The organism is Methylobacterium sp. Leaf118 (assembly GCF_920984675.1).
Classification (GTDB): domain Bacteria; phylum Pseudomonadota; class Alphaproteobacteria; order Rhizobiales; family Beijerinckiaceae; genus Methylobacterium.
Window position 1 is genome coordinate 1 of record NZ_CAKLBV010000035.1, and the last position, 47,754, is coordinate 47,754.

General features: G+C 70.5%; 36 protein-coding genes, 1 tRNA gene and 3 pseudogenes. 19 read left to right on the forward strand and 21 right to left on the reverse strand.

Annotated features, from left to right (window positions below):
- Positions 1-612 (reverse strand): AprI/Inh family metalloprotease inhibitor (locus LW587_RS15055; protein ID WP_232630407.1); only part of this gene is annotated, 612 nt, incomplete at its 3' end.
- On the reverse strand, positions 609-1,583 hold the full coding sequence (locus tag LW587_RS15060) for a 2-hydroxyacid dehydrogenase (protein ID WP_232630408.1): 975 nt from the start codon (positions 1,581-1,583) through the stop codon (positions 609-611). The genes LW587_RS15055 and LW587_RS15060, both read right to left, overlap by 4 nt.
- Positions 1,584-1,769: 186 nt before the next feature.
- On the opposite strand from LW587_RS15060, the gene LW587_RS15065 reads away from it, so the two are divergent.
- Entirely contained in the window at positions 1,770-2,159 is a 390-nt protein-coding gene (locus tag LW587_RS15065; RefSeq protein ID WP_232630409.1) for a hypothetical protein, read from the forward strand.
- Positions 2,160-2,414: 255 nt separating this feature from the next.
- On the opposite strand, the gene LW587_RS15070 is transcribed toward LW587_RS15065, so the two are convergent.
- On the reverse strand, positions 2,415-2,972 hold the full coding sequence (locus LW587_RS15070) for a metallophosphoesterase (protein WP_232630410.1): 558 nt from the start codon (positions 2,970-2,972) through the stop codon (positions 2,415-2,417).
- A 230-nt stretch (positions 2,973-3,202) separates the two neighbouring features.
- A complete protein-coding gene (locus LW587_RS15075) occupies positions 3,203-3,922 on the reverse strand; it encodes a cytochrome c biogenesis protein CcdA (RefSeq protein WP_232630411.1) in 720 nt (239 codons plus the stop codon).
- A gap of 253 nt (positions 3,923-4,175) precedes the next feature.
- Between LW587_RS15075 and LW587_RS15080 the strand changes: the two genes are divergently transcribed.
- The 4 genes from LW587_RS15080 (at position 4,176) to LW587_RS15090 (ending at position 7,309) form a co-directional block, all read left to right on the forward strand.
- Positions 4,176-4,249: transfer RNA gene (locus tag LW587_RS15080), tRNA-Gln, on the forward strand.
- Positions 4,250-4,383: 134 nt separating this feature from the next.
- Positions 4,384-4,755, forward strand: a complete 372-nt coding sequence (locus LW587_RS24155) for a DUF6538 domain-containing protein (protein ID WP_332839838.1) — start codon at positions 4,384-4,386, stop codon at positions 4,753-4,755.
- A 38-nt stretch (positions 4,756-4,793) separates the two neighbouring features.
- Entirely contained in the window at positions 4,794-5,309 is a 516-nt protein-coding gene (locus LW587_RS15085) for a hypothetical protein (protein ID WP_442919154.1), read from the forward strand.
- Between the two features lie 518 nt (positions 5,310-5,827).
- Complete coding sequence (locus LW587_RS15090) at positions 5,828-7,309, forward strand: GumC family protein (RefSeq protein WP_232630412.1); 1,482 nt, start codon at positions 5,828-5,830, stop codon at positions 7,307-7,309.
- A gap of 36 nt (positions 7,310-7,345) precedes the next feature.
- Here LW587_RS15090 and LW587_RS15095 read toward each other — a convergent pair whose 3' ends face one another.
- Positions 7,346-8,506: a WecB/TagA/CpsF family glycosyltransferase gene (locus tag LW587_RS15095; RefSeq protein WP_232630413.1), complete on the reverse strand. Its 1,161-nt coding sequence runs from the start codon at positions 8,504-8,506 to the stop codon at positions 7,346-7,348.
- A gap of 383 nt (positions 8,507-8,889) precedes the next feature.
- On the opposite strand from LW587_RS15095, the gene LW587_RS15100 reads away from it, so the two are divergent.
- Positions 8,890-10,557 carry a GMC oxidoreductase gene (locus tag LW587_RS15100; RefSeq protein WP_232630414.1) on the forward strand — a complete coding sequence of 556 codons (1,668 nt, stop codon included), beginning with the start codon at positions 8,890-8,892 and terminating at the stop codon, positions 10,555-10,557.
- Between the two features lie 24 nt (positions 10,558-10,581).
- On the opposite strand, the gene LW587_RS15105 is transcribed toward LW587_RS15100, so the two are convergent.
- The 9 genes from LW587_RS15105 to LW587_RS15145 are packed head-to-tail and all read right to left on the reverse strand — an operon-like array spanning position 10,582 to position 19,687.
- Complete coding sequence (locus LW587_RS15105) at positions 10,582-11,553, reverse strand: NAD-dependent epimerase/dehydratase family protein (protein WP_232630415.1); 972 nt, start codon at positions 11,551-11,553, stop codon at positions 10,582-10,584.
- A gap of 15 nt (positions 11,554-11,568) precedes the next feature.
- Positions 11,569-12,303 carry an FkbM family methyltransferase gene (locus tag LW587_RS15110; protein ID WP_232630416.1) on the reverse strand — a complete coding sequence of 245 codons (735 nt, stop codon included), beginning with the start codon at positions 12,301-12,303 and terminating at the stop codon, positions 11,569-11,571.
- A 38-nt stretch (positions 12,304-12,341) separates the two neighbouring features.
- Positions 12,342-13,505, reverse strand: a complete 1,164-nt coding sequence (locus tag LW587_RS15115; protein WP_232630417.1) for a GNAT family N-acetyltransferase — start codon at positions 13,503-13,505, stop codon at positions 12,342-12,344.
- On the reverse strand, positions 13,502-14,503 hold the full coding sequence (locus LW587_RS15120) for a glycosyltransferase family 2 protein (RefSeq protein ID WP_232630418.1): 1,002 nt from the start codon (positions 14,501-14,503) through the stop codon (positions 13,502-13,504). The genes LW587_RS15115 and LW587_RS15120 overlap by 4 nt, the downstream gene beginning before the upstream one ends.
- The gene (locus LW587_RS15125; protein ID WP_232630419.1) at positions 14,503-15,828 is read right to left on the reverse strand and encodes a lipopolysaccharide biosynthesis protein; all 1,326 of its coding nucleotides are present in this window, start codon (positions 15,826-15,828) and stop codon (positions 14,503-14,505) included. Before LW587_RS15125 ends, LW587_RS15120 begins: the two co-directional genes overlap by 1 nt.
- Positions 15,825-16,601, reverse strand: a complete 777-nt coding sequence (locus tag LW587_RS15130) for a polysaccharide deacetylase family protein (RefSeq protein ID WP_232630420.1) — start codon at positions 16,599-16,601, stop codon at positions 15,825-15,827. Before LW587_RS15130 ends, LW587_RS15125 begins: the two co-directional genes overlap by 4 nt.
- A complete protein-coding gene (locus LW587_RS15135) occupies positions 16,598-17,569 on the reverse strand; it encodes a hypothetical protein (protein WP_232630421.1) in 972 nt (323 codons plus the stop codon). The genes LW587_RS15130 and LW587_RS15135 overlap by 4 nt, the downstream gene beginning before the upstream one ends.
- Positions 17,566-18,714, reverse strand: a complete 1,149-nt coding sequence (locus LW587_RS15140; protein ID WP_232630422.1) for an endo-1,4-beta-xylanase — start codon at positions 18,712-18,714, stop codon at positions 17,566-17,568. The genes LW587_RS15135 and LW587_RS15140 overlap by 4 nt, the downstream gene beginning before the upstream one ends.
- The gene (locus LW587_RS15145; protein WP_232630423.1) at positions 18,701-19,687 is read right to left on the reverse strand and encodes a glycosyltransferase; all 987 of its coding nucleotides are present in this window, start codon (positions 19,685-19,687) and stop codon (positions 18,701-18,703) included. Before LW587_RS15145 ends, LW587_RS15140 begins: the two co-directional genes overlap by 14 nt.
- Positions 19,688-19,984: 297 nt before the next feature.
- Here LW587_RS15145 and LW587_RS15150 point away from each other — a divergent pair, with 297 nt between their 5' ends.
- The 4 genes and pseudogenes from LW587_RS15150 to LW587_RS15165 all read left to right on the forward strand — a co-directional run.
- A complete protein-coding gene (locus LW587_RS15150; protein ID WP_232630424.1) occupies positions 19,985-21,322 on the forward strand; it encodes an O-antigen ligase family protein in 1,338 nt (445 codons plus the stop codon).
- Positions 21,322-22,494, forward strand: a complete 1,173-nt coding sequence (locus tag LW587_RS15155) for an acyltransferase family protein (protein WP_232630425.1) — start codon at positions 21,322-21,324, stop codon at positions 22,492-22,494. The genes LW587_RS15150 and LW587_RS15155 overlap by 1 nt, the downstream gene beginning before the upstream one ends.
- Before the next feature lie 4 nt (positions 22,495-22,498).
- Positions 22,499-23,551 (forward strand): acyltransferase family protein, encoded by a 1,053-nt coding sequence (locus tag LW587_RS15160; RefSeq protein ID WP_232630426.1) that lies wholly within the window; start codon positions 22,499-22,501, stop codon positions 23,549-23,551.
- 254 nt (positions 23,552-23,805) lie between these two features.
- Positions 23,806-24,105 (forward strand): annotated as a pseudogene (locus LW587_RS15165) (transposase); the annotation flags it as partial.
- 361 nt (positions 24,106-24,466) lie between these two features.
- On the opposite strand, the gene LW587_RS15170 reads toward LW587_RS15165, so the two are convergent.
- Both LW587_RS15170 and LW587_RS15175 read right to left on the reverse strand, forming a co-directional pair.
- Positions 24,467-25,453, reverse strand: a complete 987-nt coding sequence (locus tag LW587_RS15170; RefSeq protein ID WP_232630427.1) for a calcium-binding protein — start codon at positions 25,451-25,453, stop codon at positions 24,467-24,469.
- A 102-nt stretch (positions 25,454-25,555) separates the two neighbouring features.
- Positions 25,556-31,165, reverse strand: coding sequence for an autotransporter-associated beta strand repeat-containing protein (locus tag LW587_RS15175; protein ID WP_232630428.1), 5,610 nt, complete (start codon positions 31,163-31,165; stop codon positions 25,556-25,558).
- A 391-nt stretch (positions 31,166-31,556) separates the two neighbouring features.
- Here LW587_RS15175 and LW587_RS15180 point away from each other — a divergent pair, with 391 nt between their 5' ends.
- Entirely contained in the window at positions 31,557-32,627 is a 1,071-nt protein-coding gene (locus tag LW587_RS15180) for a helix-turn-helix domain-containing protein (RefSeq protein ID WP_232630429.1), read from the forward strand.
- A 616-nt stretch (positions 32,628-33,243) separates the two neighbouring features.
- On the opposite strand, the pseudogene LW587_RS15185 reads toward LW587_RS15180, so the two are convergent.
- Positions 33,244-33,530 (reverse strand): annotated as a pseudogene (locus tag LW587_RS15185) (IS21 family transposase); the annotation flags it as partial.
- Positions 33,531-33,992: 462 nt separating this feature from the next.
- Here LW587_RS15185 and LW587_RS15190 point away from each other — a divergent pair.
- Positions 33,993-35,564 (forward strand): hypothetical protein, encoded by a 1,572-nt coding sequence (locus LW587_RS15190; RefSeq protein WP_232630430.1) that lies wholly within the window; start codon positions 33,993-33,995, stop codon positions 35,562-35,564.
- Between the two features lie 2 nt (positions 35,565-35,566).
- Positions 35,567-36,244 (forward strand): HAD family hydrolase, encoded by a 678-nt coding sequence (locus LW587_RS15195; RefSeq protein ID WP_232630431.1) that lies wholly within the window; start codon positions 35,567-35,569, stop codon positions 36,242-36,244.
- Here LW587_RS15195 and LW587_RS15200 read toward each other — a convergent pair.
- Positions 36,237-36,983 (reverse strand): 3-deoxy-manno-octulosonate cytidylyltransferase, encoded by a 747-nt coding sequence (locus LW587_RS15200; RefSeq protein ID WP_232630432.1) that lies wholly within the window; start codon positions 36,981-36,983, stop codon positions 36,237-36,239. The genes LW587_RS15195 and LW587_RS15200 overlap by 8 nt on opposite strands.
- 419 nt (positions 36,984-37,402) lie before the next feature.
- Between LW587_RS15200 and LW587_RS15205 the strand changes: the two genes are divergently transcribed.
- Positions 37,403-38,104, forward strand: a complete 702-nt coding sequence (locus tag LW587_RS15205; RefSeq protein WP_232630433.1) for a GntR family transcriptional regulator — start codon at positions 37,403-37,405, stop codon at positions 38,102-38,104.
- Positions 38,105-38,241: 137 nt separating this feature from the next.
- Here LW587_RS15205 and LW587_RS15210 read toward each other — a convergent pair whose 3' ends face one another.
- A complete protein-coding gene (locus LW587_RS15210; RefSeq protein ID WP_232630434.1) occupies positions 38,242-38,652 on the reverse strand; it encodes a nuclear transport factor 2 family protein in 411 nt (136 codons plus the stop codon).
- 227 nt (positions 38,653-38,879) lie between these two features.
- Here LW587_RS15210 and LW587_RS15215 point away from each other — a divergent pair, with 227 nt between their 5' ends.
- The 5 genes from LW587_RS15215 (at position 38,880) to LW587_RS15235 (ending at position 46,269) form a co-directional block, all read left to right on the forward strand.
- Positions 38,880-40,070: an ABC transporter substrate-binding protein gene (locus LW587_RS15215; RefSeq protein WP_232630435.1), complete on the forward strand. Its 1,191-nt coding sequence runs from the start codon at positions 38,880-38,882 to the stop codon at positions 40,068-40,070.
- Between the two features lie 121 nt (positions 40,071-40,191).
- Positions 40,192-41,061 (forward strand): branched-chain amino acid ABC transporter permease, encoded by an 870-nt coding sequence (locus LW587_RS15220; RefSeq protein WP_232630436.1) that lies wholly within the window; start codon positions 40,192-40,194, stop codon positions 41,059-41,061.
- 4 nt (positions 41,062-41,065) lie between these two features.
- Entirely contained in the window at positions 41,066-43,549 is a 2,484-nt protein-coding gene (locus tag LW587_RS15225) for a branched-chain amino acid ABC transporter ATP-binding protein/permease (protein WP_232630437.1), read from the forward strand.
- Positions 43,550-43,591: 42 nt separating this feature from the next.
- Entirely contained in the window at positions 43,592-44,485 is an 894-nt protein-coding gene (locus tag LW587_RS15230; RefSeq protein ID WP_232630438.1) for a polysaccharide deacetylase family protein, read from the forward strand.
- A 167-nt stretch (positions 44,486-44,652) separates the two neighbouring features.
- On the forward strand, positions 44,653-46,269 hold the full coding sequence (locus LW587_RS15235) for a gamma-glutamyltransferase family protein (RefSeq protein WP_232630439.1): 1,617 nt from the start codon (positions 44,653-44,655) through the stop codon (positions 46,267-46,269).
- A 118-nt stretch (positions 46,270-46,387) separates the two neighbouring features.
- On the opposite strand, the gene bcsN is transcribed toward LW587_RS15235, so the two are convergent.
- Positions 46,388-47,389 carry a cellulose biosynthesis protein BcsN gene (gene bcsN, locus LW587_RS15240; RefSeq protein ID WP_232630440.1) on the reverse strand — a complete coding sequence of 334 codons (1,002 nt, stop codon included), beginning with the start codon at positions 47,387-47,389 and terminating at the stop codon, positions 46,388-46,390.
- Positions 47,386-47,754 (reverse strand): annotated as a pseudogene (locus tag LW587_RS15245) (hypothetical protein); the annotation flags it as partial. The gene bcsN and the pseudogene LW587_RS15245, both read right to left, overlap by 4 nt.

Below are 47,754 nucleotides of genomic sequence, written 5' to 3' on the forward strand. Positions count from 1 at the left end.
GCCCCCGTCGCGGTCAAGCGCCTCTCGGGGTCCGGCTTCGACACCGCCATGGGGCTGGTGACGGCGCTTCTCGGCGGGCTCGGGCGTCGGGGTGGCCGGGCGCATCGCGGCGATCTGGAGCGGCACGAGGCTGTAGCGGTCTCCGTTCTCCGCGGCGGCGGCGAGGCTCTGGCCGTCGCGGCTGCGGGCGAAGGCCAGGACCGGCCGCACATTGCCGTCGACGAGGCGGATCCCCGCCTCCGTGTAGAGCCAGCCGCCGATGCCGGCGAGCAGCGGCAGCGCCCGGCGGCAGCCCGCGGGGAAGCGCACCAGCCGCCCGCTCGGACCGCTGTCGGTCGAGAGCGTCAGCACGCAGCGCCGCTGCCCGCCCGTCAGGGCAAGGTCCCAGGTGCCGACGGCGCCGGCGAGGCTGTCGGGCAGCGGCGAGGGCCCGCCCTCCCCCGGGGCAACGGGGGGCGTCACCGCCTGCGGCCCTGCTTCTTGCTCCGATCCTTGCCCCGTTGTCTGCCCCGCCTCCTGGCCGAGCGCCGGGGCGCCCGCCAGCAGGAGGAGGGCGAGGAGGGCGGGCCGGAGGGCGCCGATCCGGGGCCGTGGCGCGCGGGGATGTCTCATCGCGCCCGGCTCCAGGGCGTCTCCGGAACCGGGGTCAGCGGACCGTCCCCCTCGAACCACGAGACGAGGTTGTCGGTCAGGAGCCGCCCCATCGCGGTCCGGGTGTGGTGCGAGCCGGAGCCGACATGCGGCAGGAGCACGGTGTTCTCCAGAGCGATCAGCGCGTCGGGCACCTGCGGCTCGTTCTCGAACACGTCGAGCCCCGCCGCGTGGATCGTGCCGGCGCGCAGGGCCTCGATCAGCGCCGCCTCGTCGATCACGCTGCCGCGGGCGATGTTGACGACGATGCCCTCGGGCCCGAGCGCGGCGAGGACCGCCGCATCGACGATCCCCCGGGTCTCCGGCCCGCCGGGAGCGGCCACGATCAGCACGTCGACCGCCTGCGCCAGGCCGATCAGGCTGTCGTGGTAGGCGTAGGAAACCTCGGCCCGGGGCGTGCGGCCGTGATAGGCGATGCCCACGCCGAAGCCTTCCAGCCGCGTCGCGATGGCCTGGCCGATCCGGCCGAGGCCGAGAATGCCGACCCGGCGCTCCCGCAGGCTCGCCGTGAGGGGGAAGCTCGCCGCCCGCCAGTGCCCCGCCCGCAGGTAGCGGTCTCCCTGCGGGATGCGCCGCACGGCGGCGAGGAGGAGGCCCAGGGCGAGGTCGGCCACCTCGTCGGACAGCACGTCGGGGGTGTGGGTGACGACGATGCCGCGCCGGGCCGCCGCGCCGACATCAATGGTGTCGTAGCCGACGCCGAAGCTCGACACGATCTCCAGGTGCGGCAGCCGATCGAACAGGGCGGCATCGATCGGGCACATCGCGCCGACTGCGAGGCCGCGGATGCGCGGGCCGATCGCGGACAGGACGGCGTCGCGGTCGGGCGCGTCGTCGAGCCGGTGCAGGCGAAAGCGCGCGGCGAGCCGCTCGGCCACGTCGGGCCGGGTCTGGCGGATGAGCAGGATGTCAGGGGTCTGGTCCGGCGTCACGCACCCGCATCCTTCCGGCGATGCCGGCGCCGCCGCCGAGGGGGCGGTCGGGCACCGTCGCCGAGCCTCGGGGCCCGGCCGTGCCGGCCGGAGTAATCCCGCGCCGCTCGCCGGTCCAGCGGGCCCGGGTTACAAGTCCGGACGCGTTCGCGCCCGGCGGGATCGGGGGCCGAGGAGCCACAGGGGATGAAGCGGCCGTCACGACCGAACCCGGACGGGTCCGGCGCCCTGCCCCCGCTCCGCGCCCTCGCCGAGGCGGGCCGCCTCCTCGCCGGGCACGGCTTCCGCGAGGTCGCCCGCAACGATCGGGGGGACAGCCTCTATTTCGCCCGTGACGCGGGCCCCGAGCGGCTCCGCCTCTCCAACCATGCCCGCACCCCCAAGCAGCGGCGCGGCCATCCGGAGGTGGTCGCGAGCCTCGTGATCCGCCAGCCGAAGACCCGCGGGCAGGTCGCCGCCCTGGTCGAGGCGACCCTGCGGAACGTCGCGGGTCACCGACTCCGCGCCGCTCAGGCCGGCACCGCCTCCCGCGCGGCCGCCGATCCCTCGGCGGAGGCATCGGAAGGGTCGCCCTGAAGCCGGGCGATCAGATCGGCGATCGCGTCGGGGAGGTCCGGCTCGCCGTCGAGGCCGAAGGCGCTGTCGAGGGCGGGCATCACGCTGTCCAGGAAGGCGCGCGGCCGCCAGCGCGGGCGCGCACGGGACGCGGAGGGCGGGGAAGCGGGCATGGGGTCCGAGGCACCGGTGCGCGGGAGCGCCGTCGCGGGGACCGGTCCCGCGAGGCCCCGCACCCTGCGCCCCCGCACTTGAACCGGACCTGAAAAGCCAAGCTCAGTCCGGCGCGTCGCGGGCGAGTTCCTCGGGGACGAGGGCGGCGGCGTCCTGGCGGGCGATCAGGGCGGACAGGCCGACCGGGCGGTCGTCCCAGGCATCGACGCCGACATCGCAGGAGCGGGTCGTGTCGGGCAGCGTTCCGTGGGTATGCCCGTAGAGGTGGCGCGTGCCCCGCCACAGCCCCGGCCAGGCCCGGTGCGCGTAATGGGCGAGGAACAGGCGGCAGGGCGCGCCGCTCCCGTCCCGCAGGGTGATCCGGGCGCTCTCGACAGGCGGATCGGCCCAGGGCAGCCGCAGCACCCGGTTGCTGTCGTGGTTGCCGCGCACGAGCCGCTTGACCCCGTTGAGCCGGGCGAAGACCGCCGCGCAATGGGCCGGCTCGGCATGGGCGGCGAAATCGCCGAGATGCCAGACCTCGTCGCCCGGCGCGACGACGGCGTTCCAGCGGGCGATCAGGGCCTCGTCATGGGCCTCGATGCTCGGAGAGCGGTGCCCACGCTGGCGCAGGATATGGCGGTCACCGAAATGGGTGTCGGCCGTGAAGTGGATCGCCATGCTCCGGTCCCTCTCCCTGATCCCCCTCGGCGACGCGGATCCCGCCCCGTCGAGGCCCCCGAACGACGGCGGGCGGCGGGCCGTCCGCCGGTCGCCGGGCGGCCGACCCGCGATCGGCCTCGATGCCGGTGGGTCCAACGTCCCAAAGGGTCCCGCGAGGTGGCGCGGCCGGTCCGCCGGGGCAAGGCGGTGGCAAGGTGGTGCGCTGACGCGTGCGCCGCCGGAGCGGCTCAGAACCGGGTGGTCAGGGCGTTCAGCCAGTCGGGCGCGGCGTCCACGAGGGCCGTCTCGATCGCCTTGTCGAGGCCGACCAGCACGGCGAGGCCGGTGGCGACGAGGAGCGCTCCGAGCCCCGCCTTCAAGCCCCGGCCGAGCCGCATCAGGCCGCCGCGCAGGCGCAGGAGAAGGCCCCGCGACACCGCCCCGAGGACGAGGAGCGGCAGGGCGGCGCCGAGCCCGAACATCGCCATGGTGGCGGCCACACCCGCGAGGTCGCGCCCCTGCGCGGCCAGCAGCGAGGCGGCGCCCAATGTCGGCCCGACGCAGGGGCTCCAGACCGCGCCGAGCAGCAGCCCGAGACCGAACTGGCCCGTCAGGCCCGCGGTGGCGCGCCCGCCGAAGCGGCGCTCTGCCCAGTCGGCGATCGGGCCCGCAGCCACGGCGAGGCGGGTCTGCGCCGCCGGCACCAGCAGGACGAGACCGATCCCGACGAGCAGCACGGCCGCCCCTGTGCGGAACAGGGCCGTATCGAGCCCGAGCGCGAAGCCGACGGTGGCCACGAACAGGCCGATGGCGGTGAAGGACAGGGCGAGCCCCGCGGCGAGCGCGGCGGGACCGAACCGATGCGCGCTCGCGGCCGCCCCCAGCACCAGCGGCAGCAGCGGCAGCACGCAGGGCGAGAGCACCGACAGAAGCCCGGCGAGGAGGGCGAGGCCGAGGGACACCGTCACGCTTAGAGCCTCTCTCCGAACCGGAGCCTTGCACGTCCGCGGGCCTGCCGCGTCGCCCGTGCCGGGCCGAACCGGCAATCCACCCTCGCAGGCCCGTCATGACGCAACCGCCGGCCGATGCAAGGCTGGCGAAGGCCGGCGCCCCCTGCCCCACGCAAGCGTGTTGACGCCGCCCCGATCCCGGCCTATTGGAGCCCGGCGTTCGTTCGGCCACGCCGAAGCCCCTGGCTTCCATCCGCCGACACGCTCCCGGTGGGGGATAGTTTAACGGTAGAACCGCGGACTCTGACTCCGCTAGTCCTGGTTCGAATCCAGGTCCCCCAGCCACTCGTTCTCCTAAGCCATTCAGTTCGTTGCGCTTCTCGCTGAGCCGCCCTGCGGACTGAGCCGGTTGCTACATTCCGCTGCTACAAAGCCTGTCCGCGGGACAGCGAAGGAGCGGAGGGGCCGGGCTGTTCAACGTGGTCCTGCGAGGGATCGTCTACCACTTTCGGCGCGGTGTTCCGGACGACTTGCGCCAGCGACTCAACCGGCGCGAACTGGTCCGCAGCCTGGGCACCGGCGATATCCGCGCTGCCAAGCTGGCTGCATGTCGGTTATACGTGGCCTCCGAGGGGCTATTCTTGGCCCTGCGCGGCGCGCCGATGCTCACCGACGGACCCGATCGCCCATCTCGTCCAAGACTTCTACGCGTACATCACTCGACGGAGAGAACGCCGGGGCGTCTCGCTCGCAGCCCACTTCCGGCCAATGTACGCGAGATGCGTGTCACCGAGTCACCGTCACGCCCACCCTCGTCGACCACTCGGCCTACGACGCCTACACCCTGCTGATCGAGGCAGGCGGACAACGCCTGTTCTACTCCAGTGACGTGCGCGGTCACGGTCGCAAGGGCGCGCTGTTCGAGCGCCTGCTGCGCGAGCCACCGCGCGACATCGACACCCTGCTGATGGAAGGCTCCAGCCTCGGCCGGCTCGACCCGGACCGGACCTTCCCGAGCGAGGATGAGATCGAGGCGCGGCTCGTCGCACTGTTCACCGAGGCGCCCGGCATGGCGCTGGTCGCGGCCTCCGCCCAGAACATCGACCGGGTCGTCTCGCTCTACCGCGCGGCCAAGCGCACCGGGCGTACGCTGATCCTCGACCTCTACGCCGCCGCGGTGCTGGCCGCGACCGGCAACCCACGCATCCCGCAGTCGAACTGGCCGGGCGTCGCGGTGTTCGTGCCCCACCACCAGCGGGCCCACGTCAAGCGAACCGGCCGCGTCGACCTGCTGACGGCGCACGGGCACAACCGCGCTTACGCCGAAGACCTACCGGCGCTCGCCCCGCGCGTGGCACGGCTGTTCCGCCACTCGCTGCTGGCCGACCTCGACCGGGCCGGCTGAACGAACTGGTTCGCAGCTGCGCCGACCGGCAGGGCGCCGTCTACCTCGATCCCGGCCGTGCGATGGCCGACGCCTCGGGCCGCATCTCGACCCAGGTCCTCGACTCAGGTCCTCGACCCAGCTCCTGTTCGATCATCTGCACCCGACGATGGTCGGCGACGCCATCCCCGGCGGCGCCATCGAGGAGACGGTGGGCCGGAGGATGGCGCGATGAGTTCCGGGCGACGCCCATCGCGGCACGGGACCGTCGGATCCCAGGAAGGGTTTGGTCCCGCACCGGGACGATTCCGCCACCATTGGTCGACGTGAGGCGTCGGCTGGACGGCATGCGGATTGCGCGAAGTCGGCCGACAGATCGTTAGGATGTCCTGCTTAGTGTCTCTCACGCACCTCCTGCCGAACCGCCGAGGCGGAGGCGACGCCGCCGTGGGGCGGGCGTTCTCTGAGCGACACCCGAACGGCGGACCGGCGTTGAGGGCGGACACATACGCGCCGTGCTGGGTGCGCGGAGCCTGAGGATGCTCGACGGACCTCTTAACCTCCTCTCCAAACGCCCTCCGGCGGCGGCGGAGCGTCTTGCCGGCTACGCCGAGGTGGCCTCGTGGCTCCTGCAGCGCTGGAGCCTGATCGCCGTAGCAAGTTGCCTCTGCGCGTTCCTGACCTACGGCGCGAGCCTGCTCGTTCCACCGAGCTTCGTAGCCACCACGACGCTGTTCATCGACAGCCGCGGCATCCAACCGCTCGCCGGGGCGGCCGGTCAGCCCCCGAGCGGAGACAACAACTTCGAGGTCAGCTTCATCGAGAGCCAAGCGAGGATCGTCACCTCGCGCAGCGTCCTGTCGCGGGTCGTCGCGGCGCAGGGGCTCGCCGACGATCCGGCCTCCGGCGCGGGGACGACGCTCGCGGATCGGTTCAAGGATTTCATCGGCGCCGCTCCCGCGGAACCGCCGTCCGCGGAGAGCCGGCGCCTGAAGGCGCTCCAGGCGCTCGCCGACCGCGTCACGGTCAAGCGGCCGGAGCGGACCTTCATCATGGAGGTTTCGGTCCGAGCTTCCACTCCCGAGACGGCGGCGCGCCTCGCCAACGCGGTCGCCCAAGCCTATCTCGACGAGCAGACCACAGCCCATGCCAGCAAGGCCCGCCGTGCCAACGACGCGCTGACGAGCCGACTCGACGAGCTTCGCAACCGCCTCCGGCAGTCGCAAGCCCGGGCGCAGGCGTATCGGGAGAAGCATGGGCTCGTCGGGACGCGGACGCAGCTCAGCAGCGAGCAGCAACTGACGGAAGCCAACGCGCAGCTCGCCCAGGCACGCCAGCAGCGGGTTCAGAGCCGCGCCCATCTCGACGGCCTGTCCCGGGCGGAGGGCGGCCAGGGTTCCGAGGGCGTCTCGCCCGAGGCGGTCACCTCGCTCACGATCTCCCAGTTGCGCAGCAAGCAGGCCGACGCGAAAAGGCAACTGGACTCGGCCCTCACCCAGTTCGGGGCGCGCCATCCCGCCGTCCGCGATGCGCGCGATCAGCTTGCCAGCATCGACCGGTCGCTCCAGGCCGAACTCGTGCGCATCCGGCAAGCGGCGCAGCGCGAGTACCAGCGCGCTTCGGCCGCGGAGAGGGCATCCCAGGCGATCGTGGATCGGCTGTCCAACGAAGCCACCGACACAAGCAGCGCGCTGTCCGAACTGGCGCAACTGCAGCAGGAGGTCGACGTCAACAAGAACCTGCTCAACACCTTCCTCAGCCGGTCCCGGGAGATGGGCGAGATCGAGCAGCTCGACACCAGCACTGCGCGGATCATCTCAACTGCTGAGCCGCCCTTGCAGCGGGCTTTTCCACCGCGCGGCATCGTCTTCCTGGTCCTGGGCGGGGCCCTCGGCTTCTGGCTCGCCGTCGCCTGCATCGTCCTGCAGAGGACCCGAATCCTCTCGACATGGGCCGGACGCATCGCACCCGCGACCGGAACGGCCCTTCGCAGACTGGAGCAGCGCGACCTCGTGTCGTGACGGCGGATCCGGCGGGAAGTCTGACGCGGGCGGTTTTCAGCCGATCAGGTCGTCGGCGCCGTAGGACCGGCAGAGGCGCGACAGCCGGGACGAGGCGCCGGTCACGTGCCATCCCCGCCCCGCGTCGAGCCGGGCCTGCCGCAAGAGCATCAGCACGGCCACGGCGGCGCTGTCGAGCCCGGTGGTGCCGCCGAAGTCGATCGACAAGCGCTTGTCGCTGCCGGCCTGTGCCTGAAGCGTGTCGCGTAGAGGGCCGAGGCCCGGCGCGCGCCAATTTCCCTTCATGCGGATCACCGCATCGCGCTCGTCCTCGACCACCTCGACGGCCGAAGGGAACGCCCGTGATCCGCGTGGCGACGGGAGGCGGGCCATCCCGGCGTTCCACGATGTCCGCGCCAGCATGGCGAGGGCCGCCGAACCGTCCGACAGGTAGCGGCGCCACAGGGCGGGCTCCCGGTAGATCCGCCACGCCCATTCGAGGCCGGCCCGCTGCAACCGGGCCGGGGCGCGGCGCACGGTGCCGGCGGTGAAGTTGATCACCGCGCCGAGATGGCTGACGACCGGAACCTCCAGCGCCTCCCGGTTGCGCTCGATCCAGCTCTGACCCTTCTCGGCGCCGAGCGCCACGAGCAGGAAATCCGCGCCGCTCGCGTTGATCTCCCGAATGATCTCCGGATGGCTGATCGCCTCGACGCTGCCGTAGCCTGGCGAGCGGTAGCCCACACATCGCAGGCCGCCGCCCTCAGCGTTGAGCCTGTCTGCAGCGAGGCGGGCGACGCCGTCGGGGCCGCCGAACAGGTAGACGTTGAGGCGCTCGGCCGGGTCGCGGCTCCGCCGCAAGCGCTCGAACAGGTCCGCGCCGGTGACGCGGCCCTTAACCGGCACGCCGAACCACCGGCCGGCCCAGACCAGCGGCATCCCGTCGACAAGGCTGAGATCGCTGCGCAGGATCGAGGCGTGAAACGCCGGATCGGACGCCGCGCGCACGACGAAGTTCAGGTTGGGCGTCGCGATCGTAAGCTTGCGCCGCGTGCGAACGGCCTCACGGATGACCCGCAGCACCTCGTCCATCGCGACGTTGTCGAGCGTCACGCCGAAGATGCAGAACGCGGACCGTGAGAAATCGGGGACCGGCTTCGGCACCGCGCGGCGCGTCCCGTGGTCCGGTCGATCGAGCGGTTCGTCGGCCAGCCTCACCGAATGCCTCTCATCATGCCGCTGGCGCCATGTCGGTCCGCGCACCGTCGCCTGCGGATACCGTCGGCGCGTCGATCGACGACGTCTGTCGGCATGATCGAGCCGGTGACGTGGATCATGCGGGCCCGAGCCGTTCACGATACGCGATGCCGTCGAGACATGGTCTCTCGACAACGTGATAGACCAACCGCCCGACCGTCGCGCCGAGAGCGATCCGCCCCGACCATGAAGGCGACTGTGATGGATGGCGCCGACCGCTGCAAGACTGATCCCTGCAAGACCCTTTCGAGACGCGTCGCGCCTCCGGAATGTTGCATAAGGCCCGTCATCCAACGGTCGGCGAGGCTGGTCGCGCTTCCCGCTCCCCTGTCCGGTGCGTTTTCATGATCCTCTCGGCGGACACGATCGACCACGGCACCGAACTCCCCTGCGATCTCTGCATCGTCGGCGCGGGCGCGGCCGGGATCACGCTCGCCCTTCAATTCCTCCGGAGCGGCCTGCGCGTCCTACTCCTCGAAGGCGGCGGCTTGAAGCCGGACGCCGCCGCGCAGGCGCTTTACCGGGGTGACGTCGCCGATCCCGATCTCCATCCCCCGACCGACCGCTACCGCCAGCGGACGATGGGCGGCACGACCACCGTCTGGAGCGGCCGCTGCATCCCGTTCGACCCGATCGACTTCGCCGCGCGGCCCTGGCTCGGACAGGACGGCTGGCCGATCGCCTACGACGAGGTGGCGCTCTGGTATCCAGCCGCGAACGCCCTGTGCGAGGCTGGCGACTGCACGTACTCGGCCGCCGCCGCCCTGCCGGACGGGATGCGCCCGACGATCCGCTCCTTCGCGCCCGAAGGGTTCGACTCCGACCGGATCGAGCGGTTCTCGCCGCCCACCGATTTCGGCGCCCGCTACCGCGCCCGGCTGGCGGCGAGTTCGGACGTCCGCGTCCTCGTCGGCGCCAATGCGCTCGAACTCGTCACCGACCCGGACGGCACCACGGTCCGCCGCGTCGCGGTCGCCACCCTCGCCGGCCGGCGCTTCGCCATCGCGGCCGGCCACGTCGTCGTCGCCACCGGAGGGATCGAGACGGCGCGGCTGCTGCTGGCGTCGCGCCGTCACCGGGCGGACGGGATCGGCAACACGCACGGCCTCGTCGGTCGGTTCTACATGTGCCACATCGCCGGCACGATCGGGACGGTCAAGCTGTACGTGCCGCGCGACTACGTCTGGAGCGGCTACGAGCGGGCCGAGGACGGCGCCTATTGCCGGCGGCGCTGGACGCTGAGCGAAGCCGCTCAGCGCGAGCACGGGGTCGCCAACGGCCTCCTGCGCCTGCACTTTCCCACCATTCCTGATCCGCGCCACGGCAGCGGCCCCCTGTCGGCGCTCTACCTCGCCAAGCCGTTCATCGGCTACGAGCACGCCAAGCGGTTGCACAACCGCGGCGGCGGGGCCGCAACTTGGCTGCGCCATCTCGGCAACGTCGCCCGCGAGCCCGCGGCGACGGCGGGCTTCTTCCTCCACGCCGTGCGGCACCGGGCGTTCGCCGCGCGGAAGTACCCGTCGGTGATCGTTCGCCCACCGGGCAACCTGTTCAGCCTGGACTATCACGGCGAGCAGGTGCCCAATCCCGACAGCCGGGTGAGCCTCGGCCGGGAGACCGACGCGCTCGGTCTTCCGCGCGTCCACCTCGACTGGCGCCACTCGCCCGTCGACATCCGCACGGCGGAGGTCGCCCTGTCGCTGCTCGACGGCGCGCTGCGCCGCTGGGGCCGCGGCCGGCTCGACTACGATCCAGCCGCCGTCGCCCACCACATGCTGCGCGACGGGGCCTATGGCGGCCATCATATCGGCACCGCCCGCATGGGCGCCACGCCGGCCGCCGGCGTGGTCGACACCGAGTGCCGGGTGCACGGGGTACACAACCTGTTCCTTGCAGGCGCGGCCGTGTTCCCGACCTCCAGTCAGGCCAACCCGACCCTCACGGTGGTCGCCCTGGCGCTCCGGCTCGCCGACCGGCTGAAACGAAGCCTCGTTCCCGCCCGCGCGGCGTGAGCGGGCCGGACGGCATCCGCCCGGTCACCCCGACGTCCGGAGCCAGTCCGCGGCAGCGGCGATGGCCCGCGCCGGGGGCGTGCGACGGAATGCCAGCACGGCATCGGCCCGGCGGTGGTCGAGGGTGATCTCCTGCCGCCACAGCCGCGCCATCGACGGCGTCACCGCCGGTGGCAGCTTAACTCGTACGGGGGACCGGTCGAGCACGCGCCCGGCCACCACGAGGGCCGGGGCGAGCAGCCGGACCTCGGCGGACAGCCGGCGCCCAGAGATGCGTGCGACCGGCACCGCGCCGATCGCGCGGCCGAGCTCCGTCAGGTAAGCGTTCCAGCTGCGCGGGTTCGGGTCCGACACGTTGACGATACCACCGCCGACCTCCGGCCGGCGCAGAGCCGCCAGGATGGCTTGCACCATGTCGTCGATGAAGGTGAGGTTGCAGGTTCCGTCGCCGTTCTCGCCGAGGTCGCCGATCCGATGCCGCCGCAGCAGCCGGCCGATCCGCTCCGTCCATTGCGGGCTTCCGGGACCGTGGATGCAGCCCGGCCTGAGCACGACCGACCGGGCGGCAACCGTGGCGGAGGCGGCAATCATCGCCTCGCAATCAACCTTGGCGCGGGCATAGGGACCATCGGATCCGTCGAGCGGGCTCGTTTCCCCGACGGTGCCGGAAACCGGCCCGTAGACCGCCATGCTGCTGAGGTGGACGAGGCGCTGCACGCGCCCCGATTCGGTCAGCGCGACGAGGTGGCGCGTCACCGCTGTCATCGCGGCCTCGGTCCCGGCGATGCAGTTGACGACGGCGTCGATCCCGGCGAGCGCTTGCCTGAGCGCCTCGGAATCGGTCGCGTCGGCTCGGCGCAGCGGGACGCCGGGCGGGAGAGCGTTCGCAGCGCCGCGCATCAGGGCCATGGGCTCGAAGTCCGAGTCAGCCGCGAGCGCGGCGACGAGGTGGCGGCCGACGAACCCACCGGCACCGAGGACGAGGACGCGCGTCATGTGGCTCGGGTTCCTTCATCGTGGTGCGCGGCGCATCAGGCAGTTCATCTCCTGAATGGCGCCGGCCCGGCGCGACACCACCGTGAGATCGGTGAGGGCGAAACCCGCTGCTTCGTAGCGGGCCAGCGATTCGAGGTAGTGCGGCGATCCGGCGTAGATCGGCAGCACCGAGAGTTCCGAGTACAGCGCCCGCACGGCGCTGAGGCAGCCCTGCGCGCCGGTAAAGCAGCGCAGGTCGTAGCCCTGCGTGTCCATCTTCAGGAGGATGCGGCGGGTGGCGTGGTCGGGCAGGAGGTCCGGCAGCACGTGGTCGAGGCGGCGGATGGCGACCTGCTCGGTTTCGAGCCGGCGCGAGGCGGTGATCGGCGCCAGGAGCGAGTTCATCACGGTCAGACTCGGCACGACGTTGATCGCAGCCGTTCCGTCTGCATCGCCCAGCGCGATGCGCAGCCCGGTCCAGAGCGGATCGCCCCGCATCCGTTGCGAGGCCGCATCGAAATCCCGGCGCACTGGCTCGAACGAGAGGATGCGACCGGCAAAGCCCGCCTGCCGCAGCCCTTGCGCGAACTGGCCGGTATTGGCGCCGACGTCGAGCACCACGTCGATCCGCTCCTGCCGGATCAAGTCGCGCAGGCCGACATGCTCTGCCAGCGCCTGGAGCGGCCGGCCGGGTAGCGGCAGCCCCATGCGGACGGCCTGCAAGGCGAGCCGCCGGCTCCCGTCCCTCCAAGCGTGGTGGAGCGCGTTCATGGATGCCTCGTCGTGACGGATCGGTGTCGGTGCATCGCTCATCCCGTGCCGGGCAGAGGCGATCGGCCGGCCAGCCGCCGGATCGCCCGTCGGAGCCATGTCACCCGCTTGGCGCGCGCGCGAAGGTCCTCGCGCATCGAGACCGCGGCGAGGGCGAGGCGCCCGCGCATCGTCACGGCACTCTCGCAGCGGAACAGAAGCAGTTCGGTGTCGGCCCATTCCCGCTTGTAGGCCTCGTCGCCGACCGTGAAGTCGAAGACCTGATGATCCTCGTCGATCGCGGCCTTCATCATGGCGTCGATCATGAGACGCCCGGTGCTGAAACGCTGCCAGTTGCCGGATTCCCATCCCAGCAGGAGCAGACAGAAGCGGCCGCGATAGACCAGTCCGAGATGGGCCGCCACGATGGTGCCGGCCACTGTGAGGGCGCACCCATGGACGCGGCCCTCCGGAACCGTCATCCGACTCATCGCGTCGTAGAACCCGGCGAAGGCAGGGTCCGCGAACCAGTCCCTGTCCCCGGTTTCCAGCCAGCGACGGGATTTCATCCGCTTCAGGCCGACGAGGAGATCTCTCATCGCGGTGGCGTCGGTCGCTACGGCGAAATCCGTCGATCCCACCTCGGCGAGGCGGCGCCAGCGACGGCGTGTATCTGCCGCAAACTGGTTTCTCAGAGATCCGACCAGCGTCGCGTAGCTGTCGGGAAGAGTCACGCTCCGCGCGACCCCGGCGGCGGTCGCGCCCGGCAAGTGGACCAGCGGGTTGGGCACCCGCCCCGCAGCGGCCCCCTGCGGCGGGTCGAGCGAGGCCGGCATCCGCAGCAGGCGGACGGTGTCGTGCGGCGGCAGCGCCGCGGCGATCCGCGTCCAGAGAGCCCGGACGGAGGCGGCGTCGAGGGCCTCGACGAAGGCGGGATCGGCCAGCGGGGAATTGTAGTCGGACACGACCCCGCCCAGGAATTCCAGCACGCGCAGGCCCCTGCGGCGCACGAGGCCGAGCGGGACCACCAACCGCACTTGCGTGTCCGCGACCACGACGATGGCGGGCGCTACGCCGACGCCCAGCGTCTCGTGCCAGGCCCGCAGCCACACGTGGCGCCCAAAGGCGTAGCCCGCGAGACCGGGCGTTTCGAGATCCGCCTCGGCGTCCCGCAGGGAGGCGTGGACGCGGATCGTCAGCCCCTGTGCCGCCCCGTGCATCATCGGTGTCCCCGCGGCATCGTCCACCATAGGAGCTTGCCCGAGACCTGCGCGATCTTGAGCCGTCGCGATCCGGCGTCGGGAGCGCCGCGCAGGCGGGAGGCCGCCCAGGCGGCGGTCACCAGCGTGAGCTGGACGCCCGCCCGCACCGCGATCGACACGGCCGCGAGCGCCGGCCGCCGCGCACGCCGCACCGCGACGCTCGCCCATTGCTGGCCCCCGCGCCGGTTGCGCCTGAGCATGTAGTCGAAGCGGGTCCGCTCGGCCGGGACGACCTCGTAGACCACCGCCTCGCCGCACCAGACCATGCGCCGGCCGGCCCGGTCGAGGCGGACGAACAGGTCGTGATCCTCGCCGCCCGAGCGGCCGAGCCACGGGTCGAACGGCGCGTCCCCGACGAGGCAGGTGTCGCGCCGCAGGAGCGCGTTGCCGGTGCCGATCCAGCGTCCGCTCGCGCCCTGATCGTGGCGGAGGCCCATGCGGGTGCCGCTGGGCCGGTCGAGCCGGCGCTCGAAGGGGCGCCCGCTCGGATCCCAGTCCGGCGGCCCGTCGGGGAAATCGGCCAGGACGGCGCCGAACACGATGTCGGCCCCCGTCTCCCGCGCGGTCGCGACCAGCGCGGCGAGCCAGCCCGGAGCGCACCACTCGTCGTCGTCGAGGAAGACGACGAGCGCCCCGGCCGTCCCCGCCACGCCGCGATTGCGCGCGTGGGAGATGTTCGGCACCGGGTGGGCGAGGTAGCGCAGCGGCAGCCCGGCCTCGCCGGAGAGCGCCGCGACGACGGGCTGGGCATTCCCGTCCGGCGCGTTGTCGACCACCACGATCTCGGCGGCGACGTCGGGTGGCAAACGCTGCTCCCGCGCGGTCCGGACGGCGCGGGCCAGCAGGGTGGGACGGTTGAACGTGCAGATGACGACGCTCACCGTCGTGACGACGGTCGGCGTCGTGACGACGCTTGGCGTCGTGACGGCCGGCGCCTCCGGCTTGTCCGCGACCGACATCACCGCCCCCTCGGTTCGGGAGACGGAGTTCGGCCCGCCGCCGCACCGCTTTCGAGCGCGGCGACCGCCCGCCCGGCCTCGCGCCACAGCAGCAGCGTGATCCCGACATAGCCGGCCGCCAGCGCCACGAGGTTGCCCTCGGCCCCGTAGAGCAGGATCATCGGAATCACGCCGGCCAGCACCGGACCGACCGTCCACAGGTTGATCATCGTCAGTTCACGGAACCGCTTGGCGACCTGCATCACGGCCGAGAGGTTGGCGTCGACGGCCTGCAGCAGCAGGACCACCGTCCACAGGGCCACCAGGGGGCCGATCCCCTCGTAGCGTCCGCCCAGCACCCGGCCGATGAGCCAGTCATGGGCGAGCAGCATCACCATCGCGTAAAGGGCGACGATCGCCACGACGGCGGCGAGGGTGCGGTTGGCGGTCCGGGTCATCTCCGCGACGCGCCCCTCCGCCGCCAGCCGCGCCATGGCGGGGGTCAGGGTCCGCCCGACCCCGACGATCAGGAGGCCCATCGGCATGATCAGCATCCGGGCGGCGTTCAGCTCGGCGATCGCCCGGGCGCTGCCGAGCCAGCCGAGCAGGTAGACGTGCCCCTGGTTCTGGAGCGCCGTGACGGCGGCGCCGCCCAGTGCCCAGCGCCCCTGGCCCCAGGCGACCGCCACCGCGCCGAGCGCCGGCCCCCCTCCGGTCCGGAGCGGCAGCCGCGACAGGGCGAGGCCGAGGCCGGCCGCCACGCCGGCCGACAGGCCGAAGGCGGTCATGGCCGCAAGGGAAAGGGAGGGCACCGGGCCCGCGCCGAGGCCGAGCGTGCCGGCGGCCCAGCCGGCGACGAGCAGGAGATCGAGCGTCACGGCGTCGAACGGCCGGTCGACGAGGAAGAAGTAGCTTCGCAGGAAGTCGTGCGCCATCACCGCCGGGCAGGCCAGGGCCGACACGACGAGAAGAGCGCGCAGGTCGGGCGGCAGCACGCGCTCCGGGAGCAGGAGCGCGACCGCGAGACCGGCCAGCGCGAGGCACGCGCTGAACATCAGCTGGCCGCGCAGGAGCGAGGCGGCGAAGCCGTCCCGGTCGTACCGGGGACGCTCGTGGTAGGACACGGTGAGCTGGGCCGCGAACACGGCGTTGGAGAAGCCGTTCAGCAGGATCAGCGTCATGTAGCAGAGGCTGTAGAGCCCGTACTCCTCCTTGGTCGAGGCCCGCAGCACCAGGAGCCCGACCGCGAGGTTGCCGATCCCGACGACGCCCTGATCGACGATGCCCGCCAGCGTGCGGTGGCGCCGCCGCAGGAGGGTGAGTCCGCGGGAGACGCCCTGTCTCATGCGGAGGCCGGAGCGATCTCGCCGGCCACGGCGCCGACGGTGGCGACGCGCAGGCCGGCGCGCCCGATGGCCGCGACCAGCGCGGCGAACGAGGCGGGGCTGCATCCCCAAGGGGAAGGGAACGGCGTCACGTCGTGGGTGTAGAAGATCGCCCAGCCCCCCGTCGCGGCGAGCCGACCGATCACGTCCCGGGCGGCGGCCAGCCAAGCGGCATCCTCGTAGAGCGGATTGGCCGGCAGCAGCGCGAGGTCGACGCTGCCCCGGGCGATGCCCGCCATCGTGCTCCGGCAGGTCACGGCCCGCGCCATGGCGGCGCGCTTGGCGCCCACCGTCACGCCGCCGAACGGATAGGAGAAGGAGCGCACAGCGTGCCCGGGCAGGAGGTCGGCCAGGACGCGGCGATTGTCGTCGATGTCGCGGCCGTAATCCTCCGCCGCGACGGCGCGGGCGTCGAGGTGCCGGCAGGTGTGGTCGCCGATCTCGTGGCCGGCCGCGTGCAGCCGGGCGACCTGATCGGGAGAGGCGATGGTCCCCACCGCGCTCGGCTGCCCGAGCAGGCCGCTCGCCACGTACCACGTCGCCGCCATGTTGGCGTCGCGGAGGATCGGCCCGGCGGCGTCCACGGCGGAAGCGGGAAAGTCGTCGAAGGTGAACGAGACGGTGGGGGGGAAGTCGTCCGGTAGGACGGCGGGACGCCGCGCGCAGGACCGCGCCAGAGTCCGCCCGACCACGCGGCGCAAGCGCGGGACGGTCCCGTCGGCGCCCGGGCTCACCAGTAGCATCCCTGCTCGACCTTGCGGGCCGTTGCCGGCGCCTCGTCCCCGCTGGGCCTGACCCAGGCGACGTTCCGCTGCGCGGCGACGGCAGCCGACTTCTCCCAGCGCCGCCCCAGGATGCCGAACAGGATCTGGGTGAGGCCACCCATGTGGAAGCCGACCTTGCCCGAGGCGCAGGCCTGCGCCGAAACCGGAAGGGAGATGCCGCCAGCGCCGACGATCACGACGTCGTAGGGCCGAGATTCGATCTCGCCGAGGAGATGGTCGAACTGCTCGTGCCAGCTTCCGTATCGCGGCGGCGCCAGCGCGGGGCTGAGCGGCATCCGCACCGTGCGCAGGTCGAACTCCGGCAGGATTTCACGATTCTCCCACACCTCCCGCCGTCGGGCGTATTGTCGCTCGATCGTCGCCGCGAAGGGATGAAGCACGACGACGCGCTTGCCCGAGAGCGCCCCGGACCACGGATCGCGGTGATACCACGGCTCAAAGCTGTCGATGTGGAGGAGCGCCCTCGGCGCGGCCTCGGGGACCGGGGCCTGCCGCAGGATCTCGGCCTCGCCAGGTTGTCCCCAGACCGCCAGGAGGTCGATCCGCGCGAGCGCCGCGAGATAGGCCTCGCAGAAGCGGTCGATGCTGTCGGGCGTGCCGGGAAACAGCCCGACATTGGTGACCAGTTGCTCCATCAGCAGGGGCGGGTAGCCGGTCTGCGCGAGGAAGGAGGTCAGGGCCTCGGCCTCCAGCGAGCCGATCTTGGCAATGCCGTGCGGCCCACCGGACAGAATAGCCTCACGCAGGAGCCCGTTGCCAGCCTCGGCGTCGCGCACGCTCCCGTGCTGGTTCAGCTCGCGCCGACGCAGGAGGCGACGCAGGTAGTGGTAGGGCGGATGCGCCGCGTCATGGAGGCGGGGATGCGCGCGCAGGAAGCGGGCGAGGCGGCGGCGCAGGGCCGTGGCGGGAGAGGTCATCGGGCGAGGCCCCGCGAGGGTGCCGAGCGAAACGCCTCGGCGACGGTAGCGCGCAGCGGCTTGGGGCGGAACGCGGTGTCGTAGAGGTGGGGCCGCGAGACGAGCCCGTCGGTGCGGCGGGTCCGCGGATTGCCATCGACCCACGAATGGGCGTCGCTGACCCCCCAGGTCACCACCAGCCGCACCGACGGCTCGGCCAACGCGGCGGCGAGGTAGGCGCGGGTCTCCTCCGCCGCGGCCCGGTCGCGGACGGCGACGTCCCCGGGAAGCGTGCGGTCGGTGATGTCGAGTTCCGTGATGAAGACCGAGAGGCCCAGGCTCGCGACCGCGCGGATGAAGGAACGAAACACCTCGGGATCGAACGGCCCCTTGGCGGGATCGAGGTGACCCTGGATGCCCAGCGCGCGCACCGGGACGCGCTGGCGCACGAGGCGGTTCAGCAGCTCAAGCGTGGCGGTCCGGCGCCGGGCCTGCCAGTCGGTGTCGCGTTCGAGGTCGTACTCGTTCAGTGTGAGGATCGCGTCCGGGTCGGCCTCGGCGGCGAGCGCGAAGGCGCGGGCGATGTAATCCTCGCCGAGCGCCGCGAGGAACGGCGTGCGGCGCAAACCTCCGGTCTCGCCGCCGGAGGGTTCGATCGCCTCGTTGACCACGTCCCAGGAATGCATGCGCCCGGCATAGCGGCGGCACAGGGTTCCGATGTGGCGCGACAGTGCCGCGCTCATCTCCGCGCGCGTCAGGCCTGTCGTCATCCAGGCCGGCAGGGCCTCGTGCCAGACCAGGGTGTGGCCGCGCGAGCCCAGGCCGTGCTCGTGGGCGAGGTCGACGAGGGCGTCGGCATCGGCGAAATCGAACCGGCCCGGCCCGGGCTCCGCTCGCACCCATTTCAACTCGTTGCCCGGCACGAGCATCGCCGACTGGGCCAGAGCGATCGCGGCGAGCGGGGGCGCCTCCCGTACCTGATCGCAGGTCAGCGCCATGCCGAAGACGACGCCCTTCGCTGCCGCGAGCGCGGCGAGGCTCGGTGCGACGGCGCGTGCGTCCGGCGCGCCAGGCAGCGCCGCGGCGCCCGCGGCCGCCAGAGCAGAGAGGAGGCGGCGCCGGTCCAGGACCGGGCCGCGGGCCGCGGGTCCGTCAGCCGCCGGCATGGTCGGCCCGCCTCATCATCGGGTGGCCGAAGGGGGGAACGGGCAGACGCTGCCGCAGCCGCATGTGCTCCGCCGAGCGTTCGCGCCCGACGACGAGGGCGCGCAGCTGGTAGGCGCGCACGAAGGCCAGGTAGCCCGGCGCGTCGAAGCGCTTCACGCCGCCGGCCCAGGCCTTCAGGTACCCGCACAGCATCGCGACCGCGCCGAGCACGCGCGGGCGCTTGTTCAGCCGGTACACCGTCGCGGCCAGCATGAAGAGCGGCGGGGTGCCCATCACCCAGGCGCCGAGGCCGTGGCGCATGCGCCCGTGCCACAGGCTGAGATGGCTCGATCCCATCGGGCGCAGGTGGACGAAGGCGAGATCGGGATCGGGGAAGCTGACGGCCTTCAGTCCATGCATGCGGCAGAGATGACAATCGATCCCGTCCCAGCCGATCGAGGTCGGGAAGCCGCCGATCAGCCGCCACGCAGAGACGCGGTAGAATTTCGTCATGCCGACCGAGAACTGATCGGCGATGTGCTCGCTGATCAGCGCGCCGGTGCGCGGGTCGGGGAAGAACGGCTTGCCGCTGCAGGTGGCGATCGCCCGGTCGGCGTCCATCCGGTCCATCAGCGTCTCGAAGTACCGCGGCGGCAGCGCGACATCCATGTCGAGCTTGCACAGGAACTCGACCGTCGACAGGTCGATCCCGGCGAGACCTGCGTTGAACGCCTCGACCACGCCGGGGCCGACCTTGCGTACGCCCCGATCCGAGCGGCGGACGACGCGCAGGTAGGGCATCCGCGGCGCGTACTCGGCCAGGATTGCCTGCGTGTCGTCGGTGGAGCCGTCGTCGACGAAGACGAGATGGGCCGGCGCCACCGTTTGCGCGAGCAGGCTGTCCAGCGTTCGGCGCATCGTCCCGGCCTCGTCGCGGCTCGGTGCGATCAGGGCGTAGCGACGGCGCGCCTTGGGATCGAGGCTCTCAATCATGACGGCGCGCACCCGACGGGAATCGAAACCCGCACGGCTTTGACGAGGGTGGGCCGGGACGCGCGCGGCGAGGTCGACACATCTCGGATGCCCGTGAGGCTGCCGACGACGCGTCGACTTCGATCGAACCCCTAGCTTAGGACGCGCTAAGAATCCGCTTACGGATTGGGGGTCGGTCGATCCCGTCTCGCGGCGGCGCGCGCAGAACGCGTGCCACGGTACCGGCCCGTTCCCACGACACTCTTTCTTCAGGCGATGCCCCGATGATGCGGGCGGCGTGCGACGAACGGATCGACCATGAAGGACAGGGCCTCCGCGATCGATCGGCAGGGGCGCGGTGGCTTGGGAGGCCCCTCCGGAGCGGGCGCGCCGTCGCTCGCGGGCGTACCCTTTTCGGAAGTCGCCTACGCAGCGTTCGGGCTCTTGGTCTATCTTGGCGTGCATGTCGGTCTCAACAGCACGGGCGGCGACGCCGAACCGACCGTCGACGGCATGGCGACGCTCAACCAAGCGATGGTGCTGCTCCTCGGCCTCGCCTTCGTGACCCGCCACCGGCTGATCTGCACGGCCGCCCTCGCCGATGTTCGGCCGTTCCTGCTGCTGTTGCTGCTCGCCGCGGCGTCCAGCCTCTGGTCGCAGGCGCCGGAGGCGTCCCTGCGGCGTTCGCTGACGCTGGCGACGCTGATGATGTTCGCCGTCTACGCCCATGCCGTCCTCGGAACCCTCCTAATCTGCCGCCTGCACGTGATAGTCACGGGGGTCGTGGCCTTCGCCAGCCTCGCCATGGCGGCGATTGTTCCGTCCTCGGGGTTCGATGTCGGCGGCTATGCCGGCGCGGTGCGCGGCGTCTTCTCACAGAAGAACAGCCTCGGCGACGCGATGGTCGTCGGCACGGTGGCGCTCAGCGGCCTCGTGCTGCACCGCCGCAGGGTCGTGGTGACCGACCTCGTCTGCCTCGCCATCGCGGCCGGCACTTGCATCCTCGCGCAGGCGACAACGTCGTTCCTGCTCTGCGGCGCCGTGGCCGTCATTACGGCCGTGATCCTGCTCCTCATCGATGCCAGCGCCCTCGCCGTGTTCGCCCTCATGACGGGACTGATGGCCGCCGTCCTCGCGCTCTGGATCGTCTGGGTCGTACCGGTCGACCTGTTCGAACTGCTCGGCAAGGATTCCTCGCTGACGGGGCGTACCGAGATTTGGGCCGCCGTTCGCCGGGCCATCGCGGACGGCTCCGTACTGGGGCACGGCTACTCGGCGTTCTGGCTTCCCGAAACGCCCACGGCACGCAACGTCTGGGCGGCGATCGGCTGGGTGACGCCGAGCGCCCATAGCGGATATCTGGAACTTCAGCTCGAACTTGGCCTGCCCGGCCTGCTGCTGGTGGCGGTGCTCGGCCTGACAACGCTGTGGGTCGTCGCCCGCGCCTGGGGGGCGGGACGCTGGGCCACGGCCGGCTGGGCCGTGATCGTCCTGACGACCATCGCGATCATCAACTACGACGAGTCCTCGCTGCCCCGGCCCGACATCCATCTCCTGCAATGGATTCTCGCCTTCGCGGCCTGCAGCGCAGGCGCGCGGACGGGCGAGATCGTGCTCGCCGGGCCGGTTCCTGGCGGATCGCCGAGGCAGCCGTGATGCGCGCGGCCGAACCGAACCGGAGCCCGGGATCGCTGCATCCCCCGGTCGCGCGCCTCGATGCCCTGACCACCCTGCGGTTCCCCGCCGCGGCGGGCGTCGTCGCGTATCACTACCAGAACGTCCTGCACTCGGCCGGGCCGGCGCCGTCGATCGGTTGGGCGGCCTACGGCGCGGTCACGTTCTTCTTCGTGCTCTCGGGATTCATCCTGACGCACAATTACCGATCTTTCGGGTTCGACCGGCCGGATGCGAGGCACGCCTTCTACCGCGCCCGGATCGCCCGGATCGTTCCGCTCTACCTCGTCTCCATCGGCCTCGCGTTGCCGTTCTTCGCGGCGCATTTGGCCAAACTCGCCCCCGTCCCGCCTCTGATGGCGGCATCCGGGCTGCTCACGCCGCTCGGGCTCCAGGCATGGCTGCCGGGCGCGGCCTGCGCGCTGAACTGCCCAGCCTGGTCTGTCTCCGCGGAGTTGACGTTCTACGCCCTGTTCCCGCTCCTGTTGCCGCCGCTGCTGCGCCGGCCCGGCCGAGGCGCCCTCGTCCTGCTCGTCGCGTGGTGCGCCATGGGCGTGGCCGCGAGCTTCGCATGGGACGCACGGGCCGCGGGCGCCTCGCTCCTCGCCCCTGAGCCGGCCGGCCCGGACGCCGTGCTCCTTGCGCAGTTCATCAAGTTCAATCCGCTGCTGCGGCTGCCGGAATTCCTGTTCGGAATTCTGCTCTACGCGGTGTGGCAGCGCTGGGCGGTGGCTCCGCTCGTGCTCCTTGCCCTCGCAGCGGGCATGGCGCTCGGGCTCGTGGCCGCCGCGCCGTCGATCCCCGAACCCTTGATGCACAACGGACTGACCGCCCTCGTCGCTGCGCCCCTGATCCTGTCGGCGGCGGCGATCCGCAGGGGGCCGCTCACGTGGCGGCCGCTGGTCTTCCTCGGCAAGATCTCGTTCGCGGGCTACCTCCTGCACGTTCCGGCCTCGGCGGCGATCCAGGCGCTCGACCGCATCGCCGCCGACGGCGCGCTCCGTGCGCATCCCTGGACCGTCATCGCGCTGGCCTGCGCCCTCACCCTCGCGGCCTCCACGCTGCTTCACCTGCGGCTGGAGGAGCCGGCCCGCCGCCTGATCCTGCGCGGCGCGACGCGGCCCACCTTCTTGGCCGGCCGGGAGAGGGCCTGACCCGATGCCGCCCGCCGCCGCCGTACACAGCGAACCGGCGCCGTCCCTTTGGCTGTCGCTCCAGCACCTGCGGGCGGTCGCCGCCCTGCTGGTCGTCGCCTATCACATGCACCATTCACTCCAGAAGCTCGGCTACGACGGCGGATGGCCGGACTGGACCCAGCGCGGCGTCGACGTGTTCTTCGTCATCAGCGGCGTCGTCATGTGGTTGACGACGCGCGGCCGGCCCATTGGCCCCCTGGCGTTCTACCGGCGCCGCATCCTGCGGATCGTGCCGCTCTACTACATCCTCACGACCCTCGTCGTCCTCACCCTGGTCGCCGTGCCGGCGGCCGTGCAGAGTGGCCGGTTCGACGGTCTTCACATTTTGGGCTCGTACCTGTTCTTGCCCGTCCAGCACCCGGTCCTCGGCACGCCGGTTCCGGCGCTGGTTCCGGGCTGGACCCTGAACTGCGAGATGGTGTTCTACGCCGTTTTCGGGCTCACGCTCTTACTGCGGGAAGGCCTGCGGATTCCTGCGACCCTGACGGTGCTGGCCCTGATCGTCCTCGCTGGCGCTCAGGCTCCCGCCGACAGCGCGGCGGCCGCTCTCTACGGTTCGAGCATCATGCTCGAATTCGGACTGGGCCTCGCTCTGGGCGCGTTCATCGGTGGCGGCAGGTCCCTGCCCGCGCCCTACGCCTGGGCCAGCCTCGGGCTCGGAACACTCGCCCTCGCCCTGGCGGTCGCCCCCGAGGCGCCGCGGTTCCTGACGGCCGGCCTTCCCGCCTGCGCGATCGTCGGCGGCGCGCTCTCGCTCGAGCGGCGAGGCCGCATGCCGACGCTGCCGCCGCTCCTCCTGCTCGGCGACGCGTCCTATGCCCTCTACCTGTCACACGGGATCGTGCTGTCGGCCTGCACCCAGTTCGCCCTCAGGGCCGGCCTAGGCCCATCGGCCGGGGCGAGCCTCGTGTTCGCTGTCGCCGGGCTGTGCGCGGTCACGGTGTCGGCTGTGGCTCTGTATCAGTGCGTCGAGCAGCCTTTGCTGCGTCGCATGGCTTCAGCACGTGCGGGTTGACTTGCCCGCCGTTCCGGCGACCAATCTTTGAATTATCGTAGGACGATGTTCAACCTCTCTGTGTTTGGAATTTCTCATACCAAATCCGCCATCCCGAAGGGATCAACCGGATTTGGTATGACGACTTTATACCAACCCTCTTCGATCGGAACTCTCGGGGTAGCCTCGGCGACCGAGGGGTGATTCTGTCTTCGGGTTTGGAGCCTGAGGAGGATGTCATGGCTGCTCCTGTGCTGCTGCGGCCGGACTTCGACGCCGAGGGCCTGCGCGCCTTGGCCAAGGGCGCGCGCGATCCCGCCCAGGCCCGCTGGCACACGACGAAGAAACGCGCGGTGCCCGCCAACATCACGCGGCTGCCGCTGCCGGCCCGCTCCCCCGACCTCAACCCGGTCGAGAACCTCTGGCAGTTCCTGCGCGACAACTGGCTCGGCAACCGCATCTTCAAATCCTACCCCGACATCCTCGATCACTGCTGCGACGCCTGGGACATCCTCATCGACCGACCCTGGCGCATCATGTCCATCGGACACCGAGACTGGGCACATGCGTGCTGATCAATGAGAATTGGTATTAGAGCGCTCTCCGCCGAAGTGGAACCCGGTTCGGCTGAAGAGAGCGCGACACAACAAAGACTGAGAGCCGTGCTCACGTTTCAACGTGATCGGGCACGGCTCTAGTTGCGCATGGAGCAACGCTGCCGAGACCTCGAAGCCGAGTCCGGCATCCTGCGTGACAACACACTCTTCCCGTGTTGGCCGCAGCAAACTCGGCCGAGCTGATCAAGCGAAAACGGTATGACGCTCACGGGACGAACCGTCCCACTCGCTCGTTGAGCTTGCGATCCCTTCCGAACGGCTCGGCAGATTTAGCCCGCTTCAGAAATCGGAGCGGGGCTTTTTCGTGTTTGATCTCGCATTACACGACAAAAAAATCAGCTTCCGTGAGCGCAGTCTTGTTATCGAGGACTGCAATCTTCACTTTCAGGCTACTGCCGGAGCCGTCGGCGTCGTAAAACAGTTCGCCAGTTGTCTGCTTGTAGAGAATGCGATCGTTCGCATCGACTGAGCTGATGCTGATGTTTTTGAACGCCGTCGCGTCGAGTTCCCCCGTCGCGAGGGTCGTGAAGATGCTCTTCGACAACTGGATCGTGTCCTCGGATGCGAAATCGGTGATGTGGTCGATGTTGCCCGTCCCCGGCCAGTTGGCGAAGACGAAGGTATCGGCGCCGCCCCGGCCCGTCAGCACATCGTTGCCCCAGCCGCCGTTCAGAACGTTGGTCCCGTTATGGCCGATCAGCGTCTGGTTGAGCGCGTTGCCGATCAGGGTGATCGCCCCGTCGCCGGCTGACGAGAGAACCCGCAATTCCTCGATCTCTTGGCCGGCGGCGAGGGTGTAGCTCACAGAAACCGCGACCGAGTCCCAACCTCCACCTTTGGCCTCGATGATCTGGTCGCCCGCATTGTCGACGATATAGGTGTCGCTGCCGATGCCACCGGTCAGGAGGTCGGCACCGGCTCCGCCATCGAGCCGATCTGCGCCTGCCCCGCCATCGAGCACGTTGACACCACCATTGCCCTTAAGGATCTGCGCGAACTCATTGCCGGTCAGGCTGACCGCGCGATCCCCCGCGATCCAGGCGACCCGCAATTCCTCGACTCCCTGGCCGGCAGCGAGGGTGTAGCTCACTGCCGTGGCGATGGTGTCCCGCCCACCGCCGATCGCCTCGGTCACTTGATCGCCGACATTGTCGACGAGATACACGTCGTTTCCGGCGCCCCCATCGAGATGGTCCGCGCCAGCGCCGCCATCGAGCCTGTCGGCGCCCCCGCCGCCGTAGATCGTATTGTCACGCGCGTCGCCGATCACGGTCTCGGGGTTCATGTCGCCGATCGTGATGACCACGTCCTGTTCGAACGCGTGGCCCGCTCCGTCGACGACGTTGACACGGATCGTTTCGGTCTGACGCTGCTCGTAGTCGAGTGAGAGCCCATCAGCGACGATGATCTAATCGTGGCGAACACCGCCGAGCTTGAAGCGACCGCCGTCGTCGTCCATCAGCATGTAGGTGAAGGCGGCGTTGCCCCCGCCGACCGCCAGGAGCGCGCCAACAACCGCGCCGTTCCTCGCGTTCTCGTTGACCGCCGCGTGGGAGAGCGAGATCGACGTCGGTCCCTGTGCGACCGCTGTCAGAACCACGTCGTTGCCGTCACCGCCCACATAGGAGATCTTCAGGGTCTGGCTGCCGAGCGTCGTCGTGGCGCCTTCGGCGAGGCCCGCAAACGTGCCATAGACGGCGCTCGCGCTGCGATTGTCGACGATCGTGAAGCTCTGGCCGGCCGTCGGCGTGAATCCGTTGATCAGGCTGAGGCCCAGCGTCGCGCCGTCGATCGAGACAAATCCGTGGTCGAGCACGACCGTCTGATCGTAGCCGCTGCCGGCCGCCGATCCGCCGATCTCCTCCTTGAAATGCGCGCCAGTCATGACGTTCAGCATGATGAAGGTGGACTGGCCGGCGGCGCCGTCGCCCGGCGACAGGACGCCGCCGGCCTCGACGAGCGCACTGCCGATCGATCCGCGCCCGCCGAGCGTCGCGCCGGCCTTCACGTCGACGGCCGAGTACGCGAGCGAACCGTCGACCAGCAGCGTGCCGCTCGTCACCGTGGTGGCGCCGACGTAGAGGTTGGCGCCTGCCAGGTTGACCGTCCCGGATCCCTCGATCGAAACCCCGGCAAACGGGATTCCAACGTAGGACAAGTAGAGCGGAAAGGCGTTTGGCTCGTGCTGCGCCACGTGGGCGAAACCCTCTGCGTATTTGGGATCGTAGAGGATCGTCGCGGATGCGGGGTCGGAAATGACGCCTGAGATCGTGGTGCGTTGTCCCGCCGTCTGGCCGGCGCCGAAGACCCGGATCTCGTTGGCCGCAAGCACGATGTCGCCCGGCCCTGTCCCGATCGTGGCGGGTCCACCGCCGGAGCCGGCGGCGACGTTCGTCAGCGTGACGTCGTTGCCATCCCCGCCACGGTACGAGATCCTGAAATAGTGCGTCCCGTCATTGGTGAAGCTCGAGCCCTCGGCGAGACCCGCGAACGTGCCGGAGATCGCCGCCGGTCCCCGGTTGTCGATGATCTTGAACGTATGGCCGAGCTCCGTCGGGGCGTCGGACGCCAGGACGAGCTGGAGCGTGGCGCCGCCCAGCGTTACGACGCCGGCGCCCGGACCGGTCCCATATCCCGCGCCCGTCACGACCGTCTGGTCGTAGCTGCTCGCGCCGATCTCTTGCGTGACGATCGCGCCGGACGCGAGCGCGAGCCCCGCCATCGTCAGCGTTCCGTAGCCGTTGCCGGGCGACAGGGTTCCACCCGCGTCGACCGTCACGAAGGCCGCCGAGCCGAGGCCGCCGAACGTCGCGCCGTTCTGCACGTCGATCGACGAAAACCGGATCGTCCCGTTGACCAGCAGCGTGCCGCTCATCACCACGGTCGGGCCGAAATAGGTTTCGAAGCCGGTCAGGACGACCGAGCCGAGGCCCTGGATCGAAACGCCGCCGGGGGCGAGGTGGGAACCGGGTCCGCCCGCGAAGGTCGTGATGTAGAAATCCGGGAGGGTGGACAGGCCCAAATTCTGGACTTGGGCCCATGCTTGGTCAGAAATGTGCTTGGAGACGACCGTCGTCTCACCTTCGGTCTGGTCGGCGCCGAATGCGCGGATCTCATCGGCTGCAAGTTTGATGTAGGTCGCGCCCGTCTCGCCCGTCCAACCCGGAAAGCCCGGCAAGTCCGGAAAGCTTGGCAAACTCGGAAAGCTTGGCAGGCCCGGAAAGCCGGGAAAGCCGGTTCCTCCGGTCCCCCCGGTCTCGTCGTTCGTCGCGGTGAGCACCGTCAGCAGCGTGCTGCCGTCGGTGTCCGCAACGACGCTGAAAGAGACGCCCGTCGAACGTCCCAGCGAGAATGTTTCGGTGGTGGCGCCGTCGGTCACCGCAAGGGTCGATCCGTCGACCGACCACGTCACCGAAGGCGAATAGGTCATCCACTGGAGGTCGATGGTGTCGCCGGCGTCGATGCCGGCGAGCGTGTTGCGGAACGCGACCGTCGCGCCAGCCGCGATCGCCTGGTCCAGCCGCAATTCGACGTTCGAGCCGGCGAAGCTGATGTCGCCGAATCCCGCCGACGCATTGGTGACGAGTTCGAGCGTTCCGGAGACGATCGTCGTGACTTGGCTATAGGTGTTCTGGCCTGCCAGGACGACGGTGCCCTGGCCGTCGATCCGCAGCGCGCCTGGTTCGACGACGGGCCCCTCGGGAATGCCGAGAGCGAGCTTGAGAAGGTTTACCGGAACGTCGGGAAGGATCGATTTGAGCGCGTTGAGGGTGACTTCGAAGATCCCGAAGGGATCATTGCTCGAGGTCAGCGCACGTTCTGCGGCGATATCGCCCGAAATCGTCGTCACCTCATCGGCGGCCTGGCCGCCGCCCAGCGTGATCGTCGTCCCCTCCCGCAGGAAGATCGAGCCGCCCTGGCCCTGGCCATCGCCGCCGCGGCTGCCGCCATGTCCTCCCGTCGCCGTCCCTCCGGCGAGCGTCCCGCCGGCGATGGTCAGCGTCCCGCCCTGCTGCACGAAGACGTCGCCGCCGGCCCCGAGACCGCCGCCGCCGCCGCCGATGCCGTCGGATATGCCGAGGTCGATGGAGCTGCCGGGATTCGCGGCTTTCATGGCGTGTTCGACGATGGCTAAGAGCTGGTTCGTAAAGTTGCTCACGCCGCCGCTGCCGGCGCCGTAGCCGCCTAGCCCTCCGAATGCCAAGAAATCGAAGCTGTTGCCGAAGCCCAGAGTAAAACCGATGGAGCCGCCGCCGCCTCCGAAACCGCCGGCTCCGCCAATGATGCCGCTGGCGCCGCCGAGGCCGAACCCGGCCTCACCTGGCAAAAGGAGATCCCCGAACGACGCGGCGGTCGGGGAGAGACCGATTACGGCCTCAAGAGAATCCGCCAATGCCTTGTCCTTAATTCGACACTCCGCAATGAGCCGGTCGTATCCAGGGAGGGCAGAGTAATTTAAGCCAAACATTTGACCGCCGGTTGCAAAATATTGCTCCGCGGTTGTGGGCAGTAATGACCGTATGGACCTGACAAAATCGAGGCTTCCGTCGATCGAATAGGTCCCATTTTCTTTCGTTGCCGAGGCGATCAGCCCCAGCACGTCGATGTCTGGGTGGGCCGCTTGATATTCGCTCAAGGTCAGGGGAGTGACCCCGGGACCGAAGTGTCCATTTCCGCCGACCGCGCTGTTGCCGGAAAACGCGACGTTCCGCGTGACGACGTCGGCGTCCGCCCCCACGAACAGGCCGCCGCCGAGACCCGCGTCGCCGCCGCCGCCGAACACGCCGTCGGCGCCCTTGGCGAGCATGTCGGCGAGCGTCAGGTTCTCGATCGTGACGCCACCGGACGTGACCGTCAGGCCGCGGAACGCGTCGGCGCCGTTCAAGGTCGCGCCGGCGCCATGGATCGTCAGCGTGTCGGCGCCGGAGAGCTTGATGGCGGCGAGATCGGCGGTCTCGGTCAGCGTCGCGCCCGCCGCGAGCGTGATGGAATAGTGCACGCCGCCGCCGCCCGAGGCGGCCGAGGACTGGTTGATGCCCGTGATGATCGTGGACAGCGTCGCGGCGTCCGACACGCCCGCATAGTCAGTGCCGATGACCACGTGCGTGTCGGCGTTCACGGGCGTCAGGCTCGTCGCGGTCTGGTCGGTGATCGTCAGCGTCGTCGCGGAAGGTTGGCCGGGCGTTCCGGGGCCCGCAAGCAGACGCAGCGCCTGAAGCTCGGCGGTCACCGCGGCGGCCGTCCCCTGCAGGGTGTAGACCGCGTGTCCGTCGACGATCGTCTTGGCCGAAAGCCCGCTGAACCCGTCGCCGTCCGCGAGCCCCGCATTCGGATCGCCGATCGTGATCGTCACATGATGCGTCGGCGCGCTGGCGTTCTCCTCGCCGATGACGACCGTCGAGAAAGGAGTGTACGAGGTCGAGCCTCGTTCGACGCTCGTGCTGTCAGCCATGCCCGTGATCGTCGAGACGACGCCGTTGACGACCTCGACGCCGCCAGCGCCGTCGCTCTGCACCGTCAGCGGCCCGGTCAGGGCGTTGAACAGCGTGAAGGTCTCGCTGAACTGCCCGCTCGTGACGACCAGAACGCCGTTCGAGACCGTCGCCGTGGCGGACGCCGAATAGGACAGCCCGGCGAGGTCGATCACGTCGCCGAAGCCGAAATCCGCCAGGGTGTTCCCGAAGGTCGCATGCGAGCCCAGGCTGAACGCCGACTGATTGAGCTGCAGGACCTGAACACCGTCGCCGAAGGTGATCGCGCCCGAACCGGCCGAGCTGTTCTGCCCGAGTTCGAGCGTGCCGGCGTCGAACGCGATCCCGCCTGAAAACGTGTTGGCGGCCGACAGCACGACCGTGCCCGCGCCCGTCAGATGGAGCGAGCCCGCGCCGGCTTCCGCGCCCGTCCCGCCCGACCCAGTCTGGTCGGCGACGACGCCGGAGAGGGTCAGCGTGTCGCCCGCGTCGGGGGCGAGCGTGATCGCCGTGTCGCCCTGGATGAAAATTCCGCTGCCGAGGCCGAGTGCCCCGTAGCCGCCCTGCACAACGCCGCCGGCGAGCGAGCCGCCGCGCACGACCAGCGTCGCGCCCTCCTGCACGAACACGGCGCCGCCCGCGCCAAGGCCGCCGCCGGCTGCGGCGAGAGCGTAATCGCCGTCTCCGGCGCCGAAGCCGCCCTGTCCGCCAGGGCCGCCATAGCCGCCGCCGCCGCCGAACCCGCCGTTGCCGCCCAAGGCGCGGAAATTGGTGAGGGTGGTTCCGCCACCGCCGCCGCCGCCGCCGAACCCGCCGTCGCCGCCGTTGCCCGCGGTGTACAGCCCCGAGCGGCCGCCGCCGCCGCCGCCGCCATAGCCACCGACGCCGCCGGTGACGTGATCCGCGCTGGCCTGACCGCCGACGCCGCCGCCGGTCCCGGCGACGCCCGAGCTGCCGTTGCCGCCGGAGCCGTAGGGAACCGCGACCGGAGCAGCGGCGGGGTCGGTGCGCGAATCCGCGCCGTCGTTGAGGAGACCAGCCGCGCCGGCGAGCCCGCCGCCGCCGCTGGCGCCCGAAAAGCCGCCTGCGCCGCCGATGGCGCTGGTTCCGACGAAATCGACGTTGTCGATCGTGACATGGGCGGCCGAAACGCCGCCGGCCGTGTTCGCGGCGACGAACAGGCCGCCGCCAAGGCCCGCGCCGCCTCCCCCGCCCCCGGGGCCGCCCGAGCCGCCCTGCGCGACCGTGTTGGCGATCGTCAGGTCCGAGATGGTGACGTCGCCGGAATAAACGAACAGGCCGCGCTGGTTATAGGAAGCGCCAACGGGGCTTTGCCCGTTCAGCGTCGCGCCATTGCCGAGGATCTCGAGCGTCACGCCGGCTTGCAGGTTGATCGCCGGCAGCGCGCTCGTCAGCGCGATATTGGCGTTGGCGGCGAGCGTGATCTGGAACGCGCCGCTGGTCTGCTGCGCGGCCAGCGCCAGCGCCTGGTTCAGCCCTTCGACCGTCGTGATCGGAGCGTTGGGATTCAGAATCGTCGCAGACATACACCCGACCCTATTCATTGGCGGGGCAAGCTCTGTGGCCGTCGACACGGGCCATCGCCCGCGTCGGTGCGCCTTCCACGATCACCCATTCGTTGGCGCACAAACCAACGCGCGAATATTGCTAAAAATGTATTCTCCGCGCGGTCAACGGAGCGGCTCGCCCGATCGCTGAAATTGAGACGGACGGTTCACAATCTGAGACGCCTTGCACAAGATGCATGATGACTCACAGAGCTTTCGATCTGCGGCGTCCTGATCGCGACCACCTTGCGCTCAGGGTGTCCGCTTGACCTCCGGCCAGCTCATTGCTTGGCTAGCCAACCAGACGGCTGGGACGTATCGCACAATGGGGCAACGGGCCCTCACGACGACAATGCGAACCGGGTAAGCGATGTCCGATCCAAGCCCGAAAGCCGGATCGCCGGCCCGTTTCAGCCTGAAGGTTACGCGCGGGGCGCCCAACGAGTTCGAGATGTGGCGGGCGGCTGTATCGCCGATGTTCGAGATCGCCCCGCTCTCAGCCGCGGAGGCCGCCGCCTTCGGCATGGACACGACGGGCTATTTCCTACCCGGCCTGGCGATCACGCGGACGACCTCGTCGGGCTGCGCGTTCGAACGCTCGCGATCGGTCATCGCGAGGAGTGGCATCGAGAACATCATGGTACAGGTCTATCTCGAGGGTGGATACGTCCTCGACGCGGAGGGCATCTGCTCCGAGATACACTCCGGCGATGTCGTGGCGATCGACCTGCGACGCGAATGCGTCATCCGCGCAGAGCCCTACGCCAACCTCGCGCTGACCGTGCAGCGCGACATGATCGCGCCGATGGTCATCGACATGGAGAAGCTCCATGGCCTGATCATCCGGAACGGTGAGTCCCGCAACGCATTGCTAAAGTCCCACATGCTGATGCTGCACGCCGAGGCCCCAAATATCGGCGTCGCGGAGCAGTCCGCAGTCGTACAGGGGACCGCAGCGCTTCTGGCCGCCTGCCTCGGGCCATCGCTCGCGTCGCGCGAGATCGCACCCTCGACCGAGCCGCTCTCAACACTCCAATTGATTCGTCGGGCGATCGACAGTCGCCTCAGCGACGTTGAACTGGGGCCGGTGTCGCTCGCCAAGCAGTTCGGCCTCTCGCGCGCCTCGGTATACCGGTTGTTCGAGCCACTCGGCGGCATCCGGGCGTACATTCAACAACGGCGCTTGATGCACGCCTATCAGCTCCTCACCAACCCTTCGCACGTTGACGAGCAGATCAGCGCGATCGCGCGGCAGGTCGGCTTCGCACAGAGCACCGCCTTCAGCCGCGCCTTCCGCAGCCTCTACAAAATGACGCCCAGCGACGTTCGGGCGGTTGCGCAATCAGGCTTCATCTCGGCGCATGACGAGCCGCGCTCCGGCGATGCATCGTTCTGGATGCTCAACCGTTGGCTGCTTGGCCTCGACGCAAACGGTCGATGATCGGAAGCAGGCAGCAACGCGAAAATTTGAGTTGGCATGGTTATACCAAAGTGATCGACGACAACTTGAAGATACCAGTCAACATGATCCTGCGCAGCGACCGGCAATCGAGTGGGGCCGGTTCTTTCAGTCAATCGCAACTTGACCTAACCCCATCCGGTGGATCAGGAACTATGTTATGGTCTGCAGCAGCTTGAGGCGGTTGACCTGCCCCTCGTCCTGCCCGCTGCTCCAGGACAGGCGAGGCCCGGCGCGAACGGCAGCCCCGTCCTGAGCAAGGCTGGCGGCGAAGCTCTCAGCCACCGTCACGCCGCAAGCCCGGCGTAAAACGCCTTCGCGATCGTCATCGGCCGAGCTCTTCAGCGGAAATGGGACGCTCGCGCCGATCCATCGATTCGCGTTCGGGCCCGGAGTGCGTCGGGTTCATCCATTTGCGCGAGTTCAGCCCTGCCACCACCGCGTGAATGCGGACGAGATTGACCGCCGGGCGGATCGCCCGACTTTCTGCAGCCAGCTGCCACGTGGCTTCGCATCGGGCTGCCGCGAACAGGTGCGCCTCCGGTGGGGGCGCAGGCTCTGCCGCGTAGGCCGCGAGCGCCGCCGCATCGGCGATCCGATAGCCGTGCTCGTCGCGCAGACGCGCGAAGATCCGCTTGGCCGTGTGCCGTTGCTTGATGGGGCGATCCGGTCCGCCTCCAGGATCGCATCGATCGCCGGCAGCAAGGGCCCCAGCTTCGGCTTCTCGATCGGCCTGGTGCGGGTGTAGCCCAGCGGCAACGAGAACCGGCACAGCTTGGCCATCGTCTCGCGGCTCAGCCCGAACACCCGGACTGCCTCACGACGGGAGTTGCCATCGTTGAATACGAACTGCCGAACCGCCGCGTAGACTTCCACGGCAAGCACCCCGGGGCCCCTCCCGAAAGAGAAGCCTCGCACCTGGCCGGCTTTTACACCGGCCGCATCAGCACCCCGCCGACGCTCCAGTGGATGGTTTTGTCACCGCCCTGCACGCTCTTAGGACGGTGTCCACCAAACCGGCAGCAGGCCAGGCGTCGATGCGGTCGCCGTCGAGGGCCCGTGCGCGGCGGTTCTGGCACGCCCCTTGAAAAGTGGTCCTTCTGAGGTATGGCTTCGCACCATCCTGCGGTATGGCATCGCGCCATATGGCGGACGTTTTTATGCGACAGAAGATGTCGACGGAGGGATGTCCGGACCGAACAAACTCTACCACCGTCGGAAACCGAGGACCCACTGCAAGCCGTGCAGTCAAGACCTTCGATCATAACGAGGCGGAATGCTGAACGCGACGCTTCGGGCGGGAGTTTCAGCTTTCTCTAATACTTCAAGAACAAGGGTAGGACGAACATGAGCTATGAGATTCTAGACTGCACACTGCGCGACGGTGGCTATTATACCAATTGGGATTTTGACGACGAGCTTGTCAAGACATATTTTCATGAGATCGCAAAGCTACCAATCGCGACGCTCGAAGTAGGGTACTGCAATCATCCGCAGCCCGGCTATCGCGGCGAATGGTGTTACCTCGACAAGACCCGCCTCGACTGGGTGCGCCAGCAGATCCGGCCGGATCAGCAGCTCGGCATCATGCTCGACGCCAAGGATTGCACGCCCGAGCGTATTCCGGAATTGCTCGGCTCTCTGGTCGGCACGGTCGATCTGGTCCGTATGGCCGTGGCGCCGAAAGGTTTCGCGCACGGGGTCGCGCTCGCGCGCGCGCTGAAGAAGCTCGGATTCCGGGTGGGCTTCAACACGATGTACCTTTCGACCTATTCCGAAGACATGCGGGAGTTGCGCCCCATCCTCGAAGGCGCCGACGTCATCGATGTCCTCGCGGTCGTCGACAGCTATGGCGGCTGCACGCCGACCCGGGTCGCCGATCAGATCCGCCGGACGATCGCGATGTTCCCGGGCATTCCGATCGGCTTCCACGGGCATGACAACACCTGTCTCGCCTACGCGAACGCCCTGGCGGCGGTCGATGCGGGAGCGACCGGCCTCGACTCGACCTTCGTCGGCATGGGACGCGGCGCCGGCAATGTCCGGACCGAAATGCTACTGGTCCACAAGTCGGCCCATGACACATCGGTCGATTTCGATGCGGTGGCGAACATCGTCGATCAGTTCGAGACCCTGCAGAGCAATTATAAGTGGGGCTCAAACCTCGCCTACATGCTGTCCGGCGCATCCAATCTGCCGCAGAAGGACGTGATGGATTGGCTCGGCAAGAACCGGTACTCGCCTGTTTCGGTCGTGCGTGCGCTCAAGAACCAGAGCAACGCGCTTCTCGATGATCGCGCCTTCCCCGATCTTCAGCCGAACTCCGTGTCGGCCGAGAGCGGAGACACGGTCCTGATCGTCGGCGGCGGGTCGAGCGTGGTCCGGCATCTCGATGCCATCCGCCGCTACGCCAAGGCGAGCGGCGCCCACATCATCCATGCCAACACGCGCCATCTCGATCTGATCGGCACGTTGGGGCAACACGAACTGGTCTGCCTGCCCGGGCATGCCGCGTTGCAGCTGCCAGAAGGCATCGACCAGACGTCGGCGGCGAGCTTCGTCGTCTCCCAGCCGCCCCGCTTCCTCAACACGGTGCCGGACTCGATCACCGGTCCCGTGTTCCAGGCGGCGCCCTATCCGGCGACCGGCGCGAGCATCCTCGGCCCCGTCTCGGATATCGGCCCGCTCGCGCTGGCCTTCGGCGTCGCGCGTGCCCTCTCGGCGCGCAACGTGTACCTCGTCGGCTTCGATGGGTATCCGAACGCGACGATCGCCCAGCAGGAACTCGCCATCGAGACGCAGGCCACGATCAATCGTCTCGCATCCGAGCCGGGCGTCACCGTGTCGAGCCTCACGCCGACCCTGTATGAGGTGGAGACGCGCTCGATCTACGCCGAAGCCCTGGCGGTTGCGGGCTGATCATGACGTCGCGCCTCTCGAACTACGACATTGTTGTCTTTGATTGCGACGGTGTCATCCTCGACTCGAACACGTTCAAGACCACGTTGTTTCGAGAGGTGCTCGCGGGGCACGGCTTCCCCGATGGCGACATCGAGGCCTTCTCCGCCTTCCAGAGCGCCAATTTCGGCCTGTCGCGCTACCGCCTGTTCCAGGCGGTGCTCGACGGCCGATTTGGCGCGATGCGCGACATCCCCCTCGAGACGCTCCTCGAGGATTTCGGACGGCGGTGCCGGGACGGCTATCTGGCACAGCCCGAGACGCCGGATCTGCAGGGGGCTCTGGCGCGTGCCGCCGAGGCCGGGCGGCCCCTCTACATCGTGTCGGGGAGCGCGGAAGAGGAGATGCGCGATGTGCTGAACGCCCGCGGCCTGTCGCGGTATTTCACGCACATCTACGGCTCCCCCACGACGAAGGCGGACAACCTTCGTCGTGTCTTCGCGCACCGGGCGGAGGGAGGCACGGCGATCCGGGAGCGCATGCTGTTCGTCGGCGATGCCTTCGCCGACATGCAGGCGGCCGAGGAAGTGGGCGCCGACTTCCTCTTCATGGCGGCGTTCTCGACGGTCCGTCCCCGCCTGGAAGCCGCGGCGCGGGCCGGCGGCTGGGATGTCATCGAGGACTTGTCGGAACTCAGGTGATCGACGGGCCGTGCTTGGCCAGGGCGGCCTCGACCTTCATGACATCGTGGGGGGTGTCCACCGGGATCGAGTTGTCCGACATGGCGAGCATCTGAACCGTGTGGCCGAGTTCGAGCAGCCGCAGGATTTCAATGTCCTCGACCTGCTCCAACGGCGTCTTTCCGGGATGCTTGGCGAAGGCATCCAGGGCTTGCGCCGGGAAGGCGTAGGCGCAGACCTGTCGGTATCCGAACTGGAACCGTGCTTCTTTTCCTGCCGGAATGGGAGCGCGGCTCATGTACAAGAGCTTCCCCTGGCCATCGAACACCACCTTGGGCGTCATGCGGCTGGTGAATTCTTCCTCGTCGCGGATTGAGCAATAGCCGTTGGCAATCACGTTTGGCGCATTCAGGGCGTGATCGTAGATGATCTGCAGATCGTTGGGGTCGAACAGCGGCTCGTCGCCCTGGACGTTGATGTACACGTCCGCCGGCAGGCGGCTGGCGACTTCGGCCACGCGATCCGTCCCGGTCAGGTGCGTCGTGCTGGTCATGATCGTGCCGATGCCACGATTGTTGCAGGCCGCCTCGATCTCCGGCGCATCGGTGGCGACGACAATCATCTCGCGGTTGAAGACCTTCGCGCACTGCTCATAGGTTCGCACGATCATCGGAACGCCGGCGATCTCGATCAGAGGCTTGTGCGGCAAGCGGGTCGATTGCAGCCTTGCGGGAATCACAACGCGGACTGTCGGCCTCATGACACATTTCCTATGGGGCTCCGCCTGAGTGGTGGCGTCGCCCAAAATCCTAGAGCGTAATGTCCTTGGGTACCAGCCGGAAGCGTGGCCTCAGGCCGGCCGGGGCCGAGGGTCGTGCGCTGCCGGACCCGATCGCGCGTCAGGGCGCCGGCCCCCTGCGCCGGCCCCCTGCGCCGGCCCCCTGCCCCGGCGCCGGTTCGGCACGGTGGTCCCGCCCAGGGACCGGGTCCCGGCGCCCGCGCTGCGCGCCCGCGGGCCCAACAGGCCGGGCCGCCTGTCACACGAGGGGGGCGGTCGGGACCGCGACGCCTCGGCGCCGATCGTGCATCTGGCGGGACCCGGTGGCGGCGCGGTCCACGGAGCCGATGGGCTGTTTCGGCCGGGGGCGCGCGCGCCCTGCAACAGGATGTGCGTCAACGATGAGACAGGGCGAGACGAGCCCCCCGACCGACCGCGTCGGAACGATCTGCCGATCCCTCCGAAGGGCCATCGTCGAGAGGGCCCTGACCCCCGGTGATCGGCTCCCCGAGGACGCCCTCGGCGAGCGGTTCAGCGTCAGCCGCACCATCGCGCGGCAAGCCCTCGTCCAGCTCGCGGGCGAAGGCTTGGTCGAGCTGCGCCGCAACCGCATCGCCGTGGTCGCGAGCCCGAGTTGGGAGGAGGCGCGCGATACGTTCGACGTGCGCATCAGCCTGGAGCGGCTCGTGGTCCAGCGGCTGGCGGGCGGCCTCAGCGCCGAGCAGCGGGCCGCGCTCGAAGCGCATATCGCGGGCGAGGAGCGGGCGAGCGGCGGCCCGGAGGCGGCCTCGATCCGGCTCGCCACGGAGTTCCACCTGCTGCTCGCCGAGATGACCGGGAGCCCGGTGCTCGGCCGCTACGTCGCCGAACTCGGCTATCGCTGCGCCCTGATCCTCTCGCTCTACAGCCGGCCGCACTCGTCCGACTGTGCGGTGAGCGAGCACCGGGAGATCGTGGCGGCGCTGGTGGCGGGCGATGCCGGAGCGGCGGTCGCCCTGATGGATCACCATCTCGATGCGGTGGCCGAGCGGGCCCGCATCCTCAGCGAGCCCCGGCGCGAGCGCGACCTCATCCGTCTGCTCGCCCCCTATGTCGAGGGCTGATACGGGCTCCGCTTGATCAAAGCGGAGCCCGTATCAGTCCAGCCCGCGCGGCGTTTGAGCGAAGCCCACATCCGCCATCCCGAAGGGATCAACCGGATTTGGTATGAGGCGTCGGCCGCCGGATCGTGTCCGACGGGTCAGGCCGACACGCCCTGCCGTTCGAGCAGCCGCTCGGCGCTGTCGTTCCACACCTCCATGGACACGATCAGGCCGTCCCGCACGGTGAAACGGTCGACGTAGCGGTTCCCCTCGAACGGGGTGCCGTCCGGCCAGGCACCGTAGAGCGTGCCGAGGCTGTAGACGGTGGTGACGCCCTCCCCTTGCACCACGTCGAGCCGCTCCATCCGCTTCTTGACCCAGGCGTAGCGGCCGGCGTTGAACGCCGTGACCTCGCGCGGATGCCGGAACACCCGGCCCCCGGTGAAGACGATGCTGATGCCGGGCGCCATGTAGCCCGCGGCGGTCTCGGGATCGGGCACCATCGAGGCCTCCAGATAGGCCGTCACCGCCGCCGCATCGCGCGCGGCCTGCGCTTCCTTTGCGTCCATGCTGGACTCTCCCTGGGGCTCGGCGTGCGTCCGGCGCGGCGCCGCCGACCGAGCATGGCGGAGCCGAGGCAACCTTGCATGCAGAAAGTGTATGCACTTTGTCGAGGATTTATGCACACTTCGTCCCTGGGCCACGAACGATTCGGAAAACACGAGCAGAATCAACGGCGCGTTGGCTGGCACGGCTGTTGCGGTCGTCGGTCGACCACATACGGGATCGGACCGCCATGCCTCGACGCCTCACCGCCGCCCGATCCCTCTGGCGGCGCCTCGCCCTCGGCGCCCTGCTGGCGGGGCTCACGAGCCTCGGACCGGCGCGGGCCGCCGAACCGGTCCGGATCGGTCTCGTCACCGCGCTCAGCGGCCAATCGGCGAAATCGGGCGAGGCGATCTCCCGCGGGATCGGCCTCGCGATCGAGGAGATCAACCGCGCCGGCGGCGTCCTCGGCCGCCCCCTGGAACTCGTCGCCCGCGACGACGAGGCCAACCCCTCGAAAGGCGTGCTCGCCGCCCGCGAACTGATCCAGCGCGCCGGCGTCGTTGCGCTGATCGGCGGCCTCGACACGCCGGTTTCCATGGCGATCGTGCCGATCGCCAACCAGATGAAGGTGCCCTTCGTCGGGCCCTGGGCGGCCGGCACCGGCATCACCCGCAACGGGGCGGCCGACAACTACGTGTTCCGGGTCTCGGCGGTCGATGCCCTCGTGGACGAGGCCCTCGTCGCCTACGCGGTGAAGACCTACGGAGCGAAGAAGCCCGGCGCGATCCTCGTCAACAACGCCTGGGGCGAGTCGAACCAGCAGGGGATCGTCGCGGCGCTGAAGGCCGCGGGTCTCCCGAGTGCCGGCATCGAGAAATACGAGGCCAACGACATCGACATGGTTCCGCAGCTGTCCCGGCTGCGGGAGGCCGGTGCCGACGCGCTGTTCCTGGTCGGCAATGTCGGTCCCTCGGCCCAGGTGGTGAAGTCCCTCGCCCGGATGGGCTGGGACGTGCCGGTGATCTCCCATTGGGGGCCGGCGGGCGGGCGCTTCGACGAGCTCGCGGGCCCCGGCGCGGCGCGGGTGCATTTCGTCCAGACCTTCACCTTCGCGGGCAACGACAGCCCGAAGGCGAAGGCGGTGCTCGAGGCCCTCAAGGCGAAGTACCCGGCGATCAAGTCCATGGCCGACGTCACGCCCGCCGTCGGCATCGCCAACGCCTACGACGCCACGCACCTGATCGCCCTGGCGATCCAGGCGGCGGGCGCCACCGACGGGCCGAAGGTCCGCGACGGCTTCTACAAGGTCCCGGCCTATGCCGGCCTGATCAAGACCTACGAGAGGCCGTTCGCGCCGGACCGGCACGACGCCCTGAGGCCGGACGACTACATCTTCGCGAGCTTCCGGAACGGCGAGATCGTCGCGGTGTCCAAGTGATCAGTTTCCAATTGATCGGTGTCCAAGTGACCGGTGTCCAAGTGACCGGTGTCCAAGTGATCGGTGTCCAAGTGAGGGGCGCCAGGAGCCGCCCGGCCGGGCGCGAGCGGGAGACGGCGCCATGCTGACCAGCATCCTCGTCAGCGGCCTCGGCCTCGGCAGCATGTACGGGCTGGTGGCGCTCGGCTTCCACATCACCTTCGCGGTCTCCGGCACCGTGAACTTCGCGCAGGGCAGCGCCGTCACCCTGGGGGCGGTGCTGGGCTACACCTTCGGGGTCCAGCTCGGCTGGCCGATGCCGCTGGCGGCCGCCGCGGCCCTGGCCGGCTGCGCCCTTCTCGGGCTCGCCGTCGAGCGCCTGCTGGTGCGCCCCTTCGTCGTGCGCGGCTCCGATGCGTGGCTCCTGGCGACGGTGGCCGGCGGCATCATCCTCGACAACGTCCTGCTGTTCACCTTCGGCAAGGAGCCGCGCAGCCTGCCCTCCGCCCTGGTCGCTTCCCCCGTCCAGGTTCTGGGGGCCGGCATCTACCCGCTCCAGCTCGTGATCCCGGTGGTCGGCGTCGCGGCGGCTCTGGCGATCCGCGCCGTGTTCCGTGGGACCGAACTCGGCCGCGTGCTGCTGGCGGTGGCGCAGAACGCGGAGGCCGCGCGGCTGATGGGCATCGACGTCGGCCGCACCGTGGCCTGCGCCTTCGCGCTCTCGGCGGTGCTCGCGGGCGCAGCGGGCCTGCTCATCGCGCCGCTCTTCTCCGTCTCGGCCGAGATGGGCGCCCTGTTCGGCATCAAGGCCTTCGCGGTGGCGATCCTCGGCGGGATCGGCTCGGCCACCGGCGTGGTGCTGGCGGGCCTCCTCTACGGTCTCGTGGAGGCCGGCGTCACCGCCACGCTCGGCTCCGGGGCGACCCAGATCGTCGTCTTCTCGGTCATCATCCTGGCGCTGGCGCTCCGCCCGAACGGCCTGCTCGGCCGCGCCGCCGTCAACAAGGTCTGAGATCATGCGCGCGCCTCTCGGAGGGCCGGCCGTCATGCCGCTCGTCATGCCGCTCGTCATCCTGGCCCTGACGCTGGCGGGGCTCGGCCTCGTCGCAGCGACGAGCGGCTACAGCCATTTCGTCATCGCCCTGGTGGCCCTGACCGTGCTCGCCGGCACCGGCCTCAACGTCCTGCTCGGGCTGGCCGGCCTGATCTCCTTCGGCCATGCGGGCTTCTACGCGCTGGGCGCCTATGCGAGCGCGATCCTGACGCTGAACGGCGTGAGCTTCTGGCTGGCGCTTCCCGCCGCGGCCGGCCTCTCCGCCCTGGTCGGCGCGGCGCTCGCCGTGCCGTCGATGCGGGTGCGCGGGCCCTACCTCGCCATGGTGACGATCGCCTTCGGCTTCCTCGTGGAGCACGCGCTGATCGAGGGCGGGGAGCTGACCGGCGGCCAGAACGGCCTCGTCGTCGCGACCGGCCCGAGCCTGTTCGGCGTCCCCCTCGGCGAGCGCGATCTCGCATGGCTCGCGGTGCTCGGGGCGGGCCTCAGCCTCTACGGCTTCCACCGGCTCCGCCATGCCCGTCTCGGGCAGGCCTTGCGCGCGGTGCGCGACGCGGATGTGGCCGCCGCCTCGATGGGCTTCGATCCGGTCCGGGTGAAGACCGCCGCCTTCGCGATCTCGGCGGCGCTGACCGGGCTCGCGGGCGCGGTGCTGCCGCCGCTGATGCTGTTCATCGCGCCGAGTTCGTTCCCGTTCACGCAGTCGATCCTGTTCGTCCTCTCGGTGGTGGTCGGCGGGGCCGGCACCGTGCTCGGGCCCCTGTTCGGCGCGCTGGTGACGGTGCTCCTGCCCGAGGCCCTGGCGGGGCTGGCCGAGTACCGGCTGCTGTTCTTCGGCCTGACGACCCTGGTGGTGCTCTGGCTCGTGCCGGCGGGCATCGTCGGCAGCCTGGCCCGCCTGCTGCCGCGGGGCGGCGAGGCGCGCCCGGAGGCGCATGCGAGCGCGCCCGACTTCCTGCACCGCGCCGAGGGCGAGCCGCTCGCCGTCGAGGGGCTCGGCATCGCCTTCGGCGGGATCCGGGCGGCGGACGGGGTCGCCTTCGAGGCTTTGCCCGGCGCCATCACCAGCGTCATCGGGCCGAACGGCGCCGGCAAGACCACCGTCCTCAACATGATCTCGGGCTTCTACCGGCCGAGCGCCGGCACGATCCGCCTCGGGGGGCGCGACCTCGCCGGCCGGCCGGCCCATGCGATCGCCCGCGCCGGCCTCGCCCGCACCTATCAGACGACCCGGCTGTTCGGCTCCCTCAGCGTCGTCGAGAACGTCGTCCTCGCCCGTGCCCCCGGGCGCCTGCTGCGCCGGGCGCAGCCGCAGGACCGGCAGGAGGCGGCGGCCCTGCTGGCCTTCGTCGGCTATGCCGGCGCCCTCGACCGCCCGGCCGCCGAACTGCCGCATGTCGACCGGCGGCTGGTGGAGATCGCCCGCGCGCTCGCCGGGGCGCCGCAGGTGCTGCTCCTCGACGAGCCGGCCGCCGGCCTCGCCCGGGCCGAAACCGACCGCCTCGGCGGGTTGCTGCGCCGGATCGCGGCCTGCGGCATCGCCGTGATCCTCGTGGAGCACGACATGCCCCTGGTGATGGGCGTGTCCGACCGCATCCTCGTCATGGATGCGGGCCGCCCGATCGCCCATGGCACGCCCGCGGAGGTCCGCCGGGACCCCGCTGTCCTGCGGGCCTATCTCGGGGCCGCCGAGACCCCGGCCCGGCCGCGGGCCGCGCCCTGGAGCGGTCGGCCCGAACCGGTGCTGGCGGCCCACGATCTGCGGGCGGGCTACGGCGCCGCGCCCGTCCTCGACGGCATTGCCCTCGCGGTGCGGCCCGGCGAGACCGTGGCGCTGCTCGGCGCGAACGGGGCCGGCAAGTCGACGGCGATGCGGGCGCTGTCCGGGCTGCTGCGCCCGGTCGAGGGGTCGGTGGTGCTGGCCGACGGCGCGATCGCGGCGCTGCCCGCCCACCGGATCGCGCGCCTCGGCCTCGCGCTGGTGCCCGAAGGCCGGCAGGTCTTTCCCGAACTCACCGTGGTCGAGAACATCCGCCTCGGCGCCTGGAGCCGCGGCGGCCGGGTCGATCCGGCGGAGGTCGAGGCTCTGCTCGACCGCTTCCCGCGCCTGCGCGAGCGGGCGGGCAGCCGCGCCGGCCTGCTCTCGGGCGGGGAGCAGCAGATGCTCGCGATCGCCCGCGGGTTGATGGCGCGCCCGCGCATCCTCCTGCTCGACGAGCCCTCCCTCGGGCTCGCGCCGGCCATCATCAACAGCCTCTACGCCACGGTCGCCGAGCTGCGCGATGCCGGCACGACGATCCTGATCGTCGATCAGATGGCCGCGCTCGCGCTGACCGTGGCGGACCGGGGCTACGTCCTCGAACAGGGCCGCGTCGCCGCCTCGGGCACCGCGGCGGAGCTCAAGGCGGATGCGGCGCTCGAGGCGGCCTATCTCGGCGCCGCGTGAGGCCATGCGCGTCCCCGCAACGACAGGAGCGAGACCATCCCCGTGACGACATCGGAGCCGAACGCCTCCGGCCATGGCCGCTACGCCTATTCCGCCCTGCCGGACCGGCCGGTCTACGACTGGCCGGGGGGGAAACGCCTCGCCGTCTATCTCGCCCTCAACCTCGAAACCTTCCGGTTCGGCGACGGCCTCGGCGCCGAACTGGCACCGGGCGGGCCGCAGCCGGACGTGCTGAACTTCGCCTGGCGCGACTGGGGCAACCGGGTCGGCGCGTGGCGCATCCGCGACATGCTCGACGCGTTGGGCCTGCCGGCGAGCATCCTCGTCAACAGCCGGATCTACCGGGACTGCCCGGGCCTGATCGAGGCCTTTCGCGCCCGCGGCGACGAGATCGTCGGGCATGGGCGCAGCAATGCCGAGCGGCAGGGCACGCTCCCGGAGGCGGAGGAGCGGGCGCTGATCGCCGAGGCGACCGCGGTGCTGACGCGCGAGGAAGGCCGGGCCCCGGCCGGCTGGCTCGGACCCTGGATCTCGCAATCGCCGGTCACCCCGGATCTGCTGGCGGAGGCGGGCTATCGCTACCTGCTCGACTGGTGCCACGACGACCAGCCGACCTGGTTCGCGACGCGCGACGGCGGACGCATCCTCTCGGTGCCCTATCCGCAGGAGCTGAACGACATCCCGGCGATCGTCGCCCGCAAGGAGACGGGCCGGGCCTTCGCCGAGGCCATCACCGACGCCTTCGAGGAGATGCGCGAACAGGCGCGCCACGCGCCGCTGGTCATGGGCATCGCCCTGCATCCCTACATCGTCGGCCAGCCGCACCGGCTGCGGCCCCTGCGGCAGGCGCTCGAACGGATCGCCGGTCACCGGGACACGGTCTGGATCACCACGGCCGGCGCGATCGCGGCGCACGCCGCCGGGTTGGCGGCCTAGCGGCACCCGGCCGGCCTCACATCCCCGGGCGATCCTCGCTCGCCCCACCTGAACGGAAGCCCCGGGGTGCCCCGATGGATCGTCGCCAACACCCTCACCCCGCCGCGCCGACCGCCACGCGGCGCGCGCTCCTCCTGACCTCCGCGGCTGCCCTGGGGGCTTCGACCATGCCGAGCCGACCCTTCGCCGAAGCGGGCAGCCCCCGCGGCGCCCTCGCCCGGTCCCGCCAGGGCATGGTGACGAGCCCGCACGAGCTCGCGAGCGAGGCCGGGCGGGAGGTCCTGCGGGCGGGCGGCAACGCCATCGAGGCGGCGATCGCCATCAACGCCACCCTCTGCGTGACCTATCCGCATTTCTGCGGCCTGGGCGGCGACGCCTTCATGATCGTCAGCGACCGCAACGGCGCCAGCTTTACGTTGTCCGGCATCGGCCAGGCGGCCGCGAGCCTGCCGGATGACGGCCGGCCCATTCCCGTGCGTGGCCCCGGATCGGCGATCACGGCGGCGGCGGCCGTCGATACCTGGGAGCAGGCCTTCACCTTCAGCCAGCGGGCTTGGGGCGGGCGGCAATCGTGGAAGAGCCTGTTCCAGCGCGCCATCGCCTGCGCGTCGGACGGCTTCCCCCTGACGCCGTCGCAGCGCTTCTGGGCGAATTTCCGCGCCAAGGAGATCGGCACCTGGCCCGATGTCGTGCGCGCCTTCACCGCCGACGGCCGCATCCCGGATGTCGGGGAGACCTTTCGCCAGCCCGACCTCGCCCGCACCCTCACGGCGCTTGCGGAGACGGGCGGCCGCGACTTCTACGAGGGCGACCTCGCCCAGCGGATCGCGCGGGGCCTGGCGAAGGCGGGGTCGCCCCTGACCGCGGACGACCTCGCCCGCTGCCGGGCCCGGAACGAGAGCGCCCTGCGGGTGCCCTACCGGGGCGGGGAGCTCCTCAGCCTGCGCCCGCCGACCCAGGGCCTCACCACCCTCGCGATCATGGGCGTGCTCGACCGATTCGACCTCGCCTCCGTCCCCGAGGGCAGCGCCGACTATTACCACCTCCTCGTCGAGGCGGTGAAGCGGGCCTTCATCGACCGCAACCGCTTCATCGCCGATCCCGATTTCGTCGATGTCCCGGTCGAGCGGCTGCTGTCGGCCTCCCACCTCGATGCGCAGGCCCGCCGCATCGATCCGCGCCAGGCCGCGCCCTGGCCGCACGTCTTCCAGACCGGCGACACCGTCTTCGTCGGGGCGGCCGACCGGGACGGCAATTGTGTCAGCCTGCTGCAGACGATCTACTTCGATTGGGGGAGCGGCGTCGTCGCGGGCGATACCGGCATCCTCTGGCACAATCGCGGCGCGGCGTTCAGCGCCCAGGCCGGCAGCATCAACGCCCTTCGCCCCGGCAAGCGGCCGTTCCACACCCTCAATCCCGGGATGTATCTCACGGATGGCCGCCCGCGCCTGCTCTACGGAACGCAAGGGGCGGACGGGCAGCCGCAGACCCTGGCGGCGGTGCTGACGCGCCTGATCGATTACCGCTTCGACCCGCTCACGGCGCTCGCCCGGCCCCGATTCCTGCTCGGAAAGACCTTCTCCGACAGCCGCGACAGCCTGAAGCTCGAACTCGATGCGGGGCAGGCGGTGTTCGACGAACTCAAGGCGCGGGGGCACGCGATCAGCCCCATCCCCGCGCAGAGCCCGCTCGCCGGCCATCCGGGGGCCATCCGCATCGAGGAGGATGGCGGCTTCGTCGGTGCGCACGATCCGCGCAGCGACGGCCTCGCCCTCGGTCTCTGACGCCCAGGGGACGCGGGACCGGCTCCGCGGCCGATCGCGTCTTGCCCTGAACGGTCCATGCTGCCCAGCCCATGCGGCCCGTCGGCCCGGGCTCGCCCGGACGGGGGAGCCTCTCCCCTCACCACCCTTGCGGGGGGCGGGATCCGTTGCTGGCGCGCGCCGCGGCGGGGGCGGCGGGCGATGCGGGCAGCGCGTCGGTCAGGAAGCGCGGGCGATCCGTTCCGCCGCCGGTGGTCGCGGGGCGCGGCACCGTCGGGATCGCCGGTTCCGCCGCGGCGGGCGCGGCCGGCGCCAGATATTGCGGCGCCGCCGAGGCCTGCGGCAGCGTCACGAGGGTCCGGCTGCCGTTCACCGCCACGGTCGGGCTCGTCCGCACGGGGGGAGCCGGGACGACGGTTGGGGCGACGGCCGTGGCGACCTCGACCGCCTCCGGCTCCGGCGCCTGGATCTTCGGGCTCGCGACGCGTCGGCGCTGGATCCCCGCGCCCACATCCTGGACGGGGCCGAGGCGCATCCGGGTGAGGTCGGCCAGGAGGGCCTCGGCCGTTGTCGACTGTCGCCGGCAATGCTGCACCCGGATCGAGGCCGCGACCGGCCCGCGCAGGGCGCCGCGCCCCAGTTCGACGCGATCGAGCCCGTCGATCCATTGCCACGCATAGGCGCAGCGCTCGTTCACGGCCACGCCCAGGGGGCCGTAGGCGTTGTGCACCGGCCGGTGCAGGATCCGGTAGGCCCCGCCGCCCTCGAGGCTCGCCAGTTCGGCGGCGATCCCGGCCCGGCTCGGCCGCTCCATCGCCGGATCGTCCCAGACCCGGCCCGACGCGATCGTCAGATCGATCCGGCCGCGGGTGGCGCCGTGAACGATGCGCTGCCGGAGGCCGGCGCTCGACTGCGTCTCCGTGACGGCGGTGACGGGGCCGCTGTTCGGCAGGGAGACGAGGGGCCGGTTGCCGGTCGATCCGAGGGCGCTGAAGGCCGTCTCGAACCGCGGCGCCGTCCGGCGCGCCGTCGCGCTCTGGCAGGCGCCGAGCAGGGTGAGGCCGAGCAGGACGCCGATGCGAACCGGCGTCCGGCCGGTGCCGCGGTGCGGCCGTTCGAGGGAGAGCGGCGATCCGATCATCGATCCTGTCCTGCCATGCGCGGTTCGCCGCGGCCCGTGCCGGCCGTATCGAAGGGGCCGAACCGCTCCCCGTCCCGGAACGGCGCCGGCCGCGGCGCCCCGTTCGGGACCAGTGTGCCGGTCTCGGCTTGCGCGAGGGTGCCGATCGCGGGCGTCGGCGGGCCGGCCTGGAGGCTCGCCCGGTCGGTGCCGTTCCAGGCCGGCAGCAGCGCGAAGCCGTCGCGCTCGTAGGGCATCGGCCCGACCCCGATGACGCGGCGGGCGATCAGCGGCGGCGCGGCGCGGGTGTCCCGCAGGAACTCGCCCTCTCGGGGCCGGGCCGGGCCGGCGCTCCCCTCCCCGAGCCGCAGCGGGTTCTCGGCGCC

What these genes read in the sequence shown, in the direction of transcription:
- LW587_RS15065 (WP_232630409.1), top strand. Translation starts at nt 1,770, where the DNA reads ATGAAGCGGCCGTCACGACCGAACCCGGACGGGTCCGGCGCCCTGCCC.
- LW587_RS15070 (WP_232630410.1), bottom strand. Translation starts at nt 2,972, where the DNA reads ATGGCGATCCACTTCACGGCCGACACCCATTTCGGTGACCGCCATATC.
- LW587_RS15090 (WP_232630412.1), top strand. Translation starts at nt 5,828, where the DNA reads ATGCTCGACGGACCTCTTAACCTCCTCTCCAAACGCCCTCCGGCGGCG.
- LW587_RS15100 (WP_232630414.1), top strand. Translation starts at nt 8,890, where the DNA reads ATGATCCTCTCGGCGGACACGATCGACCACGGCACCGAACTCCCCTGC.
- LW587_RS15105 (WP_232630415.1), bottom strand. Translation starts at nt 11,553, where the DNA reads ATGACGCGCGTCCTCGTCCTCGGTGCCGGTGGGTTCGTCGGCCGCCAC.
- LW587_RS15110 (WP_232630416.1), bottom strand. Translation starts at nt 12,303, where the DNA reads ATGAACGCGCTCCACCACGCTTGGAGGGACGGGAGCCGGCGGCTCGCC.
- LW587_RS15115 (WP_232630417.1), bottom strand. Translation starts at nt 13,505, where the DNA reads ATGATGCACGGGGCGGCACAGGGGCTGACGATCCGCGTCCACGCCTCC.
- LW587_RS15120 (WP_232630418.1), bottom strand. Translation starts at nt 14,503, where the DNA reads ATGTCGGTCGCGGACAAGCCGGAGGCGCCGGCCGTCACGACGCCAAGC.
- LW587_RS15125 (WP_232630419.1), bottom strand. Translation starts at nt 15,828, where the DNA reads ATGAGACAGGGCGTCTCCCGCGGACTCACCCTCCTGCGGCGGCGCCAC.
- LW587_RS15135 (WP_232630421.1), bottom strand. Translation starts at nt 17,569, where the DNA reads ATGACCTCTCCCGCCACGGCCCTGCGCCGCCGCCTCGCCCGCTTCCTG.
- LW587_RS15140 (WP_232630422.1), bottom strand. Translation starts at nt 18,714, where the DNA reads ATGCCGGCGGCTGACGGACCCGCGGCCCGCGGCCCGGTCCTGGACCGG.
- LW587_RS15145 (WP_232630423.1), bottom strand. Translation starts at nt 19,687, where the DNA reads ATGATTGAGAGCCTCGATCCCAAGGCGCGCCGTCGCTACGCCCTGATC.
- LW587_RS15150 (WP_232630424.1), top strand. Translation starts at nt 19,985, where the DNA reads ATGAAGGACAGGGCCTCCGCGATCGATCGGCAGGGGCGCGGTGGCTTG.
- LW587_RS15155 (WP_232630425.1), top strand. Translation starts at nt 21,322, where the DNA reads ATGCGCGCGGCCGAACCGAACCGGAGCCCGGGATCGCTGCATCCCCCG.
- LW587_RS15160 (WP_232630426.1), top strand. Translation starts at nt 22,499, where the DNA reads ATGCCGCCCGCCGCCGCCGTACACAGCGAACCGGCGCCGTCCCTTTGG.
- LW587_RS15175 (WP_232630428.1), bottom strand. Translation starts at nt 31,165, where the DNA reads ATGTCTGCGACGATTCTGAATCCCAACGCTCCGATCACGACGGTCGAA.
- LW587_RS15180 (WP_232630429.1), top strand. Translation starts at nt 31,557, where the DNA reads ATGTCCGATCCAAGCCCGAAAGCCGGATCGCCGGCCCGTTTCAGCCTG.
- LW587_RS15190 (WP_232630430.1), top strand. Translation starts at nt 33,993, where the DNA reads ATGAGCTATGAGATTCTAGACTGCACACTGCGCGACGGTGGCTATTAT.
- LW587_RS15195 (WP_232630431.1), top strand. Translation starts at nt 35,567, where the DNA reads ATGACGTCGCGCCTCTCGAACTACGACATTGTTGTCTTTGATTGCGAC.
- LW587_RS15200 (WP_232630432.1), bottom strand. Translation starts at nt 36,983, where the DNA reads ATGAGGCCGACAGTCCGCGTTGTGATTCCCGCAAGGCTGCAATCGACC.
- LW587_RS15205 (WP_232630433.1), top strand. Translation starts at nt 37,403, where the DNA reads ATGAGACAGGGCGAGACGAGCCCCCCGACCGACCGCGTCGGAACGATC.
- LW587_RS15210 (WP_232630434.1), bottom strand. Translation starts at nt 38,652, where the DNA reads ATGGACGCAAAGGAAGCGCAGGCCGCGCGCGATGCGGCGGCGGTGACG.
- LW587_RS15215 (WP_232630435.1), top strand. Translation starts at nt 38,880, where the DNA reads ATGCCTCGACGCCTCACCGCCGCCCGATCCCTCTGGCGGCGCCTCGCC.
- LW587_RS15220 (WP_232630436.1), top strand. Translation starts at nt 40,192, where the DNA reads ATGCTGACCAGCATCCTCGTCAGCGGCCTCGGCCTCGGCAGCATGTAC.
- LW587_RS15225 (WP_232630437.1), top strand. Translation starts at nt 41,066, where the DNA reads ATGCGCGCGCCTCTCGGAGGGCCGGCCGTCATGCCGCTCGTCATGCCG.
- LW587_RS15235 (WP_232630439.1), top strand. Translation starts at nt 44,653, where the DNA reads ATGCCGAGCCGACCCTTCGCCGAAGCGGGCAGCCCCCGCGGCGCCCTC.
- bcsN (WP_232630440.1), bottom strand. Translation starts at nt 47,389, where the DNA reads ATGATCGGATCGCCGCTCTCCCTCGAACGGCCGCACCGCGGCACCGGC.